General features: G+C 67.9%; 45 protein-coding genes and 12 pseudogenes (2 of these 57 only partly in view). 41 read left to right on the top strand and 16 right to left on the bottom strand.

The window, feature by feature from the left end:
* Positions 1 to 366 carry the 3' portion of a DNA polymerase III subunit epsilon gene (gene dnaQ / locus ACZK2V_RS22630; RefSeq protein WP_005411640.1) on the top strand. The gene continues 144 nt to the left of window position 1, outside the view, so the window shows 366 of its 510 coding nt (coding positions 145-510); the start codon falls outside the window, past its left edge; its stop codon occupies positions 364 to 366.
* Positions 367 to 379: 13 nt separating this feature from the next.
* Here the strand turns inward: dnaQ and ACZK2V_RS22625 are convergent, their stop codons facing one another.
* The gene (locus tag ACZK2V_RS22625; RefSeq protein WP_486322845.1) at positions 380 to 1,594 is read right to left on the bottom strand and encodes a glycosyltransferase; all 1,215 of its coding nucleotides are present in this window, start codon (positions 1,592 to 1,594) and stop codon (positions 380 to 382) included.
* A gap of 278 nt (positions 1,595 to 1,872) precedes the next feature.
* Here ACZK2V_RS22625 and rpmB point away from each other — a divergent pair, with 278 nt between their 5' ends.
* Both rpmB and rpmG read left to right on the top strand, forming a co-directional pair.
* On the top strand, positions 1,873 to 2,109 hold the full coding sequence (gene rpmB, locus ACZK2V_RS22620) for a 50S ribosomal protein L28 (RefSeq protein WP_005411638.1): 237 nt from the start codon (positions 1,873 to 1,875) through the stop codon (positions 2,107 to 2,109).
* A gap of 10 nt (positions 2,110 to 2,119) precedes the next feature.
* Entirely contained in the window at positions 2,120 to 2,287 is a 168-nt protein-coding gene (gene rpmG, locus ACZK2V_RS22615) for a 50S ribosomal protein L33 (RefSeq protein ID WP_170272460.1), read from the top strand.
* Here rpmG and ACZK2V_RS22610 read toward each other — a convergent pair.
* A complete protein-coding gene (locus ACZK2V_RS22610) occupies positions 2,280 to 2,423 on the bottom strand; it encodes a hypothetical protein (protein WP_177179512.1) in 144 nt (47 codons plus the stop codon). The genes rpmG and ACZK2V_RS22610 overlap by 8 nt on opposite strands.
* Before the next feature lie 202 nt (positions 2,424 to 2,625).
* Between ACZK2V_RS22610 and cls the strand changes: the two genes are divergently transcribed.
* The 4 genes and pseudogenes from cls (at position 2,626) to ACZK2V_RS22590 (ending at position 8,210) form a co-directional block, all read left to right on the top strand.
* Positions 2,626 to 4,044 (top strand): cardiolipin synthase, encoded by a 1,419-nt coding sequence (gene cls / locus ACZK2V_RS22605; RefSeq protein WP_486323355.1) that lies wholly within the window; start codon positions 2,626 to 2,628, stop codon positions 4,042 to 4,044.
* 45 nt (positions 4,045 to 4,089) lie between these two features.
* Positions 4,090 to 5,511, top strand: a complete 1,422-nt coding sequence (locus ACZK2V_RS22600) for an FAD/NAD(P)-binding protein (RefSeq protein WP_486322844.1) — start codon at positions 4,090 to 4,092, stop codon at positions 5,509 to 5,511.
* A 9-nt stretch (positions 5,512 to 5,520) separates the two neighbouring features.
* Positions 5,521 to 7,707 (top strand): annotated as a pseudogene (gene uvrD / locus ACZK2V_RS22595) (DNA helicase II).
* A 176-nt stretch (positions 7,708 to 7,883) separates the two neighbouring features.
* A complete protein-coding gene (locus ACZK2V_RS22590) occupies positions 7,884 to 8,210 on the top strand; it encodes a low molecular weight protein tyrosine phosphatase family protein (protein WP_053498324.1) in 327 nt (108 codons plus the stop codon).
* 41 nt (positions 8,211 to 8,251) lie between these two features.
* Here ACZK2V_RS22590 and ACZK2V_RS22585 read toward each other — a convergent pair whose 3' ends face one another.
* A complete protein-coding gene (locus tag ACZK2V_RS22585) occupies positions 8,252 to 9,151 on the bottom strand; it encodes an IS110 family transposase (RefSeq protein ID WP_486322843.1) in 900 nt (299 codons plus the stop codon).
* Between the two features lie 369 nt (positions 9,152 to 9,520).
* On the opposite strand from ACZK2V_RS22585, the gene ACZK2V_RS22580 reads away from it, so the two are divergent.
* Positions 9,521 to 10,075, top strand: a complete 555-nt coding sequence (locus tag ACZK2V_RS22580) for a hypothetical protein (protein WP_279912258.1) — start codon at positions 9,521 to 9,523, stop codon at positions 10,073 to 10,075.
* A gap of 48 nt (positions 10,076 to 10,123) precedes the next feature.
* On the opposite strand, the gene ACZK2V_RS22575 is transcribed toward ACZK2V_RS22580, so the two are convergent.
* Positions 10,124 to 10,270, bottom strand: a complete 147-nt coding sequence (locus ACZK2V_RS22575) for a hypothetical protein (RefSeq protein ID WP_005411630.1) — start codon at positions 10,268 to 10,270, stop codon at positions 10,124 to 10,126.
* 185 nt (positions 10,271 to 10,455) lie between these two features.
* Between ACZK2V_RS22575 and ACZK2V_RS22570 the strand changes: the two genes are divergently transcribed.
* Positions 10,456 to 10,902, top strand: coding sequence for a universal stress protein (locus ACZK2V_RS22570; RefSeq protein WP_005411629.1), 447 nt, complete (start codon positions 10,456 to 10,458; stop codon positions 10,900 to 10,902).
* A gap of 129 nt (positions 10,903 to 11,031) precedes the next feature.
* Here the strand turns inward: ACZK2V_RS22570 and ACZK2V_RS22565 are convergent, their stop codons facing one another.
* Entirely contained in the window at positions 11,032 to 11,316 is a 285-nt protein-coding gene (locus ACZK2V_RS22565) for a DUF2782 domain-containing protein (protein WP_005411628.1), read from the bottom strand.
* A 98-nt stretch (positions 11,317 to 11,414) separates the two neighbouring features.
* Here ACZK2V_RS22565 and polA point away from each other — a divergent pair, with 98 nt between their 5' ends.
* Together polA and ACZK2V_RS22555 are read left to right on the top strand one after the other, a co-directional pair.
* Positions 11,415 to 14,189: a DNA polymerase I gene (gene polA, locus ACZK2V_RS22560; RefSeq protein ID WP_486322842.1), complete on the top strand. Its 2,775-nt coding sequence runs from the start codon at positions 11,415 to 11,417 to the stop codon at positions 14,187 to 14,189.
* A 328-nt stretch (positions 14,190 to 14,517) separates the two neighbouring features.
* Positions 14,518 to 14,997 (top strand): DUF421 domain-containing protein, encoded by a 480-nt coding sequence (locus tag ACZK2V_RS22555; protein WP_486322841.1) that lies wholly within the window; start codon positions 14,518 to 14,520, stop codon positions 14,995 to 14,997.
* A gap of 83 nt (positions 14,998 to 15,080) precedes the next feature.
* On the opposite strand, the gene hemF is transcribed toward ACZK2V_RS22555, so the two are convergent.
* From hemF to ACZK2V_RS22525, 6 genes and pseudogenes are all read right to left on the bottom strand, one after another.
* On the bottom strand, positions 15,081 to 15,977 hold the full coding sequence (hemF, locus tag ACZK2V_RS22550; protein ID WP_486322840.1) for an oxygen-dependent coproporphyrinogen oxidase: 897 nt from the start codon (positions 15,975 to 15,977) through the stop codon (positions 15,081 to 15,083).
* Positions 15,978 to 16,031: 54 nt separating this feature from the next.
* Positions 16,032 to 17,642, bottom strand: coding sequence for a hypothetical protein (locus ACZK2V_RS22545; protein ID WP_071228605.1), 1,611 nt, complete (start codon positions 17,640 to 17,642; stop codon positions 16,032 to 16,034).
* A gap of 37 nt (positions 17,643 to 17,679) precedes the next feature.
* Positions 17,680 to 18,672 (bottom strand): hypothetical protein, encoded by a 993-nt coding sequence (locus tag ACZK2V_RS22540; RefSeq protein WP_071228604.1) that lies wholly within the window; start codon positions 18,670 to 18,672, stop codon positions 17,680 to 17,682.
* A gap of 35 nt (positions 18,673 to 18,707) precedes the next feature.
* Entirely contained in the window at positions 18,708 to 19,268 is a 561-nt protein-coding gene (locus tag ACZK2V_RS22535; RefSeq protein ID WP_071228603.1) for a hypothetical protein, read from the bottom strand.
* A 30-nt stretch (positions 19,269 to 19,298) separates the two neighbouring features.
* A pseudogene (locus ACZK2V_RS22530) lies at positions 19,299 to 19,716 on the bottom strand (NUDIX hydrolase).
* Positions 19,713 to 22,082: a S9 family peptidase gene (locus tag ACZK2V_RS22525; protein ID WP_486322839.1), complete on the bottom strand. Its 2,370-nt coding sequence runs from the start codon at positions 22,080 to 22,082 to the stop codon at positions 19,713 to 19,715. The pseudogene ACZK2V_RS22530 and the gene ACZK2V_RS22525 overlap by 4 nt, the downstream one beginning before the upstream one ends.
* Before the next feature lie 149 nt (positions 22,083 to 22,231).
* On the opposite strand from ACZK2V_RS22525, the gene ACZK2V_RS22520 reads away from it, so the two are divergent.
* The 27 genes and pseudogenes from ACZK2V_RS22520 (at position 22,232) to ACZK2V_RS22390 (ending at position 47,455) form a co-directional block, all read left to right on the top strand.
* On the top strand, positions 22,232 to 22,675 hold the full coding sequence (locus ACZK2V_RS22520) for a hypothetical protein (protein WP_486322838.1): 444 nt from the start codon (positions 22,232 to 22,234) through the stop codon (positions 22,673 to 22,675).
* A 79-nt stretch (positions 22,676 to 22,754) separates the two neighbouring features.
* Entirely contained in the window at positions 22,755 to 23,084 is a 330-nt protein-coding gene (locus ACZK2V_RS22515; protein WP_087924023.1) for a hypothetical protein, read from the top strand.
* Positions 23,085 to 23,121: 37 nt separating this feature from the next.
* Positions 23,122 to 23,773: pseudogene (locus ACZK2V_RS22510) on the top strand (RNA polymerase sigma factor).
* Positions 23,770 to 23,983, top strand: a pseudogene (locus ACZK2V_RS22505) (hypothetical protein). Before ACZK2V_RS22510 ends, ACZK2V_RS22505 begins: the two co-directional pseudogenes overlap by 4 nt.
* Before the next feature lie 212 nt (positions 23,984 to 24,195).
* The gene (locus ACZK2V_RS22500) at positions 24,196 to 25,593 is read left to right on the top strand and encodes a cytochrome ubiquinol oxidase subunit I (RefSeq protein ID WP_049462287.1); all 1,398 of its coding nucleotides are present in this window, start codon (positions 24,196 to 24,198) and stop codon (positions 25,591 to 25,593) included.
* A 1-nt stretch (position 25,594) separates the two neighbouring features.
* Positions 25,595 to 26,608 (top strand): cytochrome d ubiquinol oxidase subunit II, encoded by a 1,014-nt coding sequence (cydB, locus tag ACZK2V_RS22495; protein ID WP_005414876.1) that lies wholly within the window; start codon positions 25,595 to 25,597, stop codon positions 26,606 to 26,608.
* A gap of 217 nt (positions 26,609 to 26,825) precedes the next feature.
* Positions 26,826 to 27,569, top strand: coding sequence for a beta-ketoacyl synthase chain length factor (locus ACZK2V_RS22490; protein ID WP_486322837.1), 744 nt, complete (start codon positions 26,826 to 26,828; stop codon positions 27,567 to 27,569).
* The gene (locus tag ACZK2V_RS22485) at positions 27,562 to 28,359 is read left to right on the top strand and encodes a lysophospholipid acyltransferase family protein (protein WP_486322836.1); all 798 of its coding nucleotides are present in this window, start codon (positions 27,562 to 27,564) and stop codon (positions 28,357 to 28,359) included. Before ACZK2V_RS22490 ends, ACZK2V_RS22485 begins: the two co-directional genes overlap by 8 nt.
* Positions 28,346 to 28,603: a phosphopantetheine-binding protein gene (locus ACZK2V_RS22480; RefSeq protein ID WP_005411610.1), complete on the top strand. Its 258-nt coding sequence runs from the start codon at positions 28,346 to 28,348 to the stop codon at positions 28,601 to 28,603. Before ACZK2V_RS22485 ends, ACZK2V_RS22480 begins: the two co-directional genes overlap by 14 nt.
* A gap of 17 nt (positions 28,604 to 28,620) precedes the next feature.
* Positions 28,621 to 28,878 carry an acyl carrier protein gene (locus ACZK2V_RS22475; RefSeq protein ID WP_006402206.1) on the top strand — a complete coding sequence of 86 codons (258 nt, stop codon included), beginning with the start codon at positions 28,621 to 28,623 and terminating at the stop codon, positions 28,876 to 28,878.
* A gap of 209 nt (positions 28,879 to 29,087) precedes the next feature.
* Positions 29,088 to 29,450, top strand: a complete 363-nt coding sequence (locus ACZK2V_RS22470) for a COG4648 family protein (RefSeq protein WP_486322835.1) — start codon at positions 29,088 to 29,090, stop codon at positions 29,448 to 29,450.
* Positions 29,443 to 31,128 carry an ApeI family dehydratase gene (locus ACZK2V_RS22465; RefSeq protein ID WP_049398630.1) on the top strand — a complete coding sequence of 562 codons (1,686 nt, stop codon included), beginning with the start codon at positions 29,443 to 29,445 and terminating at the stop codon, positions 31,126 to 31,128. The genes ACZK2V_RS22470 and ACZK2V_RS22465 overlap by 8 nt, the downstream gene beginning before the upstream one ends.
* A pseudogene (locus ACZK2V_RS22460) lies at positions 31,118 to 31,886 on the top strand (glycosyltransferase family 2 protein). The gene ACZK2V_RS22465 and the pseudogene ACZK2V_RS22460 overlap by 11 nt, the downstream one beginning before the upstream one ends.
* Before the next feature lies 1 nt (position 31,887).
* A complete protein-coding gene (locus ACZK2V_RS22455; protein ID WP_049424200.1) occupies positions 31,888 to 32,829 on the top strand; it encodes a lysophospholipid acyltransferase family protein in 942 nt (313 codons plus the stop codon).
* Positions 32,819 to 34,369: an HAL/PAL/TAL family ammonia-lyase gene (locus ACZK2V_RS22450; protein WP_486322834.1), complete on the top strand. Its 1,551-nt coding sequence runs from the start codon at positions 32,819 to 32,821 to the stop codon at positions 34,367 to 34,369. The genes ACZK2V_RS22455 and ACZK2V_RS22450 overlap by 11 nt, the downstream gene beginning before the upstream one ends.
* Positions 34,356 to 34,787 carry an acyl-CoA thioesterase gene (locus ACZK2V_RS22445; RefSeq protein ID WP_100435456.1) on the top strand — a complete coding sequence of 144 codons (432 nt, stop codon included), beginning with the start codon at positions 34,356 to 34,358 and terminating at the stop codon, positions 34,785 to 34,787. Before ACZK2V_RS22450 ends, ACZK2V_RS22445 begins: the two co-directional genes overlap by 14 nt.
* Entirely contained in the window at positions 34,784 to 35,413 is a 630-nt protein-coding gene (locus tag ACZK2V_RS22440) for an outer membrane lipoprotein carrier protein LolA (protein ID WP_486322833.1), read from the top strand. The genes ACZK2V_RS22445 and ACZK2V_RS22440 overlap by 4 nt, the downstream gene beginning before the upstream one ends.
* A pseudogene (locus ACZK2V_RS22435) lies at positions 35,406 to 37,758 on the top strand (MMPL family transporter). The gene ACZK2V_RS22440 and the pseudogene ACZK2V_RS22435 overlap by 8 nt, the downstream one beginning before the upstream one ends.
* A gap of 53 nt (positions 37,759 to 37,811) precedes the next feature.
* Entirely contained in the window at positions 37,812 to 39,062 is a 1,251-nt protein-coding gene (locus tag ACZK2V_RS22430; protein ID WP_032129172.1) for an NAD(P)/FAD-dependent oxidoreductase, read from the top strand.
* Positions 39,050 to 39,605 (top strand): annotated as a pseudogene (locus ACZK2V_RS22425) (DUF3261 domain-containing protein). Before ACZK2V_RS22430 ends, ACZK2V_RS22425 begins: the two are co-directional and overlap by 13 nt.
* Complete coding sequence (locus tag ACZK2V_RS22420) at positions 39,602 to 40,786, top strand: beta-ketoacyl-[acyl-carrier-protein] synthase family protein (RefSeq protein WP_486322832.1); 1,185 nt, start codon at positions 39,602 to 39,604, stop codon at positions 40,784 to 40,786. Before ACZK2V_RS22425 ends, ACZK2V_RS22420 begins: the two are co-directional and overlap by 4 nt.
* A pseudogene (locus ACZK2V_RS22415) lies at positions 40,783 to 41,236 on the top strand (hotdog family protein). Before ACZK2V_RS22420 ends, ACZK2V_RS22415 begins: the two are co-directional and overlap by 4 nt.
* Positions 41,233 to 41,964: a 3-ketoacyl-ACP reductase FabG2 gene (locus ACZK2V_RS22410; RefSeq protein ID WP_486322831.1), complete on the top strand. Its 732-nt coding sequence runs from the start codon at positions 41,233 to 41,235 to the stop codon at positions 41,962 to 41,964. Before ACZK2V_RS22415 ends, ACZK2V_RS22410 begins: the two are co-directional and overlap by 4 nt.
* Positions 41,964 to 43,202, top strand: coding sequence for a beta-ketoacyl-ACP synthase (locus ACZK2V_RS22405; protein ID WP_180866481.1), 1,239 nt, complete (start codon positions 41,964 to 41,966; stop codon positions 43,200 to 43,202). The genes ACZK2V_RS22410 and ACZK2V_RS22405 overlap by 1 nt, the downstream gene beginning before the upstream one ends.
* A gap of 62 nt (positions 43,203 to 43,264) precedes the next feature.
* Positions 43,265 to 43,705: a hypothetical protein gene (locus ACZK2V_RS22400; RefSeq protein ID WP_010482305.1), complete on the top strand. Its 441-nt coding sequence runs from the start codon at positions 43,265 to 43,267 to the stop codon at positions 43,703 to 43,705.
* A gap of 160 nt (positions 43,706 to 43,865) precedes the next feature.
* A complete protein-coding gene (locus tag ACZK2V_RS22395) occupies positions 43,866 to 44,126 on the top strand; it encodes a YcgL domain-containing protein (protein ID WP_010482302.1) in 261 nt (86 codons plus the stop codon).
* Positions 44,119 to 47,455: pseudogene (locus tag ACZK2V_RS22390) on the top strand (ankyrin repeat domain-containing protein). Before ACZK2V_RS22395 ends, ACZK2V_RS22390 begins: the two are co-directional and overlap by 8 nt.
* 126 nt (positions 47,456 to 47,581) lie before the next feature.
* Here ACZK2V_RS22390 and ACZK2V_RS22385 read toward each other — a convergent pair.
* Both ACZK2V_RS22385 and ACZK2V_RS22380 read right to left on the bottom strand, forming a co-directional pair.
* Positions 47,582 to 48,163 (bottom strand): annotated as a pseudogene (locus tag ACZK2V_RS22385) (NAD-binding protein); the annotation flags it as partial.
* An 80-nt stretch (positions 48,164 to 48,243) separates the two neighbouring features.
* Positions 48,244 to 49,358 (bottom strand): annotated as a pseudogene (locus tag ACZK2V_RS22380) (monovalent cation:proton antiporter-2 (CPA2) family protein); the annotation flags it as partial.
* A 346-nt stretch (positions 49,359 to 49,704) separates the two neighbouring features.
* On the opposite strand from ACZK2V_RS22380, the pseudogene mgtE reads away from it, so the two are divergent.
* Positions 49,705 to 51,073 (top strand): annotated as a pseudogene (gene mgtE / locus ACZK2V_RS22375) (magnesium transporter).
* Between the two features lie 144 nt (positions 51,074 to 51,217).
* On the top strand, positions 51,218 to 53,938 hold the full coding sequence (locus tag ACZK2V_RS22370; RefSeq protein WP_486322830.1) for a bifunctional acetate--CoA ligase family protein/GNAT family N-acetyltransferase: 2,721 nt from the start codon (positions 51,218 to 51,220) through the stop codon (positions 53,936 to 53,938).
* A gap of 63 nt (positions 53,939 to 54,001) precedes the next feature.
* Here ACZK2V_RS22370 and ACZK2V_RS22365 read toward each other — a convergent pair whose 3' ends face one another.
* Positions 54,002 to 54,382 carry a YbjQ family protein gene (locus tag ACZK2V_RS22365; protein ID WP_486322829.1) on the bottom strand — a complete coding sequence of 127 codons (381 nt, stop codon included), beginning with the start codon at positions 54,380 to 54,382 and terminating at the stop codon, positions 54,002 to 54,004.
* 139 nt (positions 54,383 to 54,521) lie between these two features.
* Here ACZK2V_RS22365 and ACZK2V_RS22360 point away from each other — a divergent pair, with 139 nt between their 5' ends.
* Entirely contained in the window at positions 54,522 to 55,229 is a 708-nt protein-coding gene (locus ACZK2V_RS22360; protein WP_154264786.1) for an alpha/beta fold hydrolase, read from the top strand.
* A gap of 113 nt (positions 55,230 to 55,342) precedes the next feature.
* On the opposite strand, the gene dkgB is transcribed toward ACZK2V_RS22360, so the two are convergent.
* Together dkgB and ACZK2V_RS22350 are read right to left on the bottom strand one after the other, a co-directional pair.
* Positions 55,343 to 56,152 carry a 2,5-didehydrogluconate reductase DkgB gene (gene dkgB, locus ACZK2V_RS22355; protein ID WP_032129158.1) on the bottom strand — a complete coding sequence of 270 codons (810 nt, stop codon included), beginning with the start codon at positions 56,150 to 56,152 and terminating at the stop codon, positions 55,343 to 55,345.
* Between the two features lie 88 nt (positions 56,153 to 56,240).
* A protein-coding gene (locus ACZK2V_RS22350) for an MFS transporter (protein WP_032129157.1) crosses the window boundary here: on the bottom strand, positions 56,241 to 56,410 show its 3' end. Its footprint extends 1,045 nt past the window's final position; only the last 170 of its 1,215 coding nucleotides appear in the window; its start codon lies beyond the right edge, outside the window — the gene reads right to left on this strand; the stop codon is at positions 56,241 to 56,243.

Raw genomic sequence — 56,410 nt, 5'->3', positions numbered from 1 at the left:
AAGGTGGATTGGGGCGCACAGCGCGTGCACGGCATCAGCGATGCGATGCTGGTGGGCAAGCCGCTGTTCTCCAGCAAGGCGGCCGAACTGCTGGAGTTCCTGCGCGGCAGCGAGATGGTCGCGCACAACGCCACCTTCGATGTGGGCTTCCTGGACAACGAGCTGCGCCTGTCCGGCATCCCCGGCACGCTGGCCCAGCACTGCCGCATCACCTGCAGCCTGAAGCTTGCGCGGGGACGCTGGCCGGGTCAGGGCAACAAGCTGGATGATGTGCTGCAGCGCCTGCGCATTCCCAGCCAGCGCGGCCTGCATGGCGCGTTGAAGGATGCGCACCTGCTGGCGCAGGTGATTCCGCACCTGCGCTGAGGCCTGGCCGCTGTCACACCGGCCGCAACCAGCGTTCGATCATTGCTACGCCACATGCCACCCCGTCCTCATGGCGCATCGCCGCGCCCAGGGCAGCAGCGCGTGTACGCGTTGCGTGGGTTTCAACAAAGGTGATGGCCGCTGCCAGCGTCGCTGCATCCAGTCGCTTCGCTGACAGCGGCGCCGGTGCCACCCGCAACCGATACAGGCGATCGGCCCAGAAGAACTGATCTGCGGCGAACGGCATCACCAGCGAGGGAATGCCGGCGCGGCAGGCCGAATGCGTGGTGCCGCTGCCACCGTGATGGATGGCGAATGCGCAACGCGGGAACAGCGCTTCGTGTGGAGTCGGCCCCAGTACGAAGACCGAATCGGGCAAGCGCATCGCAGGCAGTCCCACCCAGCCAGGAAACAGCAGCACCCGGCGTGGCGCCAGCGCCTGCAGCAGGGCCGGCAACACGCGCTCGCGATCAAAGCCGGTCATGCTGCCGAAGCCCAGATACACCGGCGCCGGGCCGGCATCGAGGAAGGCCTGCAGATCGGCCGGGGGTATCCAGGGCGCATCAGGAAGGCGCCATTGGCCACAGACGATGTGGTCGGCCGGCCAATCCGCCGGTGGCGGCAGCAGCTGCGGCGAGATGCCATAGAGCATCGGCAGGCCGGGCCACAGCGAGCGGCGCGGCGATTGCCCCAGCTGCTTGCGGGCTGCGTTGATCGGCCGACGGAACTGGCGCCAGATCAGGCCGTTGACCAGCCCATAGCTGGCGCGGTTCAACCAGCCCGGCGAGCGTCCCGGTGGCAGGAACGGAGAGCGGAAGGCCCGCGTCGGGGTCAGCGGGATCATGCCGGTGCCGATGACCGGCATTCCGCGGCGTTCGCCCACGCTCATGCCGACAAAGGCCGCCAGCCCACCCGTCAGGATCGCGTCGCAACCCTCGGCCGCCGCGTCCGCCTGCCGCATCCAGCCAGTGACATGCTGCAGCGCCATCCGTGCCAGTCCGCTACTGGCGGCGGCAACACCGTTGCCACGCGAGACCAGCGCGACCACTTCGTCATGGATATCACCTTCCAGGGACGCATGGGGCACATTCAGCGCCTGCGCGCTGCCCAGCGTGCCGCCATCGGCCAGCAGTGTCACCTCGTGGCCTGCGCCAATCAGCCCATGGCAGAGCATGGCCAGCGGACGCGTATCGCCTTCGGTTCCGTAGGTCAGGGCCAGCAGCCGCATGGAAAGCTCCGCAGTGAACCGGGCCAGTATGCCGGTTGGTGGGCTCCCGGCCCTCCCGGTTCAGTCCCGGCCTGTGGGTAACTTGCGCAAGTGCTTGAACCCGTGCATAATGCGCGGCTCGCTGTGTCCGGTTTTCTACCGGGCGGCGCCCCCGGGAGCACGTCCCCGGCCGCCCAACGCCAGCGTAACCCTTTGATTCTCTTGACGTGTGGTGGGCAACCATCGAGGCCGCCGTCTCCCGGGCTACGGGCTGACACAACTTACTATCGAGGTGCGCAATGTCCCGCGTATGCCAGGTTTCCGGCAAGCGAGTGCAGACGGGTAACAACGTCTCGCACGCCAACAACAAGACCCGTCGTCGTTTCCTGCCGAATCTGCATGAGCGCCGCTTCTGGGTTGCCAGCGAAAACCGCTGGGTGAAGCTTCGTGTTTCCGCGCATGCACTGCGCACCATCGACAAGAACGGCATCGATTCCGTTCTGGCTGAGCTGCGTGCGCGCGGCGAAAAGGTCTGAGGAGTAGACGATCATGGCAGGCAAGCGCGATAAGGTCCGTATGATTTCGACCGCTGGTACCGGTCACTTCTACACGACCGACAAGAACAAGAAGAACACCCCGGGGAAGATGGAATTCTCCAAGTACGATCCGGTCGTGCGTAAGCACGTCCCGTACAAGGAAGGCAAGATCAAGTAATCCGCAAGGATTGCTGATCCCCGCGAAAAAACCCGCCCTTGTGGCGGGTTTTTTCATGCCTGGCATCCAGATGGTGGGTGCCAACCTTGGTTGGCAACTTGTCCCGCCCCCGGTAGGTGTCGACCTTGGTCGACACGCTGTCCCTTCACCCGGTAGGTGCCAACCTTGGTTGGCACGCCGTCCCCACCCCCGGTAGGTGTCGACCTTGGTCGACACGCTGTCCCCCACCCGGTAGGTACAAACCTTGGTTGGCACACGGCTTCAAAGCAGTCGAGCGTGGCTCGACTCTACACACCCCGCTGGGCAGAATGGCCCATCACCTCCCGACGGGCGACGCGATGCTGTTCGAGTGGTTGCTGGGTTCCTACCTGCTGCTGATCGACTGGCTGATCCGGCTGGTCGCGCTGTGCTGGATCCCCACCCGCACCACGCCGGGGGCGGCGCGCAGCTGGCTGCTGCTGGTCGGCTTCGTGCCGCTGCTGGGCCTGCCGCTGTACCTGCTGTTCGGCCACCCGTGGCTGTCGCGCGAGCGCATCCGCCGCCAGGCCGAGGCCTCGCAGGTCATCCGCGAGGAACAGGCGCTGCAGCATCGCCTGCGCTGGGCCCCGCAGCCGGACACCGCCAGCGCCGAGATCGTGCCGCTGGTGCAGCGCCAGGGCGACTTCATGCCGGTGCACGGCAACGCGGTGGACCTGCTGACCGACTACGACGAATCGCTGCACACGCTGATCGCCGACATCGACCAGGCCGAAGACCGCGTGCACCTGCTGTACTACCTGATGTTCGATGACGCGGTGGGGGAGGCGGTGGTCGAGGCGCTGCAGCGCGCAGCGGCGCGTGGCGTGCAGTGCCGGGTGCTGCTCGACGCGGTAGGTGCCAAGCGCGGCCTGCGCGCCTATCGCAAGCGCCTGGAAGCGCGCGACATCGAAGTGCGCGCGATGCTGCCCGGTGGCCTGCGCTGGCGCCGCAGCGGGCGCATGGACCTGCGCAACCACCGCAAGATCGCGGTGATCGACAACGAAGTGGCCTACGTCGGTTCGCAGAACCTGGCGGGCCCGCAGTTCGTGCCCGGCCACCCGAACCGCGAGCTGGTGGCGCGCGTGCGTGGCCCGGCGGTGGCGCATCTGGAAGCGGTGTTCGCCAGCGACTGGTACATGGAAACCGGCCAGCGCCTGGACGTGATCGCCGATGTACCCGAATGCAGCGACGACATCGCCACCCAGCTGCTGCCCAGCGGCCCGGCCTACCCGTACAGCAACGCACGCGACGCGGTGGCGGCGCTGATCCACCTCGCACGGCGGCGGCTGGTGATGGTCACCCCGTACTTCGTGCCCGACGAAGCCACGCTGAGCGCGCTGCGCATCGCGGCGCTGTCCGGCGTGGACGTGCAGCTGATCCTGTCGGCCAGCAACAACCAGCGGCTGACCTCGTGGGCGCAGGAGGCGTACTACGACGAGCTGCTGCGCTGTGGCGTGCGCATCGCCCTGTACGAACCGCAGTTCCTGCACGCCAAGCACATGAGCGTGGACGAGGACATCGCCGTGCTCGGCTCGATCAACATGGATATCCGCTCGTTCGCGCTGAATGCCGAAATCGGCCTGATCTGCTACGACCGCGCGCTGGTGAAGCAGTTGTGCGAGATCGAGGATGGTTATCTGCGTGAGTCGCGGCAGCTGGATCTGCAGCAGTGGCGCAGCCGCCCCACGTGGCGGCGCAGCCGCGAGGGCATCGCACGGCTGGCCGATGCGTTGATGTAAGGCAATGCCGGCCGCCCGCTTCGGCAATCCGGCCTGTCATCGCCGATGGCCTACAATCGGCACATGACTGATTCACCGCGTAATGGCGAACTGGACCTGGCAATCATCGGTGGTGGTGCGGCCGGGGTGCTGGTGGCAATCCAGGTATTGCGCCAGGCCCACACGCCGCTGGCGCTGGCCATTTTCGAACCCGCCTCGCAGCTGGCGCAGGGCATCGCCTATGCCACGCCGTGGCCGGAGCATCTGCTGAACGTGCCGGCGGCGAAGATGAGTGCGTTTGCCGACCAGCCCGGCGATTTCCTCGACTACCTGATGGCGGCCAATGCCTACCCGGGCGAGGCGCGCGAGGTGCTGGGCGAGCGTTACGTGTGCCGCCACTATTTCGCCGCCTACCTGCAGCAGCGCCTGCAGGACGCCGCCACAGCCAGCCCGGCGCAGCTGCAGGTGATCGCGCAGCCGGTACTGGGCCTGCAGCCGGATGACCACGGCTACCAGCTGACGCTCGGCGATGGCCACACGCTGCACGCCGCGCAGGCGGTGCTCGCCACCGGCAACAGCATGCGCCCGCTGCCGGTGGCCGGTGCCGATGCGCTGCCTGCCGACGATGTGATCGAGGCCTGGGACTACGACGGCGTACGCACCCTGGCCGGCGAACAGGCTGTAGCCATTGTCGGCTCCGGCCTGAGCATGGCCGACACCGTGCTGGCGCTGGTCGCCGCCGGCCACACCGGACCGCTGCACGTGATCTCGCGCCATGGCCTGCTGCCGTTGCCGCACGCGCATGGTGGCCTGCCCACGTTCGACCCGGCCACGCTGCTGCCGATGAACCTGCGCCAGCGCCTGCGCGCATTGCGTGGCTTCGCACGCCAGTCACAGGCCGACGGCCTGCCGTGGCAGGGCGTGATGGACCGCATCCGTCCGCACGGGCAGGCGCTGTGGTGCAGCCTCGAAGAGGCCGACCAGCGTCGCTTCCTGCGCCATGTGGTGCGCTATTGGGACGTGCATCGCCACCGCATCGCCGAAGAAGTGGATGCGCAGTTGCAGGCGCTGCAGGACAGCGGCCAGCTGCGTATCCACCGGTCCCGCCTGCAACGCGTCTGGCGCGACGGCGATTCACTGCAGCTGTCGGGCCGCGATGCCTCGGGCAATGAACAGCAGTGGATGATCGGCGGGGTGATCAACGCCACCGGCGTGGAGACCCGCGCCAGCGCACTGCGCAATCCGGTGCTGCAACAGCTGCAGGCCGATGGCATGGTGCGCCCCGGCCCACATGGGCTGGGCCTGGACAGCACGGTCCCGGGCGACCGCCTGCGTGCCGCCGGTGGCCAGCCGCAGGCACGGCTGGGCGTGCTCGGCAGCCTGCGCATCGGCAGCCTGTGGGAAAGCCTGGCGGTGCCTGAACTGCGTCAGCAGGCGCAGGCACTAGCAACCCAGGTGGTCGCAGGAGCCGCGACGGCGATGCCGTAAAATGGGGGCATGGATGTCTCCCACCTGCTTGATGGCCTGAACCCGGCCCAGCGCGAAGCCGTCTCCGCTCCCCCCGGCCACCACCTGGTGCTGGCCGGTGCCGGTTCCGGCAAGACCCGCGTACTCACCCACCGCATCGCCTGGCTGCATGAAGTCGATGGCGTGCCGACCCACGGCATTTTCGCGGTGACCTTCACCAACAAGGCGGCCGGCGAAATGCGCCACCGCATCGACGCACAGCTGCCCAATGGCAGCCGTGGCATGTGGATCGGCACCTTCCACGGCCTGGCCAACCGCCTGCTGCGCCTGCACTGGCAGGATGCGAAGCTGCCGGAAGGCTTCCAGGTGATGGATTCGGACGACCAGCTGCGGCTGGTCAAGCGCGTGGTGCAGGCGCTGGAACTGGACGACGGCAAGTACCCGGCCAAGCAGATCGCGTGGTGGATCAACGCGCAGAAGGACGAAGGCCGCCGCCCGCAGCACATCCAGCCCGAGCCGCATGATGCGTGGCTGGAAACCATGCGCCAGGCCTATATCGAGTACCAGGCACGCTGCGACCGCGCCGGCCTGGTCGACTTCGCCGAGCTGCTGCTGCGCGCGCACGAACTGCTGCGCGACAACCCGGCCCTGCTGGCGCACTACCGCGCCCGCTTCCGCGAGATCCTGGTGGACGAGTTCCAGGACACCAACGCCATCCAGTACGCCTTCGTGCGCGTGCTGGCCGGCGATTCCGGCCACGTGTTCGTGGTCGGCGACGATGACCAGGCCATCTACGGCTGGCGCGGTGCCAAGGTCGAGAACGTGCAGGGCTTCCTGCGCGACTTCCCGGGTGCGCAGACCATCCGCCTGGAACAGAACTACCGCTCCACCGCCAACATCCTCGGCGCCGCCAATGCGGTGATCGCGCACAACCCCGACCGCATCGGCAAGCAGCTGTGGACCGACAGTGGCGACGGTGAGCCGATCGACCTGTACGCCGCCTACAACGAGATGGACGAGGCACGCTACATCGTCGAGCGCGCGCCAGTGGGTGCGTGACGGTGGAAGCTATACCGAAGTGGCCGTGCTCTACCGCAGCAATGCGCAGTCGCGCGCTGGAAGAAGCGCTGCTGAGCGAACAGGTGCCGTACCGCGTGTACGGCGGCATGCGCTTCTTCGAGCGTGCCGAAATCAAGGACGCGCTGGCCTACCTGCGCCTGCTGTCCAACCGCAACGACGACGCGGCGTTCGAGCGCGCGGTCAATACGCCGACGCGTGGCATCGGCGACCGCACGCTGGACGAAGTGCGCCGCGAGGCGCGCGCGCAGGGTATTTCGCTGTGGGAAGCGACCATGCTGGTCACCCAGGGCAGCGCGCTGGCCGCGCGTGCGCGCAATGCGCTGGCCGGCTTCCTGGTGCTGGTCAACGAGCTGCAGGCGCAGACCGTGCACATGACCCTGGCCGAGCGCGTGGACCACGTGCTGGCCCGCTCGCAGCTGCGCGAGCACTGGAGCAAGGAAAGCCGCAACGCGCTGGACTCGGAATCGCGCACCGACAACCTCGACGAACTGGTCTCGGTGGCCTCGCGCTTCGTGCGCCGCGCCGACGACATCGAGGAAGTGGGCGAGAACATGGACGAGCTGGTCGCGTTCCTGGCCTATGCCGCGCTGGAGGCTGGCGAGGGCCAGGCGCAGGCGGGCGAGGACGGCGTGCAGCTGATGACCCTGCACTCGGCCAAAGGCCTGGAGTTTCCGCTGGTGTTCCTGGCCGGCCTGGAAGAAGGCCTGTTCCCCAGCGCACGTTCGCTGGAGGAAAGCGGGCGGCTGGAAGAAGAGCGCCGCCTGGCCTACGTCGGCATCACCCGCGCGCCAGAAACTGGTGCTGAGCTACGCCGAATCGCGCCGCATCCACGGCCAGGACAACTACAGCCTGCCGTCGCGCTTCCTGCGCGAGATTCCCCGCGAGCTGCTGCACGAAGTGCGGCCGAAGGTGCAGGTCTCGCGGCCGGCCTCGATGGGCGCCAGCCGGGTGATGGGCCATGCCTCGATCGAGGCGCCGCCGCTGAAGCTCGGCGCGCTGGTCACCCATCCCAAGTTCGGCGAAGGCATGGTGACCGACTACGAAGGCAACGGCGCCCACGCCCGCGTGCAGGTCGAGTTCGCCGATGCCGGCAGCAAGTGGCTGGTGATGGCGTATGCCAACCTGACGGTGATCTGATCACTGTCGGGGGGCGGGAATTCCTGTAGAGCCGAAGGTAGCGGCAGGAGCCGCTGCCAACGTCGCTTGCGACGGCCCGAAGGGTGCCGGTCAGGACGACCGGCATAGCCATGCTCGGCTGCTTGCAGCGGGAAAAGTCAGTCGAGCACGGCTCGACTCTACAAAAGCGAGTATCCATGACCCGCAACGTGCTCTTCCTCTGCAGCCAGAACCGCCTGCGCAGCCCCACCGCCGAGCAGGTATTTGCCGATTGGCCGGGCATCGAGACCGCCTCAGCCGGGTTGCTGGCCGACGCCGAGGAAGTACTCAGCCCCGAGTTGCTGCAGTGGGCCGACCTGGTGTTCGTGATGGAGAAGGCGCACCGCAACCGTCTGTCCAGCCGTTACAAGGCATGGCTGAACGGCAAGCGGGTGATCTGTCTGGATATCCCCGACGACTACGACTACATGGACCCGGTGCTGGTGGAGTTGCTGAAGCGCAAGGTGGCGCCGTTTCTGCGCTGATCGCATCGAACCCCCGTAGAGTCGAGATCCTATGTTCGTGGTCAAGCCTGGAAGCAGGCTTGACCCACCTTCAGCATGGCCGGATCGAAGTCCCGGCCGCTTTTGAAGACACCCCAGGCGATCCTGGCCAGCTTTCTGGCCAGGATGTTGAAGACGGCGGTGCTGGGGTGACCGCGTTTTGACAGCTCGTCGTAGAGCGGTTGCCCCTGGCGACACCGCTTGAGTCCCATTGCGGCCATGTAGAGCATCTGGCGCAGCACTGGCGCGCCCTGTTTGGACAGCCGACGCCGTCCCGTTCTGCCGCCAGACTCGTTGGGCCGGGGATCCAGGCCCGTGCAGGCGATCCACGCGTTGGCGTTGGCCAACGGCCAGCGCGTCATGTAGTAAACAGGTGAGCGGCGACGGCAGGGCCGATACCAGGGATGGTCAACAGGCGCTTGTAGAGCGCGCCATGCTCTCCATCGCGACCCAAGCGCTGCAGTTCGCTTTCCAGCTCGGACAGCGTCCCAGCCAGAGCGCAGAACAGATCTGACAGCTCCCCGGGGGCACTTTTGCTTACCCCGAAGGATTGCTCCAGGCGCGCGTGTCTTTACCAGCGTCTGCCGCTTGCGCAGCAAAGCGTGCATCTGCTGCTGCTCATCGGTACGCGGTACGTATTCACGCAGGCGATCGTTCTCCTTCTTCACGTACCGGGCGATCGCTTCGGCGTCCATGGCGTCCGTCTTGCCACGCGAGCCCGTCGCCCGGCCGTAGTGCTTGATCAGACGTGGATTGATCACATAGACAACGTGGCCTGCCTGGCCAGCCATCCGAGCCAACAACTCGTAGTACCGCCCCGTCGCCTCCATGCCAATCCGGCATCGCTGGGGCAAGGTGTTGAGCCACTGGGCTATGCCGGCCCGGGTGTTGGCGATCCTGTCGCCGGCCTTGCGGTCGGCCACTGCCGGTACGAACTCCTTGGAGTCCACGTCCACGCCAATATCGAGAGAATCAGACATTTGTACGGCTCCCAGCTATCTTTAAGGGGCTGGGGTGGTACCGCACCGACGTTAGCTTGCCTACATCGACGATCCCCTTTGGGGGCCGTACGATCCTTTATCGACGTTCGTGTGCGGGATGGGGATCGCTCGACTCGTCTGTCGGCTAGTATCCGCAGATGCATGCTTGACGGTCCCTCCACCCTGGCTCCTACATACCTCGTAGGAGCCGGGAGGAACATACAAGCTTGCTCGACTGCCTTGTGCCGCGCTAGAAGCAGTCGAGCAAGCTCGACTCTACAATGGGGCCTGACATCTTCCAGGAACGCCCCGATGACCGAACCCACGCTGCACGTCACCGTGAAGTTGAACGCCAAGCTGCAGCCCGAGCATCGCCACGAACTGTTCGAGGATCCGCTCGATGCGCTGCTGCAGGCGGCCCAGGTGGGCGAGCTGACTGGTGGTGGCACCGCGATGTCCGACCTGGGTGAGGTCGAGTACGGCGATATCGAAGTAGCGCTGATCGATGCGGCCGGCGTGCCGAAGCTGATCGATCTGCTGGAGCAGCTGGGTGCGCCGAAGGGTTCGCAGCTGCAGGGCGCAGGCCAGGCTGACCGCAGCTTCGGCGTGACCGAAGGCCTGGGCATCTACCTGGATGGCCTGAACCTGCCGGACGAGGTCTACGAACAGTGCGATTCCAACCACGTATTCGAGCAGCTGTCGGAGAACATCGACGGCCTGGGCGAGATCTGCAGCTGGTGGCAGGGCCCGACCGAGACCGCGCTGTACATGTACGGCGAATCGTTCGAAGCGATGCGTGATGCGATTGCCGGATTCGTGGCCAGCTACCCGCTGTGCCAGAACGCACGCGTGGTGCAGATCGCCTGAAGGTGGGGGCGCTGTAGAGTCGAGCAAGCTCGACTCTACGGCAGCAGGTTATCGGCCGGCTGACTGCCGGGCGTTGTCGCGCAGCGCCATGTCCTTGCCGATCTGGTAGCCGCCGAACAGCACCGCCAAGGCGATGATCGCGGCGACCATGATGGACTTCTGGGAACTCCAGACGGGCGGCTTGTTGTCCTGCATGTCGGTCGTCCTTGGGTGCGGCAGTGCGCCGCCCGCCGAGCATGCGCCGCCCGACCGGTGCGTGCAAGCGGGCGGTGCGCACACGCCAATGCGCGGCGCCGGATTGATTCTGCTCAAGGCGCGCCCTGCACATCCGGTGTGCAATGGTGTTGTTCCCATCTGGCAGACCGCCACGGAGCCCCACCATGTACAAGCGCATCCTGATTGCCACCGACGGATCCGAGCTGGCCGACAAGGGCCTGGCCAAGGGTCTGGAGCTGGCCAAGGACCTCAACGCCGAGGTCGATATCGTGACCGTTTCCGAGCCGTGGGCCGTCGGCATGTACGATGCCATGGGCTGGAGCGTGGGCTACATGAACAGCCCTGAATACAAGGCCGACCGCGAGGAAGGCGCGCAGAAGGTGCTGCAGCCGGCGCTGGCCAAGGCGGCCGAGCAGGGCATTACCGCCAACCCGGTGCACGTGCTGGACCGCTACGCCGCCGACGGCATCATCGAGACGGCGGGCGAGCGCAACAGCGACCTGATCGTGATGACCTCGCATGGCCGCCGTGGCGTGACCCGCGTGCTGCTGGGCAGCCAGACTGCCGAGGTGCTGGCACGCAGCACACTGCCGGTGCTGGTCATCCGCTGATACAAGCGTTCCCGGGACCCGACGCCGGCCGCAGGATGCGCGCCGGCGTCATCTTTTGTAGGGGCCGGCAGGGGCCCATCCACGCATGGCGTGGATCTACTGAAGCGCAGGGATCCGACCCCGGTCACATCACCAGCTGTACAGCTTCCAGTACACCGGCGACACGCCGTCCTTGTCGTTGTCGAAACGGCCATCGCCGTTCTTGTCGTACATATAGAACGGGGCACCGCGCGACGGGGTCACCTTGACCATGCGCAGCTGGCCGGACACGCGGTATTCCTCGATGACATCGCCGTTGTCCATGGTGCGCTTGGACACATCCGCGCCCTTGACGTCCACCGGGGGAGCGCCCGCGCCACCCATGCTGGCGCAGCCAGCGAGCAGGAGCAGGGAAGCCAGCATCAGGGTCTTCATCGGCGGGGGCCTTTGCCTGGAAAGAGCCTTGATTATGCCCCATCGCCGCGGCTGTGCCGTGTCGTCGCAGTGCAGGCACGGGCGCGTAGAATCGACCCATGAGCAGATTAGTCCTGATCGACGGGTCCAGTTACCTGTACCGCGCGTTCCACGCGCTGCCGCCCCTGTCCAATGCACAGGGCGAACCCACCGGCGCGCTGTTCGGCGTGGTCAACATGCTGCGCTCGACGCTGAAGGAGCGCCCGGCCTACGTGGCGTTCGTGGTCGATGCGCCCGGCAAGACCTTCCGCGACGACCTGTACGAGCAGTACAAGGCCAACCGCCCGCCGATGCCCGATGAGCTGCGCAGCCAGGTCGAACCGATGTGCCGCATCGTCGAGGCGCTGGGCATCAGCATCCTGCGCATTCCCGGCGTGGAGGCCGACGATGTGATCGGCACGCTGGCGCTGCAGGGCCTGGCGCAGGACCTGAAGGTGACCATTTCCACCGGCGACAAGGACTTCGCCCAGCTGGTGCGCCCGGGCATTGAACTGGTCAACACCATGACCGGCAGCCGCATGGATTCGGATGCGGCGGTGATGGACAAGTTCGGCGTGCGCGCCGACCAGATCATCGACCTGCTGGCGCTGATGGGCGACACCGTCGACAACGTGCCGGGCGTGGAGAAATGCGGGCCGAAGACCGCCGCCAAGTGGCTGGCCGAGTACCAGCACCTGGATGGGGTGATGGCGGCCGCGCCGACCATGAAGGGCAAGATCGGCGAAAACCTGCGCGCCGCGCTGGAGCGCCTGCCGCTGAACCGCGAGCTGGTGACCATCCGCACCGACGTGGAGCTGGACGCCAGCCCGACCACGCTGGCCCTGCGCGAGCAGGACGTGCCGGCGCTGACCGAGCTGTATGCGCGCTATGGCTTCACCCAGGCGCTGAAGGAGCTGGGTGCACCGCTGCCGGCGCCGACGGCCGCCAGCGAAGCAACGCCGAGCCTGCGTGGCACCGCCGCTGGCTTCGCCCGGGGCAGCGCCGAGGCACCGGCAGCGGGCACGCTGGATCCGGCCCTGGCCGCGCCGGGTGAATACGAGACCGTGCTGACCGCCGAGCAGCTGCAGGCCTGGGTCGAGCGCCTGCAGCAGGCGGACCTGATCAGTTTCGATACCGAAACCGATGCACTGGACGCGATGCGTGCACGCCTGGTGGGCATCAGCCTGGCGGTCGAGCCGGGCAAGGCCGCCTATATTCCGGTCGGCCACGATTACCCGGGCGCGCCGGCGCAGCTGCCGATGCAGCAGGTGCTGGACGCACTGCGCCCGGTGCTGCAGGACCCGGCGAAGAAGAAGCTGGGCCAGCATGGCAAGTACGACCTGCATGTGCTGCGCCGCCACGGCGTGGAGGTGCAGGGCTACCACGACGACACCATGCTCGAGAGCTTCGTGCTCAATTCCACCGCCACCCGCCACGACATGGATTCGCTGGCCCTGCGTTACCTGGGCTACAACACCATCAAGTTCGAGGATGTGGCCGGCAAGGGCGCCAAGCAGATTCCGTTCTCGCAGGTGGGCATCGACGAAGCCAGCCGCTATGCGGCCGAGGACGCCGACATCACCCTGCGCCTGCACCGCGCGCTGCAGCCGCAGCTGCTGGCCGAACCGGCGCTGGACAGCGTGTACCGCGACATCGAGATGCCGCTGGTGCCGGTGCTGACGAGCATCGAAGCCAACGGCGTGCGGATCGACACCGACGAACTGCGCCGGCAGAGCCAGGACCTGTCCTCGCGCATGCTGGCCGCGCAGCAGAAGGCCACCGAGCTGGCCGGCCGCAGCTTCAACCTGGATTCGCCCAAGCAGCTGCAGGCGGTGCTGTTCGATGAGCTGAAGCTGCCGGCGGTGGTGAAGACCCCGAAGGGCCAGCCCAGCACCAATGAAGAGGCGCTGGAGGCGATCGCCGACCAGCACGAGCTGCCGCGAGTGATCCTGGACTACCGGGGCCTGGCCAAGCTGCGCAGCACCTACACCGACAAGCTGCCGGAGATGGTCAACCCGGACACCGGCCGAGTGCATACCAGCTACCACCAGTCCGGTGCCGCCACCGGCCGCCTGTCCTCGTCGGACCCGAACCTGCAGAACATCCCGATCCGCACCGAGGATGGCCGCCGCATCCGCCGCGCGTTCATCGCCCCGGAGGGCTTCCAGCTGCTGGCGGCCGACTATTCGCAGATCGAGCTGCGGATCATGGCCCACCTGTCCGAGGACCCGGGCCTGGTGCGTGCCTTCGAGCAGGGCGCCGACGTGCACCGCGCCACCGCCGCCGAGGTGTTCGGGCGCACGCTGGAGGAAGTGACCCCGAACGAGCGCCGCGCGGCCAAGGCGATCAACTTCGGCCTGATGTACGGCATGAGCGCCTTCGGCCTGGCGCGCAACCTGGGCATCGACCGTGGCCAGGCGCAGGACTACGTGGCGCTGTACTTCAGCCGCTACCCGGGCGTGCGTGATTTCATGGAGCGGATGCGCCAGCAGGCCCGCGACCAGGGCTATGTGGAAACCCTGTTCGGCCGCCGCCTGTACCTGAACGACATTCATGCACGTAACCAGGGCCTGCGCGCCGGTGCCGAGCGCGCCGCGATCAACGCGCCGATGCAGGGCACCGCCGCAGACATCATCAAGCGCGCGATGGTGGACGTGGACCAGTGGCTGCGTGACAGCGGTGCACCGGCACGGATGATCCTGCAGGTGCACGATGAACTGGTGTTCGAAACCGAAAGCAGTTTCGTCGAGGAGTTGCGTTTGCAGGTGGTCGAGCGCATGTCGCAAGCGGCCAAACTGCGGGTGCCGCTGGTGGTCGATACCGGCATCGGCAACAACTGGGACGAAGCACACTGAGGGTGTTTCAGGCCGAAAACGACGTGAATTCGTTCATTCGTCAGAGGTTTCTGACTCAATCATGAATGTTGCCCTGATGGAGGTTCATTAAATTGGGCCCCTTCACGAACCGTTAGTGTTCGGAGTGCTTCTATAACTCTCGACAGGCGCAACGCCTGTTGTGGATCTCTCCCATCCCCTGGAGCAGATCTCGGAACGGGGACTCCTCCCCAAGTGCCCGTTCCCCGGCCCCGTTGACCTCCCCCTGGTCAGCGGGGCTTTTTATTTGTGCCGTTGCCAGACGCCATGGCCTGCGCCACGCTGGGCCACCGCTCCGCAGGGGAAGACAATGCCCGACCTGTTCGCTCTGGCCATGCCGTGGTGGGAGTTCATCCTGCGCGCGGTGGTGGTGTATGTCGTGGTGCTGGGCATGGTCCGGCTCGGTGGCAAGCGGGCTCTGGGACAGATCACGGCCTTCGACGTGCTGCTGATCGTGTTGCTGGGCAACGCGGTACAAAACGCGCTGCTTGGCACGGACACCTCGCTGGGCGGAGGCCTGCTGCTGGCGGCCACCCTGATCGTGCTGAATTACGGGGTGGGCTGGCTGACCACCCGGAATCGCCGCATGGAGCGGATGATCGAAGGAGAGCCCACCGTGATCGCGCGTGATGGCCGGCTGCTGGAGGGTGTTCTCCGCCGCGAACTGATCAGCCCGGCCGATTTCGACGCCGCGCTGCGCCAGCAGGGCGGGCTGAGGATCGAAGACGTGCAGGTCGCGCTGCTGGAGACGACCGGGCACATCACGATCATCGCGCGGAAGCACAGCTGATCTTGTAGCGCCGGGCCCAGGCTCGGCCGCCCTTCACCGCCTACGCGTGCCCACCAGGCCCTTGCCCAGCGCGACGACATCCATCAGAGCCAGTCGCGCGGCACCAGGTAATCGGCCAGGCGTGCCTCGGCGCTACCCGCTTCCGGGGTGAAGCCGTACTCCCAGCGCACCCGGGGCGGCAGGCTCATCAGGATGCTCTCGCTGCGGCCACCGCTCTGCAGCCCGAACAGGGTGCCGCGGTCGTAGACCAGGTTGAACTCCACGTAGCGGCCGCGGCGGTACAGCTGGAACTCGCGTTCGCGTTCGCCATGGGGTGTGTCCTTGCGCTGCTGCACGATCGGCAGGTAGGCGTCGAGGAAGCCATCGCCGACCGCGCGCAGATAATCGAAATCGCGCTCGAAGTCGCCGTGCAGGTCGTCGAAGAACAGGCCACCGACGCCGCGCGTTTCGTTGCGGTGGCGCAGGAAGAAGTACTCATCACACCAGCGCTTGTGCGCGGCATAGCGTTCCTCGCCGAACGGCGCGCACAGGTCATGGGCCACCTGGTGCCAGTGCTGCACGTCCTCGTCGAAGGGATAGAACGGGGTCAGGTCGAAGCCACCGCCGAACCAGCTGGCCACCACTTCACCGTCGCGCTGCGCCTGGAAGAAGCGCACGTTGGCATGGGTGGTCGGCACGTACGGGTTGAGCGGGTGGAACACCAGCGACACGCCGGTAGCACGCCAGGAGGCGCCCGCCAGTTCCGGGCGGTTGGCCGAGGCCGACGGCGGCAGGCGGCTGCCAGCCACGTCGGAGAAGCCGATGCCGGCCTGCTCGAACACCGCACCGTCGCGCAGCACGCGGGTACGCCCGCCACCGCCCTCCGCACGCTGCCACAGGTCTTCCTGGAAGCGGGCCTGGCCATCGGCGGCCTCGATCGCCGCACAGATGCGGTCCTGCAGGTCGGTGAGGTAGGCGCGCACGCGCTCGAATTCGTTCATGGCGCGTACTTTACCGCAGGGCCCGCCCGAAGCTGCGGACAGGCCCTGGCCGGCTCAGCGCTTGCGGTTGGAGTTGCGCGGCGGGATGCCCCCTTCCGCCGCATCTTCCATGGCCTTCTGCAGGGCGCGGCCCAGTTCCAGTGCTCTCCAGTTGCCGGTTTCCAGCACGTCGCAGGCGACGTGGTGGCCACTGCCATCGGCGTTGCAGAGCTGTTCCAGCGTGGCACGGGCATCCACCTCGGGGCTTTCTCCGTGGGCGGTGACCAGATTCTCGCAGCCCTCGCGCACGCCCGCGCGGCACACGGTGGTGAAGTGGGCAGCCGCCTGCGGCCACTGCTCGGACAACGCGAGGCGGTTTCCGAGCACATGGCAGCCCTGCAGACTGCCCTGTGCGCAGCACGCATTGGCACCTCCATCGGCCAGTGCCTGCGGGCAGTCCTCCGGTAGCGGCAGCACCGTGTACTGCTTCGGCGCGCTGCAGTTGGAAGGGCCTTCGTCGGTGGCGGTGAACACCTTGTAGCGGGTCCAGTTGTCCAGGCCCAGGAGCTTGCCACCCGGCAACGGGCGCAGCACGAAGTCGCCGCCCTTGTCGTGACGAATGCGGATGTCGCCGTCTTCGATCCGCGCACGCAGCTGGCTGTTCCCGCCGTTGCCGACCAGGCCTGCATCGCCGAACGTCAACGTATTCATGAAGCTGCCATCGGAATGGAAGCTGCCGCACGGCAGCACCGTTGCCGGTTGTGGCCTCAACGCTGGGCCCACTGCCTGCAAGCCGGGCAGGCGGGCGCAGTCGCCGCCTTCACCGCCCGTTGCGCAGGACAGGGCCAGTGCCCGCACTGCTTGCAGGTGGTCGCCCGAGTCCCAGGCCAGTTCAGCCACGCGCTTGCAGAAGCGGTCAGAGGGCATCTGCTGGCAAAATTGCAGCAACTGCATGCGCCGTCCGGATGGAACCACTACGGGTGCGTATGTGGATGCCAGCGAGCTCATCGTCTCAAGCATCGCCGCACCCATCACGGCCCTGATGACCTTTTCCTGCAGCGCTTTATCGGCTTCCAGTGCAGCCATACAGGCGGGCGTCCCGTTGTTGAAGCCATCCTCGCGGCACGGGGCGGGCAGCTCGATGCCGGCCAGCGCCCTATCGACGACTGCTTTCTGTTCGGATGCCCGGGTCTCGGCCGGCGCCCTTGCGTCGTCATGCCAACGATCGGCCAACTCAAGACACAGGCCGGGCACACCCTCGCGACACGCTGCTTCCAGTGCGGCCGGCGTCGCCTCGTGACGATTGTCCAGGCAGGCCGCCGCATCGGCTAGGCAGCTTCCCTCCGTCGGCGCGGCTGCAGCTGCGCACACTGCCGGTACCTGCAATCTAAAGATCGTGTCACTCATCTCGACAGTGCGGCCGCGATCGCGTATCCGCAATTCGCGAACCGCACCGTATTCCAGATTCACCAGCTGCAGCTTCCCATCGATCTGCTGAAAAACGACTGGAGATGGTGCGCTGCCGAAGAACGCTTGCTCGCCGCGGTTGGCTGATTGGACGCGCAGCGTGCCGCTGCCTTCTTCGGCCTTGAACAGGCCGCACTGCGGTGATTGCGCGGCGGCCATCGGCGCAGCCAGCAGCAATGCCCAGGTCAGCCAGTGGCGGCACGGTGCGGGTGAAAGCATGTCGTCTCCTTGACGATCGAACGAAAAACGCAAAGTGCTACGGCGAACCACGGCCCTCGCGCGGGGACGTGCATTGTGCCGTGCCCGGCACGCGCTGGTAACGCTGGTAGCCGGTGCGGGCATCCATGCCGAGCAGATCGCCATTGCCAAGCTGACGCAGCACAAGGGTTTCGCCGTCCTGCTGCAGTTGCACGGCGCCGTCACGCAGGTGGGCACGGGTGCCGTCGCCGATCTCGAGCGTGCTGTTCACGTCAGCGCGGTAGCGACCGCACGGTACGTGCTGGAGTGGAACCAGGCGCAGGTCAGCGCCAAGGCCACGCAGCGGCGCGATGCGCTCACAGGCGCTGACGCGGCCGCCTTCGCAGACCACCTGCAGGGCCTGCACCGCCAACGCCGGGTCCAGCGCAATCAACTGCTGCTCGGCAACCTGGGTGCAGAAGCGGCCGCCGCGCTGCTGCAGGCAGAGCTTCTGGAGCCACGCGCGTGCTGTGGTGGGCAGAGCGGCAGCGTCATCCGCTGCAGCACGCTGCAGGCCTTCGTCCACCTGCCCGGTCGCGTCGCGCGCACCTTCGCGCGTCCGCTGCAGCAGCGCCGAGCAGGCCGCCCCCACGCCTTCATCGCAGGCGCGTTGCAGCTGCGCCAAGGGCGCGCCAGGCAAGCGTGCGAAGCAGTCGCTGCCCGCCGCCTGGCAACTGCCGTGCGCAGGCGTTGGCGATGCCGCGCAGGCCTGCGCAGTGTGCAATGTGTAGCTCACCACCCCGTCGTCTACGGTGCGTCCGTCGTCGCTGACGTGCAGGGGTTGCGCCACGCCGTCATCAAGCAGCAGCAGGCGTGGCTGTGTCGGGCCGCGGTCGATGCGCAGAGGCGCGCGTTCCTGACCATCGAGAGCGCGATAACCGGTAGTCGATGATTCGAACACCAGCGCCATGCCGCCATCGGTGCTGCGATACTCGCCACATCGCAACGCGTCGGCGAACGCAGGCAGCGCGGCGAACAGCAGCAGTGCGGGGAGCAGGGTCAGCAAGCGCATGCGACGGCCCTTGTCGCGCGGGAAAGGGGTATGGCTCAGTGGAAGCGCGCGCGCACGTCGGGGCGCAGCAGTCGCCAGGCCAGCCAGCCCTGCAGGCCGAGAAGCACGAACGACATGCCGACCACGGTCAGCGTGATCAGCCAGCGTTTCAGCTGCAGCTCCTGCAGCAGGGCCGGGTCATCGGCCAGCAGCGGAATGAAGTCGCCCATGAACAGGTCCAGCCACCAGGCGGCTGCGAAGTTGGTCAGGGCACTCAGCAGCAGCAGTACCACGAAGCTCCACAGGCCCCAGCGACGTTCACGCAGCAGGCCCCAGCTGGACACGGTCGAGGCCAGGCACAACAGCGCGACGACCATTGACGCGGCCACCGGGTGCGCCAGCAGCCAGACCAGGCTGTGCAGCTGCTGTTGCTGCACTTCGCTTTCCACCAGGTGCCACAGCGTGAGGTTCTGCAGCGGCCACAGCACCAGTCCCTGCAGCACGAAGTAGATCGTCAGCAGCAGTGACAGCCAGAACGAAGCCTGTGCGACCGGGCGCACCCAGGCGTGATAGGCCGGGGAAAGCGGCGAGGGGATCGACGGGATCGACATTGACATCCGATGTCCTTGCAGTCGGCGCCCGCCTGCTCAGCGGGCCGTCACCCGGGTGGCGACCGCCGGCAGGATATGGTGTTCGCTCAAGGGTGCCAAGGGCAGGCCATGCGGTGGCTGCAGCGGCACCCAGGCCAGTTCGGCAATTTCGGCGCGCCTGCGGCGCACCGTCCACCTGCACCCACCACGCCTGTGCCTGCACGCGGTGGCCGGGCTCGTTCACAGCCCAGTCCTCGAACGTGCCCAGCGCGATGGCGGCATCGGCGCGCAGCTGCACGCCCAGTTCCTCGTCCAGCTCGCGGGCCAGCGCCTGCAGGGGCGCCTCGCCGGGTTCGGGCTTGCCACCGGGCTGGATGAAGCGGCGCGCACCCTGCTTGCGCACCACCAGCGCCCGGCCGCGGTCATCCAGGATGACCGCAGCCACGATCCGGATCGTGGCTGCGGCATTGCTCACTTCAGGTTCTGCTCGAACAGCTTGAGGATGCGCTTGTACTGGTCCAGCCAGGAATCGGCACGCACATAGCCGTGGCGTTCCAGCGGGTACGGGGCGATCGACCAGTTGTCCTTGTGCAGTTCGATCAGGCGCTGGGTGAGGTGCACCGAGTCCTGGAAGAACACGTTGTCATCCATCATGCCGTGGGCGATCAGCAGGTTGTCCTGCAGGTTCTGTGCGTACTCGATCGGCGAGGACACGCGGTACGCCTCCGGGTCGATGTCCGGGGTGTTGAGGATGTTGCTGGTGTAGCCGTGGTTGTAGTTGTGCCAGTCCACCACCGGGCGCAGCGCGGCGCCGGCCTTGAAGGTGCCCGGCGCACGGAACAGCGCCATGAAGGTCATGAAGCCGCCATAGGAACCGCCGTAGATGCCGGCGTGGTCGCGGTCACCCTGCTGGGTGTCGACCAGCCAGTCCAGGCCGTCCCTGTAGTCTTCCAGTTCCGGGTGGCCCATGTTGCGGTAGATCGCCGTGCGCCAGTCGCGGCCGTAGCCCTCGCTGCCGCGGTAGTCCATGTCCAGCACGATGTAGCCCTTCTGCACCAGCAGGTTGTGGAACATCTGCTCGCGGAAATAGGCCGGGTAGCGCTGGTGCACGTTCTGCAGGTAGCCGGCGCCGTGCACGAACATCACGATCGGGTACTTGCGGCCCGGTTCCTTGTTCTCCGGTTCGTAGTACTTGGCCCAGACCACGCCGGCACCATGCTTGGACGGCACTGCCACCAGCTTCGGCTGGATCCACTGGCGTGCCTTGTAGTCGGCGGTGCGGGTGTCGGTCAGCACGCGGGCCTGGCCACCGGTGCTCGGCAGCACGGCCAGCTGCGGCGGCAGGTAGGCGCCGGAGTAGCGCACCAGCAGCTGCTGGCCGTCCGGCGACAGCGAGAAGTCTTCCACGCCGTTGAGGCTGGTCAGCTCGCGCACCTGGCGGTTGCCGGTGTCGACCGCGCAGACTTCGTAGTCATGCGGCGCCTGCTGGTTGCACAGGAAGTAGAAGCCCTTGCCATCGGCCGACGGCACCGGCGCCGAGGTTTCCCACTTGCCGCTGGTCAGCGCCTGCGGCTTGGCAGTGCCGGCCTGGGTGTACAGGTGCGAGAAACCCGACTCCTCGGACAGCAGCCACAGCGTGCGGCCATCGGCCATCCAGCCGAAATCGTTGAAGCCCCAGTTGATCCAGGCGTTGTCGGTCAGGCGGTGGCGGTTCTGCACGCGGCCGTCGGCGGCGTTGACGCTGATGATCCAGCGGTCCTTGTTGTCGTTGGCACGCAGCATCACCGCGGCCTGCTGGCCGTCGGCGCTCCAGCGGATGCCGCCGCCCATGAAGTCGCTCATCACCTGCACGCTGCGCTCGCCCTTCAGCGCATCCTTGCCGGCCTTGCGGCGCAGCTCGGCCAGCGGGTCGGTGCTGATGCCCGGCAAGTCGGACAGCGAGATCTTCTCGGCCTTGCCGGTGCGCACGTCCACATACCACAGGGTGTGCGGTTCGAAGCCGTTGCGGCCGACGCGGGTGCGGGTGTCCTCGGTCTCCTCGTAACCCGATTCGGTCACGTACAGCGGCATCTTGCTGGTGCGGCCGTCGTCGAAGTCCTTCGGCTTGGTCACCACGATCAGGTGGGTCAGGTCGGGCGACAGCACGCTGTCACCGATCTCGACGTCGGCGCCCAGGTACACCGGACCCGGCGCGCGGGTCGGGTCGGCCTGGCGCCAGCGCTGGTCCTGGTCCTTCAGTGCCTCGCGCTGGTCGCGGTCGCGGCGCAGGGTTTCCAGCGTGCGCAGCTGCTGGTCGCGCAGCACGTCGGCCTTCGGCGGCGTGCGCGGGTCCTTGTCGGCCTTCAGGCTGGCCACCTGCTGCACGCCGCTGGCGGCGGTCCAGTGGAACCAGTTCTGGCCGACGCGCCAGATCACGCCGTTGTCGGCGGCGAAGTTCACGTTGCCCGCGCGCTCGTTGCTGCGGGTCAACTGGGTCAGCGCGCCGCTGCGCAGGTCACGCACGAACACGTCGCCATTGCGGACGAAGGCGCTGCGGCTGCGGCTGCGGTCGTAGACCGGCTCGGCCACGTCGAGGGTGCCGCGCTGGTCATCGGCCACCTGTGCGGCCACGCCACCGGCCACCGGCTGGCGGAAAGTATCGCGCACCGGGCTGCCGTTGCGCTTGAGCTGGTATTCCACCTGCTGGCTGTTCCACGACCACCAGGCCTTCTCGACCGGCGGACCGATCCAGTCCGGGTCGGCCATGGCCTGTTCGATGGTGATCGGCGTCGGCGCGGCATGCGCAGCCGGTGCGGCCAGCACGGCCGACAGCAGGAGGGACAGGGGCAGCACTCGGGACATGGGCGGACGGCACCAGAAGAGGAAACCGGGCAAGCGTAGCAGCCGCAAGGACCCGGGGCAGGGGCCACAGGTCATGCGACCCGCATGGGCAAAGGCGCGGCGGGGCCCTGTGTGGCGCATGATGGGCACCCGCCCCGGAAGGAACCGACGTGTACAGCTACGACTACGCCATCTCCCTGGGCGTCAGGCACTCCTCCGCAGTCAGCGCTGACATCGCCGCCCGGCTCGGCATGGAGCGCGGGTTCTTCCGCGATGTGGGGACCGATCTGCGTGGCGCCGATGGCAGGCTGATCCGCGTGCATGCACACACCTGGGTGCTCTTCGAGCTGGCCGAGGGCAAGGACGGCTGGCTGATGGATGCCTGGCCACAGCTGGTCGACATGCTGCAGGCGCGGGTGGCTGTGATCCAGGCATTGAGCCAGGAAGGCGCCGACGTCGGCCTGCGCATCGGCGTATTCGGCAAGCGCGCCTGGGCCGGGTTTGTACTGGACGACGCGCTGGTGCGACTGATGGCCGATCTCCGCCTGGGTTTCCATCTGGAAACCTATTTTCCGGATCCGCCGGTCGACTCCGAGAGCGACGACGAGGCCTGAAATCTCCACTGCAACCGGTAGCCGGCCCTGCGCATCCATTCTCCTGAACCCGCATCATCCACCGAACAGGAGCTCGACCATGCAGGAACTGATCCCGATCACCCTCTTCATCTGCATCGCCTACGCGATCCATGCCATTGCCGATGCGCGGGCTCGCAGCAAGCTGGTGGCCCCGCACGTGCCGGAGGAAGTGATCCGCTCGCTGGCGGTGCTGGAAGAAGAGCGTCGCCGCCAGGGCGCGCTGCGCTGGGGCATCAGCCTGGTCTGCCTGGCCCTGGCCATGGCCCTGCTGGAAGCCATCGGTGCCCGTGACCTGACCTTCGGCGCCGCCGCCGCGCTGGTCGGCAGTGCTGGCCTGGGCCAGCTGCTGGCCTGGCACTTCACCCGTCCTGCCGCACGCAAGAGCTGAGCCGGAACATGCCACGGGCACAGGGGGCGCCGCGCGCATGAGCCTGCTCGGCGAAGCGCTGTCGGCACTGCGGGGCCGTCGCCGCCACGATGCAGCAGCGGCGGCACCGCCCGCCGAGCCGCTGGACGCGGACCAGGCCCTGGTGCGGGCCATCATCGACGGTTCGCAGGCGGCGTTTTCGCAGCTGGTGGAGACCCATCAACGCACCTGCGCGCATGTGATCGGACGCATGGTCGGCGACCGCGACCAGGTCGCCGACCTGCTGCAGGAAACGTTCCTGGCCGTGTTCCGCCAGCTGCACCGGTTCCGCTTCGAATCCTCGCTGCGCACCTGGGTTTCGCGGGTGGCCTACACCACCGCGCTGCAGCACCTGCGCCGGCGGCGGCTGGAGGCGCAATGGATGGTGGCGGTGGAGGTGCCGGAGGAACTGGGGATCGGCGATGAAGGCCCGGGCCCGGCCGAGTTGAGCGAGGCCCTGCAGGCCGGGCGCCAGCTCGGCGCGGCGCTGGAACGACTGAGCGCACCGCAGCGCCTGATCGTCGGCCTGCATTACCTGGAGGATTTCGATCTGGCCGAGATCGAACAGGTGACCGGGCTGGCACGCGGTACCATCAAGAGCCACCTGCACCGCGCGCCAGGTCCTGAAGCAGGAACTGACGCGGCATGCCACCGCCGGAGAGCTGCTGTGAACCCACCGACCGACCCTCGCGATGCGGAAAAGCGCGCTGGCACAGGCGCTGCGTGAACAGGCACGGCGGGAAGACACGCCGGATGTAAGCGAGGCGCTGCAGAAGCGCATTACCACTGAGTCGCGCGACGGTGGCGTGGGCTATGTGGTGGTGCAGGTGCTGTTGTTTGGCGCCCTGCTGGCTGCGGCGGCCTGGTATTTCTGGCACTGAGGCACCCGCCGGGCAAGGGCCGCTCCAATCGCGGTGGGTAGATGCCGACCTGGGTCGGCGCTTGGGCGTGTGTGCCAACCAAGGTTGGCAGCTACCAGAACGGTTGATCCCTGCGACAAAGTGAAGCAGCGCGTCACCCGGTCGCATCCCACCTTAACGAAATCCTCCTAAAGTGGTCCGGTATCCCACCGGTCACAGGCAGGAGGCGTCCCTTGGACGCGTTGTTGTTGTCCCGGATCCAGTTCGGATTCGTCATCAGTTTCCACGTGCTGTTCCCCGCCTTCACCATCGGTACGGCCAGCTGGCTGGCCTTCATCGAATGGCGGTGGCTGCGCACGAAGTTGCCCGTGTGGCGCGAGCTGTATTTCTTCTGGCAGAAGATCTTCGCCGTGTCGTTCGGCATGGGCGTGGTCAGCGGCATCGTCATGGCCTTCCAGTTCGGCACCAACTGGCCGCGGCTGAGCGAGGTGGCCGGCACGGTCATCGGACCGCTGCTGACCTACGAGGTGCTGACCGCGTTCTTCCTGGAAGCCAGCTTCCTCGGCGTGATGATGTTCGGCTGGGGCCGGGTCTCGCCGCGCCTGCATTTCTTCTCCACCTGCATGGTGGCGCTGGGCACGCTGTTCTCCACGTTCTGGATCCTGTCGTCCAACAGCTGGCTGCATACCCCGGCCGGCTACGAGATGGTCAACGGCATCGTGCATCCGGTGGACTGGTGGCAGGTGGTGTTCAACCCCTCGTTCCCGTACCGCCTGGCCCACATGGCGCTGGGCTCGTTCATCACTACCTGTTTCGTGATCGGTGGCGTCGGCGCGTGGTACCTGCGCAAGGGCACACATGTCGAGGCCGGCCGGCGCATGCTGATCGCGGCGGTGGCGTTCGCGGCGCTGACGGTGCCGGTACAGATCTTCGTCGGCGACATGCATGGCCTGAACACGCTCAAGCATCAGCCGATGAAGATCGCGGCGATGGAAGCGCACTGGCATGAAACCCAGGAAGGCGAGGGCGTACCGCTGGTGGTGTTCGCGCTGCCGAACGAGAAGGAAGAGCGCAACGACTTCGAAGTCGCCATCCCGAAGCTGGGCAGCGTGATCCTCACCCACAGCCTGGACGGCACCTTCGATCCGCTCACCTCGGTGCCGGCCAGCGAGCGGCCGCCGGTGACGCCGGTGTTCTTCGCCTTCCGCATCATGGTCGGGCTGGGCACGCTGATGCTGCTGCTGGCCTGGGTGTCGGCTTTCCAGCTGTGGCGCAGGAAGCTGCTGGATTCGCCGTGGCTGCTGCGCGGCTGGAACTGGATGCTACCCAGCGGTTTCATCGCACTGCTGTCGGGTTGGTTCGTCACCGAGATGGGGCGCCAGCCGTGGGTGGTATATGGCGTGCTGCGCACCGCTGATGCGGTCGGCCCGCAGAGTGCGTGGATGACGGCGTTGTCGCTGGGTGTCTATGTGGTTGGCTATGCCTTCGTGTTCGGCTGGGGCATCTGGTACCTGGTGAAGATCCTGCGCCACGGGCCGCAGCCGTATGCCGAGGGGCCGTCGCTGGACCATGGCAGCCATACCCCGGCACGTCCGTTGTCGGCCGCCGATGAACCGCTGGAGGAGCGCTGACATGGACCTGATGACCTGGCTGCCGGTGGCGTGGTTCGCGGTGATCGGCTTCGGCGTGCTGATGTACGTGGTGCTGGACGGCTTCGTGCTCGGCATCGGCATCCTTGCCCCGTTCGCCGAGGACGAGGAACAACTGGACCTGATGATGAACACCGCCGCGCCGATCTGGGACGGCAACGAGACCTGGCTGGTGCTCGGTGGCGCTGGCCTGCTGGCGGCCTTCCCCAAGGCCTATGCGGTGCTGCTGTCGGCGCTGTACCTGCCGGTGCTGCTGCTGGTGGTGGCGCTGGTGTTCCGCGGCGTGGCCTTCGAGTTCCGCTTCAAGGCGCATCGATCGCGCCGGTTGTGGAGCGTGGCGTTCGGCCTCGGTTCGCTGCTGGCCACGTTTGCCCAGGGCGTGATCCTCGGCACCCTGGTGCAGGGCATCCCGCTGGTGGACGGTGTCTATCAGGGCGGGCCGTTTGCCTGGTTCAGCCCGTTCGCGATGCTGACCGGTGCCGCACTGGTGGCCGGCTATGCGCTGCTGGGCAGCACCTGGCTGATCCTGAAGACCGAAGGCCGCGTGCAGGCGCTGGCGCGGCAGATGACCCGGCCACTGGTGGTGGCGGTGATCGCGGCGATGGGCCTGGTCAGCAGTTGGCTGCCGTTCCTCGATTCGCGCCTGATGGCGCGCTGGTTCAGCGACGGCAACTTCTGGTGGCTGTCGCCGGTGCCGCTGCTGACCCTGGCGGTAGCCGCCGCGCTGTGGCGCAGTGCCACCCACCCGCGCCGCGACCTGCCGCCGTTCCTGCTCAGCCTGGCCCTGTTCGTGCTCGGCTTCCTCGGCCTGGTGCTGGGCATGTGGCCTTATCTGCTGCCACCGTCGATGACCTTGTGGCAGGCCGCCGCGCCGGCGTCGTCACTGGGCTTCACGCTGGTCGGGCTGGTCATATTGCTGCCGGTCATCCTCGGCTATACGGCGTGGTCCTACCGGGTATTCCGCGGCAAGGTGCACGCCGACACCGGTTACCACTGATCGATTGAAGACGGGGCCTGCCGGTGCCGGGCCCCGTGTTGGGGAATGTGAAACCTGCACACCCTGCGCGGGACGTGCTAGCGTGCGCTCCTTTCCGGCGGCCAGGGGGGCAGCCGGCGACGTCCTGGACGGACGCACGGCTGCAGGAACGGGGGGCCGCCGCGCGTCGCCGTAATGGCTCGTGCCTATCGTTCTCCCGTTGAAGCACCATCGCTAAATGATCGAATTCTCCATCGTCGACTGGGCTGCCTGGGCGCCCGGCCTGAGTGAGCGTAGCCAGTGGCTGGGCTGGGCCGATGCGCCGTACCTGCCGCACGGCGCGGACACGCCGGCGCTGGCCGAGGTGCCGGCGATGCAGCGCCGCCGCATCGAGCGGCTGGGCCGGATGGCGATCCAGGCCGCGTGCTGGTGCGAGGACGGGCAGGGCGCCGACAGTGACGTGCCGCTGGTGTTCGCCAGCCGCCACGGCGACGTGGCCCGTTCGATGGACCTTCTGGGCGCTCTGGCCGGCGACCAGCCGTTGTCGCCGACCGGATTCGGCCTGTCCGTGCACAACGCGATTGCCGCGCTGTATTCCATCGCCCGCGGCCACCGCGGCAACTACTTGGCGCTGGCGGGGGGCCAGGCCACGGTGGAGACGGCCTGCCTGGAGGCCGTCGGCCTGCTGGCCGACGGTGCCCGCGAGGTGCGGGTGGTGGTCTATGAGTCGCCACTTCCGGAAATTTACGCGACGTTCGCCGACGAACCCGACCCGTTCTTTGCCTGGTGCTGGCGCCTGACCGCCCCGACAGAGGGCCGACCGACGCTGTCGCTGCAGTGGCAGCCGGCCGACGCCCAGGCCAGCACTGCGCCCGGCCTGCTGCCGCATGCGCTGGACCTGCACCGGTTCCTGTTGTCCGGCGCGCCGGCGCTGGAACACGTGGCCCACGGCCAGCGCTGGCGCTGGAGCCGCCGTGGCTGAGCTGCTGCGCCGCCTCGACCATGCCTGGCGGGTGTTTGGCACCGGCCTGAGCTTTGTCGCATTTGGCCTGGGCGGCCTGTTGCTCGGCGTTATGGTGATGCCGGTACTGCTGCTGATGCGTGACCCGGTGGCACGCCGCCGCCGCGCCCGGCGCGTGGTCCAGGTCGCGTTCGCCAGCCACCTGCGGCTGATGCGCGGGCTGGGGGTGATGACGTACGAGATCGAGGGCGGTGAACGCCTGCAGCGCGACGGCCTGCTGGTACTGGCCAATCACCCGACCCTGATCGACGTGGTCTGCCTGATCTCGCTGCTGCCCAACGCCGACTGCGTGGTCAAGCGGGCCGTGGCCTGCAACCCGTTCATGCGCGGTCCGGTACGGGCCGCCGGCTACATCTCCAATGACGATGGCGCCGGCCTGGTCGATGACTGCGTGGCCGCGGTGCATGCCGGCGGCACCCTGGTGATCTTCCCGGAGGGCACCCGCAGCGTGCCCGGGCAGCCGCCGCGGCTGCAGCGTGGGGCCGCCAACATCGCCGTACGGGGCCGCCTGGACGTCACCCCGGTGCGGATCACCTGCAGCCCGCCAACGCTGACCAAGGGGCAGAAGTGGTATCGTGTCCCCTCACGTCGCTTTCACGTTCGGCTGCAGATCGGCGAAGATATCCCGATCGCGCCATTTCTGGCCGAAGACGACTCGCCAAGGGGGGATGCCTTGGCAGCCCGTCGCGTCACCGAGCACCTTTCTCGTTATTTCGACCTGTCTGGAGATCCGAACCGTGCAAGCACTTGAGCACGAGATCAAGGAATTGATCATTTCCTCCCTTTCGCTGGAGGACATCACGCCGGAGGACATCGATCCGACCGCCCCACTGTTCGTCGAGGGCCTCGGCCTGGATTCGATCGACGCGCTGGAGCTGGGCCTGGCGCTGCAGAAGAAGTACGGTGTGAGCCTCTCGGCCGATTCGGAAGAAACCCGTCGCCATTTCTCCAGCGTGCGCGCGCTCGGCGAGTTCGTCGCCGCCCGCCAGTCGTAACGGTGCCAGGACCTGCCATGACCAAGAATGAACTGTTCGAACGCATCGTCAGCATCCTGACCGACAGCTTCGAGATCGAAACCGCCCGGATCACCCCCGAGGCCCGCCTGTACGACGACCTGGACATCGACAGCATCGACGCGGTCGACCTGATCGTTCAGCTGAAGCCGCTGCTCGGCCGCAACCTGCAGCCGGAAGCGTTCAAGGCCGTGCGTACCGTGCAGGACATCGTCGATGTGGTGCACAGGCTGCTGCCGGACCAGGCAGCCGCCTGACCGCAGCGCCGGCGGCTCCACCATGGCACGCGCACGCACGGTCGTGGTGGCTGCGATCTCGCTGGCCTACCCGGTGCTGGTGTACCTGGCGATGGGCCGCTTCGAGCCACGCTGGTTGTCGCTGCTGCTGTTCACCCTGGCCCTGCTGCGCGCTGAGTACGCGCCAGCCGCTGTGGTGGGCCGCGGCCGCCGGCACCGGCCTGCTGGCGGTGCTGGCCACTGTGCTCAACCAGGCCCTGCCGCTGAAGCTGTACCCGGCGCTGGTCAACGCAGTGATGCTGGCGGTATTCGGCACCAGCCTGCGTTTCGGCCCGCCGCTGGTGGAACGCCTGGCACGGCTGCAGGAACCGGACCTGCCCCCGTTCGCGGTGGCCTATACCCGCCGCGTCACCCAGGTGTGGTGCGGCTTCTTCGTTCTCAACGGCAGCCTGGCCCTGCTGACCGCGCTGTACGCGTCGGACCGGGTCTGGATGCTCTACAACGGATTGTTGGCGTACGTGATGATGGGCGTGTTGTTCGCAGGTGAGTGGCTGGTGCGGCGGCGGGTGAAGGCGGCGCACGCGCATGGCTGAGTGGATTGCCCTGGACCGACTGCTGCTGGAGGCGCGGCCGCATCGAAGTGTTGGCGTCTGCGATGGCGAGGTGATCGACCACGCCCGCTTCCGCCAGCGCGTACTGGCCTGGCGCGCCGCGTTTGCGGCGGCCGCAGGCCGTGACTGGGCCCTGTATTTCGATGATGCGGTGGCCTTTGCCGCTGCGTTGTTCGGTGCCTGGCATGCCGGCAAGCGGGTGTTCCTGGCTGCCGACAATCTGCCGGCCACGCTGCAGGCGCTGCAGCCGCAGGTGAGTGGTTTCGCAGGCGACGTGTCCGCCGATTATCGTCCGTTGGCGGCGCTGGACGCCGCACCGGACGAGGGTCTTCAGGCGCTGGACGAGCGCGCCTGCGAGCTGTGCGTGTTCACCTCCGGCAGCACCGGACAGCCCAGTGCGATCAACAAGCGCATGGACCAGCTGACGCGCGAGGTGGACGCACTGCAGGCTGCGTTCGGCACGCAGCTGGAAGGCGTGCAGGTGCATGGCACGGTGTCGCACCAGCACATCTATGGCCTGCTGTTCCGCGTGCTGTGGCCGCTGGCTGCCGGCCGCCTGATCCATCCACGCCGGTTCTTCCACGAAGATCTGGTGGGTGCGCTGGCCGGTACCGATACGGTGCTGGTGGCGACCCCGGCCCACCTCAAGCGCCTGCCCGAGCAGCTCGACTGGGCCAGCCTGCATGGCCGCCTGCGCGCGGTATTCTCCTCCGGTGGCCCGCTGCCGGAAGACGCCGCACGCCAGGTGCGGCAGTGGCTGGGCGTGGCCCCGACCGAGGTCTATGGCAGCAGCGAGACCGGCGGCATCGCCTGGCGCCGCTGGGACACCGATCTGCCGCCGTGGCAGCCGCTGCCCGGCGTGCAGTGGCGCATCGAGGAGGGCTGCCTGGCGGTGGCCTCCGCACATCTGGAAACCCCGGATTGGTGGCGTACCCAGGACCGCGTTGAAGCGTTGGCCGATGGCCGCTTCCGCCTGCTGGGCCGCGCCGACCGCATCGTCAAGATTGAAGAGCGCCGCGTTTCGCTGGATGCACTGGAACGTGCGTTGCGCGAAGACGCCGAAGTGGATGACGTGCGCGTGCTGGTGCTGCCCGGGCAGCGCGAGCAGCTGGCCGCGGTGGTGGTACCGGCCGACCCGACGCTGCTGGAGGGCGGTGAGGCCGCGCGCCGCGCGCTGGGCCAGCGCCTTGGCACACGCCTGGCACAGGCTCATGACGCGGTCACCCGGCCGCGCCGCTGGCGGCTGGTGCCGGCGCTGCCGATCAACGCACAGGGCAAAGTCACCCAGGCGGCACTGGCAGCGCTGTTCCAGCCGCTGATGCCGGTGCCGGTCTGGGATCACCGCGATGCGGCCAGCGCCACGCTGCGGATGACCCTGGACCCGGCGCTGCGGCCGTTCCAGGGCCACTTCCCGCAGGCGGCGATCCTGCCCGGCGTGGCGCAGCTGGACTGGGCGGTGCGTTTTGGCCGCCAGGTGTTCGCCATGCCGGCAGTGTTCCTGCGCATGGATGCGGTGAAGTTCCAGCACGTGGCCCGCCCGGGCGATGAGCTGACCCTGCAGCTGGACTGGGATGCCGCACGCAACGTGATGGCCTTCCGTTACACCTCCAGCCACGGTGTGCATGCCAGCGGCAAAGTGGTCTTCGCCGATGCGGACTGATCCGGCCGTTGCCGGTGCCGCGTTCGCGCCACTGGTGGTGATTCCCGTCTACGACCACGAGCACGCCATCGCGGCGGTGGTCGACGGCGTGCAGGCCGCCGGCCTGCCATGCCTGCTGATCGACGATGGCTCGCATGAGGCGTGCGCGGCAGCATTGCGTTCGCTGGCACAGCGCCAGGGCGTGGACCTGCTGCGCCTGGACATCAACCAGGGCAAGGGCGGGGCCATGCTGGCCGGTTTCGCCGAAGCCGGCGCGCGAGGCTACAGCCACGTGCTGCAGATCGATGCCGACGGCCAGCACGATACCCGCGATCTGCCACGCTTCATCGAAGCGGCGCGCCCATCCCGAGGCGGTGATCTGTGGCATTCCGGCCTACGACGCCAGCGTTCCCAAGGCGCGCCTGTATGGCCGCTACGCGACCCACATCTGGGTCTGGATCAACACGCTGTCGCTGCATCTGCGCGACACCATGTGCGGCTTCCGCGTGTATCCGCTGCCGCCGGTGCTGCGCCTGGTCGGTGAAGAAACCATCGGCCGGCGCATGGATTTCGATACCGAAGTGATGGTGCGCCTGTACTGGCGGCAGGTGCCGGTCGAGCACCTGTCCACGCGCGTGACCTATCCATCCGATGGCGTGTCGCACTTCGATGTGTGGCGCGACAACGTGCGCATCAGCCGCATGCACACCCGCTTGTTCTTCGGCATGCTCTGGCGCGCACCGCGCCTGCTGTGGCGCCGCCTGCGGGGGCGGCGCTGAGATGGCGGCCGCGCAGGGGGCCCCGCACTGGGCCGACATCGGCGAATCCACCTCGGTGGCCGGCGTGCTGTTCCTGTGCTGGGTGCACCGCTGGTTCGGGCGCTGGCCGTTCCGCCTGTGCGTGTGGCCGGTGGTGGCCTGCCACTGGCTGGGCAACCGCGTCGGCCGCCAGGCCTCGATGCAGTACCTGCAGCGGCTGCAGGCATACAGCGGCGTGCTCGGCCGCACGCCGACCCGGGGTGACAGCCTGCGCCACTTCTTCGCGTTTGCCGACACGATGCTGGACAAGATCCTCGGCCTGGGCGGACGCTATCCGGCCGAACGCATCCACCTGCATCGCGACCTGGTGCTGGAAAAGATCGCGCGCCGCGAAGGCGGGCTGATCCTGACCGCGCACATCGGCTGCCTGGAACTGTGCCAGGTGCTGGCCGAACAGGTGCCTGGGTTCCGCATCACTGTGCTGGTGCACACCGCGCATGCGCAGCGCTTCAACCGCCTGCTGCAGCGGTTGGACCCGCTGGCGGCGGTGGAGCTGGTGCAGGTAACCGAAATGGGCCCGGCCACGGCGGTGATGCTGGCCGAGCGCGTGGCGGCGGGTGGCTTCGTCGCCATCGTCGGCGACCGCACGCCGGTGCAGGGCGGCCGCAGCGTCACCGCCGATTTCCTTGGCCACCGCGCGCCGTTCCCGATCGGCGCCTATGTGCTCGCCGCCGCGCTGGGCTGCCCGGTCTACACCATGGCCTGCCTGCACCAGGGCGAGGGCTATCGCGTGGCGTTTGAACAGTTCGCCGAACGCATCGTGCTGCCGCGTGGTTCGCGCGACGCCGCACTGGCCGAACAGGCACAGCGCTTCGCGCGCTGGCTGGAACTCCAGGTCATCCAGTCCCCGTTGGACTGGTTCAATTTCTTCCCCTTCTGGGATCAGGCTCCGCATGACGACTGACGCCGTACCCGTGTGCCGCTTTGGCGATGCACCGTTGACCATTGAAGACGTGGTTGCTCTGGCCCAGCGCCAGTGCGAGGCCGCACTGAGCGACGCGCCGGCGTTCCGCGCGCATATCCAGCGCGGTGCCGACTTCCTCGACCGCCTGCTGCGCGAGGACGGCGTGATCTACGGCGTGACCACCGGCTACGGCGACTCGTGCACGGTGAACATCCCGCCGGCGCTGGTGGCTGAGCTGCCGCACCACCTGTACACGTACCACGGCTGTGGCCTGGGCCGTTACCTGGACCCGGTCGAGACCCGCGCGGTGCTGGCTGCGCGCCTGGCGTCGCTGGTGCGTGGCATGTCCGGTGTCAGTGTGCCGCTGTTGGAAGGCCTGGCCACACTGCTGCAGCACGACGTGCTGCCGATGATTCCGGCCGAGGGCTCGGTGGGTGCCAGCGGTGACCTGACCCCGCTGTCGTACGTGGCCGCGGTGCTGTGCGGCGAGCGCGAGGTGCTGCACGACGGCCGCGTGCAGCTGGCGGCGGAGGTGCTGGCGAAGATCGGCATGACCCCGCTGAAGCTGCGGCCGAAGGAAGGCCTGGCGATCATGAACGGTACCGCCGTGATGACCGGCCTGGCCTGCCTGGCCTGGCAGCGCGCCGATTACCTGGCGCGCATGGCCACGCGGCTGACCGCGTTCAACGTGCTGGCCAGCGACGGCAACGCGCATCACTTCGACGAAACCCTGTTCGCCGCCAAGCCGCACCCGGGCCAGGGCCGCATCGCCGCGCGCCTGCGCAGCGACCTGCACAGCGAGCGTCCGCCGCGCAATGAACAGCGCCTGCAGGACCGCTACTCGCTGCGCTGCGCGCCGCATGTGATCGGCGTGCTGGAGGACAGCCTGCCGTTCCTGCGCCAGCTGATCGAAACCGAACTGAACAGCGCCAACGACAACCCGCTGATCGATGCTGACGGCGAGCGCATCCTGCACGGCGGTCATTTCTACGGCGGCCACATCGCGCTGGCGATGGACACCCTGAAGAACACCGTGGCCAACCTTGCCGATCTGCTCGACCGGCAGCTGGCACTGGTGGTCGATGCCCGCTACAACCACGGCCTGCCGGCCAACCTGTCGGCGGCCACCGGCCCGCGCGCGGCCATCAACCATGGCCTGAAGGCGCTGCAGATCAGCGTTTCGGCATGGACCGCCGAAGCGCTGAAGCAGACCATGCCGGCCAGCGTGTTCTCGCGCTCCACCGAATGCCACAACCAGGACAAGGTCAGCATGGGCACCATTGCCGCGCGCGATTGCCTGCGCGTGATCGAGCTGACTGAACAGGTAGTGGCCGCGATGCTGATCGCTGCCCGCCAGGGCCTGGCGCTGCGCGAACGGGTTGGCCTGAACGCGCAGCTGCATGGCAGTCTGGCCGACATGTACGCCGACCTGGGGCAGCGCATCGCCCTGGTTGAAGAAGACCGCGCGCTGGATCGCGAACTGCGGGAACTGCTGGTGGAGATCCGCGCGCAACGTTGGGAGCTGTATGCCGGTGAATGAAGCAATCGAACGGGCCGGCGAGATTGCGCTGACCCCCGCCTTCCATGACTGCGATCCGATGAACGTGGTCTGGCATGGCAACTACTTCAAGTACTTCGAGATCGCGCGCTGCGCGCTGCTCGGGCGATACGACTACGACTACCCGCAGATGCTCGAATCGGGCTACCTGTGGCCGGTGGTCGATGCGCGGGTGAAATATGTGCGCCCGCTGCTGTTCAACCAGGCCTTGCGCGTGATCGCGCGCATCGTGGAATGGGAGAACCGGCTGAAGATCGAGTACGAGATTCTCGATGCGCAGAGCGGCCAGGTGCTGACCCGCGCGATGACCATCCAGGTTGCGGTGGACGCTGCCAGCAAGGAAATGCTGTACCAGTGCCCGCCGGTGCTGTGGGAACGCCTGGGAGTGCCTGCGCCATGAACCGAGCGAACCGTTTCGCCCGTGCGCTGCTGTGCGCGCTGCTGCTGGTGTCCGCACCGCTGGTGCAGGCGGCCGACCCCGCCATCGATGCGATCACCCAGGCGGTGGCGCGGCCGGATGTGCTGCGTGGCCAGTTCAGCCAGGAAAAGCAGGTCAGCGGCTTCAAGAACCCGCTGCGTTCTCAGGGCCGGTTCGTGGTCGCGCGCCAGCACGGCGTGATCTGGTCCACGCTCAAGCCGTTCCCCTCCGAGGTGGTGGTCACCGCCGACCGCATCCTCAGCCGCCAGCGCGATGGCAGCACCCGCGTCGAACTCGATGCACGGCAGCAACCGGCGATGCGTTCGGTGAACGCGATCATGTTCGCGCTGATGAGTGGCGACGTGCAGGCGCTGTCCAGCCAGTTCAACGTGGCGGCCAGCCGTGAAGGACAAGGCTGGCGGCTGCGCCTGACGCCGAAGTCGGCGATGCTGGCCAAGGCGTTCCAGTCGCTGACCCTGCAGGGTGACCGCTACGTGCGCCAGGTCGAGATCGTCGAGGCCAACAAGGACCGCACCCAGATCCAGTTCAGCGCATTGAGCGAGGCACCGGCCACGCTCAACGCCGACGAGGCCCGCCGCTTTGAGTGAGGCCGCGGCATCGAACGCACCGGACCGGTTGCGGCGCTGGTGGCACTGGCTGGGCATCGCCTGGCTGCTGGTGCTGCTGGTACTGGGCGCGCAGCAGTGGCACCTGTGGAGCCAGCAATCGCGGATCGACACCGATATCCTCGCCCTGCTGCCGCAGGATGCACACGACCGCCTGTTGAGCGATGTCACCCGGCGCATTGCCGATGGCAGTTCGCGGCAGGTGGTGGTGCTGCTGGGCAGCAAGGACGGCGCCGCAGCCAAGCGTGCGCAGGCCGCGTTTGCCGCGGCCATGGCCAAGGACGCCGATCACGCCCTGCTGGTACCCAGCGGCTCGATCGAAGGCTGGTTCGATGAGGCGCGCGTTCTACGCGCCGTACCGTGACCGCCTGCTGACCCCGGCCCAGCGCGAGCAGCTGCAGGGCAGCGAGCCGGGCGCGCTGGCCGAACAGGCGTTGGCCGCGCTGTACGGCCCGATGGGCGCGCCGCGCCTGACCGACTGGCGGCAGGACCCGTTGTCGCTGTGGCCGCAATGGTGGCAGCAGCAGGCGCAGGGGTCGGGACTGCGGCTGGGCGATGACGGCCTGCTCGAAGCCGAGGACAAGCATTGGGCCGCGCTGCAGTTCGACACGCCGGGTTCGGCGTTCCAGCTCGACGGCGAACGCCATCTCGATGGCCTGCTGGAACGTGCCGGGCAGGCAGCAAAAGCGGCCGCTCCGGATCTGGAGATCCTGCATGCCGGCGTGCCACTGCACGCCGAAGCGGCCGCGGTGCAGGCCAACCAGGAGATCAACACCATCGGTTGGGGGTCGCTGGCGGCGGTGCTGCTGCTGGTGTGGCTGGCATTCCGCTCGCTGCGGCCGATCCTGCTGGTGGCCGCCTCGCTGCTGATCGGCTGTGGTGTGGCGCTGGCGGTGACCGTGCTGGTGTTCGGCAAGGTGCATGTGCTGACCCTGGTGTTCGGTGCATCGCTGGTGGGCGTGGCCGAGGATTACGGCATTCATTGGTTCGCCTCGCGCCAGGCCGAGCCGGCCGATCGTCGCTGGAAACTGCTGCGGCACCTGCTGCCCGGCCTGTGGCTGGCCCTGCTGACCAGCGCGCTGGCCTACCTGGCCCTGGGCCTGGCCCCGTTCCCGGGCCTGCGCCAGATGGCGCTGTTCTCGGTGGTCGGCCTGGCTGCCGCCTTCCTCACGGTGATCTTCTGGTTCCCGTGGCTGGATGGTGGCGAGATCCGCCAGACCCGCTTCTCGCAGTGGCTGGGCAACACGCTGGAGCGTTTCCCGCGCCTGCATGGCCGCCGCGCGGTGACGATGTTCGTGGTGATCACGCTGGCACTGTCTGCCATCGGCATCGCGCGCCTGCAGAGCAACGACGACCTGCGCAGCCTGCAGTCGTCGCCGCCGGCATTGATGGCGCAGCAGATCCGCCTGAGCCAGTTGCTGGGCATGCCCAGCCCGGCGCAGTTCTACCTGGTGCAGGGTGCCGATGCCGCGCAGCTGCTGCAGCGCGAAGAAGCACTGACCGGGCGCCTGCGTGTATTGGCCAACGACAAGCGCATTGGTGGCTATCGCGCGATCAGCGATTGGCTGCCGTCGCCGTCGCGCCAGCAGGCCGATGCCGCGCTGACCGCGAGGGTGGAACCCGGCGTGCTGTCGGCCGTGTCCGAGGCCGTGGGCGAGCCGCTGCAGCGACCGCAGTTCGCGGCCGCACCACTCAGCGCCGAAGCCTTCCTGGCCTCGCCGGCCTCGCAGCCGTTCCGTCACCTGTGGGTGGGCGAGGTCGGTGGGCAGATGATCAGCGTGGTGATGGTCGATGACCTGTCGCGCGCCGATGCGCTGGCCACCCTGCGGGGCGCGGCCGAAAGCCTGCCGGGTGTGCGCTGGGTGGACCGCACCGCCGACTTCTCCACGCTGCTGGGCCACTACCGCAAGCTGATGGGTGGGCTGCTGCTGGTCGGCATCGCGCTGGTGTTCGGCGCGCTGTGGCTGCGCTACCGCCGCCAGGCCTGGCGCGTGTTCGCGCCGACCCTGATTGCCGGTGCCTTGACCCTGGGCCTGCTGGGTCTGTTCGGCCAGCCGCTGCAGCTGTTCAACGTGCTGGCACTGATGCTGCTGCTGGGCATGGGCATCGACTACGGCATCTTCCTGATCGAGCACCGTGGCGATGCCAGCGCCTGGCTGGCAGTGTGCGTGGGCGCGGCCAGCACCTGGCTGTCGTTCGGCCTGCTGGGCCTGTCGCAGACCCCGGCGCTGCGCGCGTTCGGCCTGACCCTGCTGTTCGGCATCGGCCTGGTCTGGCTGATCTCGCCGCTGTTCCGGCCGCCGCCACATGACCTGCCGCCAGCTTGAACCTGTCTTCCGACTTCCTTCTTTCCACCTGATCGAGCAACAAGGACGCACCGATGAATACTGCTGTGGATGCTGTCGAACGTACTGAAATCCTGATCATCGGCGCGGGCCCGGCTGGCTCGGTGGCCGCGGCGATGCTGCGCCAGCAGGGCCGCCAGGTGCTGATGCTGGAGCGCCAGCAGTTCCCGCGCTTCTCGATCGGTGAAAGCCTGCTGCCGCAGAGCATGGAGTACATCGAAGCGGCTGGCCTGCTGCAGGACGTGGTCGAAGCGGGCTTCCAGCACAAGAACGGCGCCGCGTTCGTGCATGGCGAGGCGCGCACCGCGTTCGACTTCAGGAAGAAGTTCTCGCCAGGCTGGGGCACCACCTACCAGGTGCAGCGCGCCGACTTCGACAACGTGCTGGCACGCGGCGCCGAGCGCATGGGCACCACGCTGCGCTTCGGCGATGAAGTGCTTGCGGTCGAGCCGGGCGAGCAGCCGGCGGTGACCGTGCGCCGCCCGGACGGCAGCGAGTACCGCATCGAGGCCGATTTCATCCTTGACGCATCAGGCTTCGCGCGCCTGCTGCCACGCCTGCTGCAGCTGGAATCGCCGTCCAACTTCCCGGTGCGAGGCGCGATCTTCTGCCACGTGCGCGACAACATTCCGGCCGAAGCGGACTTCGATCGCAACAAGATCCTGATCACCACCCACCCCGAGCACATCGACGTCTGGTACTGGACGATCCCGTTCTCCAACGGCTGCTGCTCGCTGGGCGTGGTCGCCGAGCCATCGTTCTTCGAACGCTACGAAGGCGACGACCTGCAGAAGCTGCAGGCCATCGTCGGCGAGGACCCCAACCTGACCCGGCTGCTGGCCAACGCCGAATGGGCGGTGCTGCCGGTGCGCCGCATCACCGGTTACTCGGCCAATGTCAGCTCATTGTGGGGCCCGGGCTACGCCCTGCTGGGCAATGCCGGCGAGTTCCTCGACCCGGTGTTCTCCTCCGGCGTTACCATCGCCTTCAAGTCCGCGCAGCTGGCCAGCGAATGCCTGGCGCGCCGCTATGCCGGCGAAACCGTCGACTGGGAAGCTGAATTCTCGATCCCGCTGCGTGCCGGCGTGAAGACCTTCCGCCGCTTCGTTGAAAGCTGGTACGAGGGCGGCTTCCAGAAGATCATCTACCATCCGCAGCAGCAGCCCGAAGTACGCGACATGATCAGTTCCATCCTGGCCGGCTACGCCTGGGACACCAACAACCCGTATGTGGCCGACGAAAGCGGCCGCCGCATGCGCGTGCTGGAGCAGCTGTGCAGCGCCTGATCGCCCGTACCGCGGCCGTGCTGCTGTGCCTGCTGCTGGCCGCCTGTGCCGGCCGCATGCCCAAGCCATTGGTGGAACTGCCGCCGCTGCGCCTGTCGCCGGCCAGCCTGCCGGCGCCGCTGGCATTGCAGCAGCAGCTGCATTTCCGTTTCGGTACGCATGAGCGCGAGCTGGATGCTCTGCTGGAAGCCGATGCGCAGCAGGTGCAGCTGGCGGTGCAGGCGATGGGCCAGACCGGCGTGCGCCTGCAGTGGGACGGCCAGCAGCTGACCCAGCAGCGCGCCGTGGCTGCCGCCGCAGGTGCGTGCCGAGCGCGTGCTGGATGACCTGCAGTTCGCGCTGTGGCCGACCGCGGCCATTGCCGCCGCGTTGCCGGCCGGTTGGCAGGTCAGCGATGACGGCCGACAGCGCAGCCTGTCGCGCGACGGCACGGTGTGGCTGCAGCTGCAGCGCCTGGACGATGGCAGCGTGCAGCTGGACAACCGCGCCGAAGGCTATGCGCTGCGCATCGAATCGATCGACATGGCCGGGCAGGACCGATGAGTGCACCGATCTACCTGAACGACCTGGGCGTAGTCTGCGCGCTCGGCGATGGCCGCGCCGCGGTCGCGTCGGCGATGTTCGCCGATGTGCCGGGCGGGCTCAGCGACAACGACAGCCTGCTGCCGGGGCGCACCCTGGCGCTGGGAGAGGTGCGCACGCCGCTGCCGGCGCTGGAGGACCTGCCGGTGGCCCTGCGCGGGCGCAACAACGCCCTGCTGGACGTGGCACTGGCGCAGATCGCACCAGCGGTGGCCGCCGCGATCGCCCGCCATGGTGCCGAGCGTGTGGCGGTGGTGCTGGGCACCAGCACCTCGGGCATTGGTGAATCCGAGCAGGCCCTGCGCACCCACGCCGAACAGGGCCAGTGGCCGCAGGGCTTCGATTACGCCCAGCAGGAAATGGGCACCGCCGCGCAGTTCGTGCGCCAGCGCAGTGGTGCACAGGGGCCGGCATGGACCCTGTCCACCGCCTGCTCGTCCAGCGCCAAGGCGCTGATGTCGGCCGCGCGCATGCTGCGCGCCGGCATCGTCGATGCGGTGATTGCCGGCGGTGCCGATTCGCTGTGCCGCTTCACCGTGGCCGGCTTCAGCGCGTTGGAATCGGTGTCGGCACTGCGCTGCAATCCGTTCTCGCAGCACCGCTCCGGCATCAACATCGGCGAGGGCGCTGCGTTGTTCCTGCTCACCCGCGAACCCGGTCCGGTGTGCCTGGCCGGGTGGGGCGAATCGGCCGATGCCCATCACATGTCCGCCCCCGATCCGCAGGGGATGGGGGCCATCGACGCCCTCCAGCAGGCGCTGCTGCGCGCCGGCTGGGGCGCCGACGAAGTGGATTACGTGAACCTGCATGGCACCGCCACCGGGCACAACGATGCGATGGAAAGCCTGGCGGTCTCGCAGGTGCTGGGCAATGGCGTGCCGGCCAGTTCGACCAAGCCGCTGACCGGCCATACGCTGGGTGCCTCGGGCGCGATCGAGGCGGCGCTGTGCTGGATCCTGCTGGCCGAGAACCCACAGCAGCAGCTGCCGCCGCACTGGTGGGACGGCGTGCCCGACCCCGCACTGCCGGTGCTGCCGCTGGTCGCGCCGGGCTCCTGCCTGGCGCAGCCGCGGCGGCGGGTGCTGAGCAATTCGTTCGCCTTCGGCGGCAGCAATGCCGTGCTGGCACTGGAGCGTCGATGAACACGCTGTACGCGATCGAGGACGTGGTGCCGCACCGCCAGGACATGTGCCTGCTGGAGCGCATCACGCAGTGGGACCAGGACACCCTCGAGGCTGAACTGGTGGTGCCCGAATCCGGCCTGTTCGTGGAGAACGGCGAAGTGCCGGCGTGGGTCGGCATCGAATACATGGCGCAGGCCATCGCGGCCTGGGCCGGCTGCCGCGCGCGTGCGGCCGGCAAGCCGCCGCAGCTGGGCTTCCTGCTCGGCAGCCGCCGCTACAGCAGCGCGCAGCAGCTTCCCCAGCGGTTCGCGGCTGCGCGTACAGGCGCGCTGCGAGCTGTTGGGTGACAATGGATTGGGGATGTTCGCCTGCCGCATCCTGGCGGGCGAGGACGAATGGGCGACAGCCAACGTGTCGGTGTTCGAACCGGCCGACGCGATGGCCTATCTGGAGAGTGGACAGGCATGACAGGGAATCGAAGCGTGCTGGTGACCGGCGCCAGCCGGGGTATCGGCCGGGCCATCGCGCTGCGCATCGCGCGCGACGGCTTCGACGTGGTGGTGCATTGCCGCAGCCGCGTGGAAGAGGCACAGGCCGTGATGGCCGAGATCCAGGCCTTGGGCCAGCAGGCCCGCGTGCTGGCGTTCGACGTAGCCGACCGCGAGGCCGCACGCGCCGCGCTGGAGGCCGATGTCGAAGCGCACGGCGCGTACTACGGCGTGGTCTGCAATGCCGGCATCGCCCGTGATGGCGCCTTCCCGGCACTGTCGGCGGAGGATTGGGACCAGGTCATCCACACCAACCTGGATGGCTTCTACAACGTGCTGCATCCGCTGATCATGCCGATGGTGCGGCGGCGCAAGCCGGGCCGCATCGTCACCCTGTCGTCGGTGTCCGGGCTGGCCGGCAACCGCGGCCAGGTCAACTACAGTGCCGCCAAGGCCGGCATCATCGGTGCCACCAAGGCGCTGGCACTGGAACTGGCCAGCCGCCAGATCACCGTCAACTGCGTGGCCCCGGGCCTGATCGAGACCGAAATGCTCAACGATGAAGTGATCGAACACGCGCTCAAGCTGATTCCCGCCGGCCGCGTCGGTCGTCCCGACGAAGTGGCGGCCACGGTGGCGTTCCTGCTGTCCGAACCGGCTGGCTACATCACCCGCCAGGTGATCTCGGTGAACGGAGGCATGCTCTGATGGCTGCCGATCGTCGCGTGGTGGTCACCGGTGCGGCCGCCATCAGTCCGCTCGGCCACGACTGGCCCACCATCGAAACGCACCTGCGCAGCTGCCGCAATGCCGTGCGCACGATGCCCGAATGGGATGTCTATGCCGGCCTGAACACCAAGCTAGCCGCGCCGGCGCAGGACTTCGAGCTGCCGCCGAACTACAACCGCAAGACCACCCGCTCGATGGGCAAGGTCGCGATCATGTCGGTGCGCGCCACCGAGGTGGCACTGCGCGAGGCTGGCCTGCACGAGCACCCGGTGCTGCGCAGTGGCCGTACCGGCGTGGCCTACGGTTCGTCCTCGGGCAGCCACGAGGCCACCGGTGAATTCGGCCGCATGCTCAACGAGTTCACCACCGACGGCATCAGTGCCACCACCTACCTGAAGATGATGAGCCACACCGCGCCGGTCAACATCGGTGTGTTCTTTGGTTTGTCCGGGCGCGTCTACACCACCTCCAGTGCCTGCACCTCGGGCAGCCAGGGCGTGGGCGCGGCCTACGAAGCGATCCGCAGCGGCAAGCAGACGGTGATGGTGGCTGGCGGTGCCGAGCAGCTCGATGCCACTGCCGCGGCAGTGTTCGACACCCTGTTCGCCACCAGCGTGCGCAATGATGCGCCGCAGACCACGCCGCGCCCGTTCGATGCCGGCCGCGATGGCCTGGTGCTGGGCGAGGGTGCCTGTACGCTGATCCTGGAAGACCTGGAGCACGCGCAGGCACGTGGCGCCACCATCCTTGCCGAGGTGGTCGGCTACGGCACCAACAGCGATGGCCAACACGTCACCCAGCCCAGTGCCGACACCATGGCCCAGGCCATGCGCCTGGCGCTGGAGGATGCCGGGCTGGACGCGGCGCAGATCGACTACGTCAACGCCCACGGCACCGCCACCGACCACGGTGACATCGCCGAGACCCAGGCCACCGCGCAGGTGTTCGGCAGCCGCATGCCGATCAGCTCGCTGAAGAGCTACGTCGGCCACATGCTGGGCGCCTGTGGTGCGTTCGAGGCCTGGATGAGCATCGAGATGATGCGCGCCGGCTGGTTCGCGCCCACCCTGAACCTGGCCGAGGTCGATCCACGCTGCGGCCAGCTCGACTTCATCACCGGGCAGGGCCGTGAACTGCAGGCCGAGTACGTGATGAGCAACAACTTCGCCTTCGGTGGCATCAACACCTCGCTGGTGTTCCGCCGCTGGCGCGAGTGATCCACCGCCCCACCGCCGCTGTTCCCGCAACCTACCCGCACCCTCGACAAGGAGATGTTCCGATGCGCCGCACCCTGATGATCGCCACGGCCACCGCACTGCTGGCCCTGGCCTCCACCGCTTCTGCCCGCGATACCCGCGTGGAGCAGTCCCTGCAGGAACTGGTCAGTTCGCAGGCCGCCAAGGACGCCGGCATCGACGGCAGCGTCCGCTTCTACCTGGCCGGCCAGCCGGTCAGCGTGCAGCAGCGCCTGGGCGAAGACGTGACCAACAAGAAGACCAACGCCGCCAACAAGAGCGATGCCGAGGCCTGCCGCTGGGTCGCGCTGTCGGCGCTGCGCGCGCTGCAGGACGGTGCCAAGTCGCGCGGCGCCAACGCCGTGGTCGACATCGTCAGCTACTACAAGAAGAACGAGTTCAAGAGCAGCACCAACTACGAATGCTATGCCGGTGCGATCCTCGCCGGTGTCGCGCTGAAGGGCACCTACGCCAAGGTCAAGTAAGCGCCCGTGTGGCGGCGGCGTTGGCTGAACGCCGCCGCCACATTGCTGAATCCCGCCGGGGAAACGCCGCCGATCACGCCGCCATCGTCGGCTGACGGCTTTCCCCGGTGTCGGCTTTCCGACACAATCATGGCTCTTCCCGGGTTATCGTCCCGCGGACATGCACGCCTACGTCTATAAAAGCCAACTCAAGCCGGACACCTACGTCTACGTTCCCCGTCGCGATGATTTCAGCGCGCTGCCTGCGCCGCTGCTCACCTCGCTGGGGACGCTCGCCTTCGTCCTGGACGTGGCCCTGGATGCCCAGCGCCGCCTGGCCCAGGCCGATCCGGAAAAGGTCCGCAGCGAAATGAGCGAGCGCGGGTTCTACCTGCAGGTGCCGCCATCGGTGGCCAGCCTGATGCCGCGCCACTATGACTGACACGTCCCGTCCGCGCGCCCTGTCGATCGCCTTCGCCGTAGGCGCCGTGCTGGCGCTTGGCGCCGCTGTGGGCGGCGTTCCAGGCGCCATCCTTGCCGCCCTGGCGCAGCCGGCGTTCGCGCTGGGTGTGTCGTGGTGGCGTCGCAGCCGCGCGCTGCTGCCGCTGAAGATCGTCGCGCGCCAGGACCTGCCGGCGCTGCTGGCGTTGTGGACGGCAGCGCCGCTGTTGCTGGCGCTGCTGCTGGCCTGGCCGCTGGCGGCGCTGCGTGACAGCGGCAGCCTGGCCGCGGTGCTGGGCCTGAGCGTGCTGGTCAGTGCCGGCCTGCTGGCGGCCTGGCGCACCTGGCCGCTGTGGAACGATGTCGAACGCCTGGATGGCAATCTCGCCCAGCATTGGCAGGCGCTGGCCGGACGCGACCTGACCGCCTGGCGCGGTCTCGGTGTCGCCGCGCTGGTGATCGCGCTGGCCGCGCTGGTGGTGCTGCCGGCCTGGCCGGGCCTGTTGCCGGAAGGCGCGCTGGCCCGCCGCGCTGGCGGTGGTGCTGCTGTCTCCCGTGCTGCACCTGCTGCTGCAGCGGGTGGCGCCGGCACCCTTGGTGTCGCTGCGCGCGAGCCCGTTGGCCAGCGCCGGCAACGAGCACGAACCGATGTTCGCCGCTGCGGCCGAAACCGCGCCGCTGGAGGCGATGGCGCCGCAGGAGCTGACCCCGGCCCTGTATGAAGCCGCCCGCCATGGCCGCATCGACCGGGGCCTGCAGCTGCTGCAGGCCGGTGCCGATCCGTATGCGCTGCCGGACCCGAACTGGCGCGACCAGCGCAGCCTGGCGGTGCTGGCGGCGGTGCTGCCCGACCTGCGCCTGCTGCGCGAACTGATCGCCCGCGGCGTCGATGTGAATGCGCCGCACCGGGGCATGACCCCGCTGCTGGCCGCCACCCGCGACAGCTGGCACGGCCGTCCCGAAGCGGTGATGACCCTGCTCGCCAACGGTGCCGATTCGCGTGCCATCGACAGCGATGGCAACACCCCGCTGCACCATGCCGCGCGCAGTTCCGACCCGGGCGTGGCCGCGCTGCTGCGCGATGCCGCCGCCGAAGTCGACGCGCTGAACAACGAGGGCTGGTCGCCGCTGGCCGTGGCCTGCCAGGTCGGCAACTGGCGCCTGGCCCGCTTCCTGCTGGAGCGTGGTGCGCGCAGCGAACCGGCCGAAGGCACCCCGGTGTTGCTGGCCGCGGCCGCCACCGAAGACGACGATCCGGCCGGCGTGCAGCTGCTGCTCAAGCACAAGGCGCGGGCTGACGCGCGTGATCGCCAGCGCCGCAGCGCGCTGCATGAGGCCGCACTGGCTGGCCACGTCGAGATCATCGGCGTGCTGCTGGGTGCCGGTGCCAATTTGGAAGCGCGCGATGCGCTGGGCCGTACGCCGTGGCTGGAAGCGGCCCGTGCCGGTCGCGCTGCCGTGGTCGAGCATCTGCTGCCGCACAAGCCGGATCTGGTTGCGGTGGACGGCGAAGGCCGCAATGCGGTGCAGCTGGCGGCGATGGCCGAGGATGTCTCGCCATTGCTGATCAAGCGCCTGGTCGAGCTGGGCATCGCCGCCGATGCCACCGATCCGGTTGGCCGCCGTGCGGTGGACTACGCCGCCGAAGCCGGTCGCTGGGCGATTGTGGCGCTGCTGGACCCGTCCTATCCGTTGCCGGCCGCCGTCAGTGATGGCCTGGCCGAGCGCGGCGAAGCCGCCAGCGCCAGTGGCCTGCTGCCGGACCGTCCGCCGCTGACCCTGCTGCGCGAAGCGCTGGGCTTCGGCAATACCGAGGGCATGGCGGCGCTGGCCAAGCTGTGCCAGCCGGAAGAACTGGGCGGCCTGCTGTTCGATCCGGAGCTGGCACTGGAGCCGCGCGCGGTCGATTGGCTGCTGGGCCACGGCGCCGATCCCTACGTGCGTGACGCCTGCTCCGACACGCCGATGTTCGCGCTGCTGTCGCGCGGCATCGATGCGGTGCCGGCGCTGCAGGTCATGCTGCAGCGCGGCCTGTCGCCGGCCGGACGCGGTGGCCTGGCGCGCTTCCTTGCCGCCTGCGCACAGCACGATCAGGCCGCCCGCGGCCTGGAGCAGCTGGCGCTGGAACTGCTGGAACGTGGTGCCGATCCGTTCGCGGCCTCGCCAGCGGGTGACCCGCCGTTGTCGCTGGCAGTGCGCCTGGGCTGGCTGCGCCTGCAGCAGGCCCTGCTCAAGGCCGGTGTCGATCGTGAAGCGCGTGACAGCCATGGCATGACCGCATTGCATCTGGCCACCGCATTGGCCCGCGAAGGCGCGCTGAAGCTGCTGGTGCAGCACGGTGCCTCGCCGGAAGCACGAGCCGCCGACGGCCAGACGCCGCTGGGCGTGGCGCTGTCGATCGGTCGCCGTGACCTGGCCGACTGGCTCGACTGGCGGGTGTGGCCGTTGCCGCGCCGCACCCTGCGCGAGGCCGATCTGCCGGCCGCTGCGATGGCCGGTGACGTCGATGCGGTGCGCCGCCTGATCGATCTGGGATTTGCCGTCGACGCAGTCGACGCACAGGGCTGCACCGCGCTGCTGCGTGCGGCCGGTGGTGGCCATCTGGCAGTAACCGACCTGCTGCTGGCACGCGGCGCCGATCCGCAGCACGCCGCTGCCAGTGGTGCGACGCCGCTGTCGGCGGCGGTCAGCATGCGCCAGGTGGACATCGTTTCGGCCCTGCTCGACGCCGGCGCCAAGCTGGAACACCGCCTGCCGGGCGGCGTGACCGTGCTGATGCTGGCCTCGGCGCTGGGCCTGCCGGACATCGTCGCGCGCCTGCTCACCGCCGGTGCCGACGTGCATGCCGGTGACGCGCAGCAGCTGGGGCCGCTGCATTGCGCTGCCCTGTACGGTTTCAGTGCGCGCGATCGCTCGCGCCTGCTGGCCCTGCTCGACACCCTGCTGCTGGCCGGTGCCGAACCGGACCAGGCCGCCGCCGGTTCGGTCACGCCGCTGCTGCTGCTGCTGGGCGCACGCGCCGAGCCCGGCACCGCCTGCGACGAACAGGTGGTGATGGCCGCAGTGGAACGCCTGCTGGACGAAGACGTGAGCCTTGAGGTGCGTGATCCGCGCGGCTTCGGACCGCTGCACCTCGCGGCCCTGCACGGTCTGCCGCTGCTGGTGCAGCGCCTGCTGCGCGCCGGTGCCGATCCGGAAGTGCGCGACAGCCTCAACCGCAGCCCGCGCGAGATCGCGGTGATGCGCGGCTTCATCGACGTGGCCGGCGAGTTCGAACCGCGCGTGCCGGGCGTTTCGTCGATGGCGCGGTTTCTGCGCGACAACGGCTGATCCCTGGAAATGGGTAGTGCCGGCCGCTGGCCGGCAACCTCATGAAACCACCGGAATCTCGAGGCTGCCGGCCAGCGGCCGGCACTACCGCAATCTGTGGTGGGTGCCGACCGTTGGTCGGCACGCCTACTTGCCGTCGCTTTCCGCGTCGGCCTCGAACAGGTGCATCAGGTCGTTGCGTGCATCGCGCGAGGTCTGGATCACGGCGGCCTCGTCGTCGTACACTAGGTACTGGTCGCGCAGCAGCTGCTCGTCGTGCTCACGGAAGCGCTGCACGTGGCGTTCGGCCACTTCAGGTGCAACACCCAATGCAGTCAGCACGCGCCCGCTCATTTCCAGGCTGGTGCCGAACACTTCGCGGAACGGCTCGGCCGACATGTCCATCAGGCGCCACGCATGCTGGCGGTTGCGTGCACGTGCCAGCACCTTCGCGTCCGGGTACAGCCGGCGCACCATGCGCACTGCACGCAGGTTGGTCTCCGGGTCGTCCACGGTGATCACGAACACATCGATGTGCTCGCCGCCGGCCGCGCGCAGCATCTCTGGCCGGGTCGGGTCGCCGTAGTACAGCTGGTTGCCGAAGCGGCGCAGGTCGGCCACGGTATCGGGGTTCGCTTCCAGTGCCACGAAGGGCACCTTCTGCGCGGTCAGCAGGCGCGCGATGACCTGGCCGAAGCGGCCCATGCCGGCAATCAGCACCTTCGGCCGGTTGTCCGGCGCCACCTTGTCGGCCTCGGCTGCCTCGCGCGGCGTTGCCTTCTCCTGGCCGAGCAGCTTGAGCAGCGCGATCATCAGCAGTGGCGTGATCGCCATCGACAGGCCGACGATCGCCACCAGGCGGTCATGGTTGGCGTTGCCCAGCAGGTGCGCGCTGCGCTTCGTTGAACACCACGAAGGCGAACTCGCCGCCCAGCCACAGCACGCTGCCCAGTAGCAGCGAGTGCCGTGAACTGAGCTTTGCGATGCGCCCGATCACGTACAGCAGGCTGAATTTGACCACCAGCAGGATCGCCACGCCGGCGGCGATCAGCCACGGCTCGGCAGCGATGCGGTCGAGGTCGATGCCCATGCCCACCGCAATGAAGAACAGGCCCAGCAGCAGCCCCTTGAACGGCTCGATCTGCGCTTCCAGTTCGTGCCGGAACTCCGAATCGGACAGCAGCACGCCGGCCAGGAACGCGCCCAGGCTGGGGCTGAGGCCGGCCTCCTGCATGAACCAGGCGGTGCCCAGCACCACCAGCAGTGCGGTCGCGGTGAATACTTCCGGGCTGCGGGTACGCGCGATGATGCCGAACACCTTGCGCAGCACCGGTCGCCCGCACAGGATCACCACCGCCAGCGCGCCGAGGGCCACGGCGGCGTCTTCCCAGCGCAGGGTCTCGTTCTTTACCCCGCCCAGCAGCGGGATGGCCGCCAGCAGCGGAATCGCGATCAGGTCCTGGAACAGCAGGATGGCGAACCCGAGCCGGCCATGGTCGCTGTTGATCGCCTTGTGTTCTGACAGCAGCTGCAGGCCGACCGCGGTGGACGACAGCGCCAGTGCCACGCCCACCACCAGTGCGCTCTTCCATTGGAAATGGTCGAGCAGCAACAGGCCGCCCAGCACCAGCCCGGACAGCGCCACCTGTGCCGCACCGGCACCAAACACCGAGCGCCGCATCACCTTCAGGCGGGCCGGTGACAGTTCCAGACCGATCACGAACAGCAGCATCACCACGCCGATCTCGGCGGCGCCGAGGATGCGGTCGGCGTCCTGCACGAAGCCCAGCCCGTCCGGGCCCAGCACCACGCCGGCCGCCAGGTAGCCCAGCACCGCGCCGAAGCCGAACTTCTTGAACACCGGCACGGCGATGACCGCCGCCAGCAGCAGCACCAGGGCCAGTTCCAGACCACCGCTATGCATGGGAATACCTGGTCATCGGAGAAGCCCGCGGTGCGTCCGTTCGGGTGGGGGAAGGGGAGGCGAGTGCCACCGCGCCATTATGCGCGCCGGCCTGTGTACGCACGAGAACAACCTGCCGGGCAGGCGCCCTGCGCAAGGCTGCCGGGTTGACCTGCATGGCCCACGGGTCCAGACTGCCCGCCGCTGGCGGCGCGTCCGTCGGCATACGCATCCCGGAGTCCCCAACCCATGTCCAGCGACAGTAGAAGTCGACCTCGTTCGACGCCAGCGATGGCCACCGCCTGACATCGGGACGGTTTGCCTGCGTTGGCGTTGCGCGAGGTCGCACCCCCACAAGGCAAAACCGATGAACCAGAAGCAATTGCTGCGCCCGGTGGCCGATGCCGCCGCACTGGCCGCACCGCTGGCGAACTACAACACCGCCGACGCGGTGGAATTCCTCAATACGCTGGAACTGACCCGCGCCGCGGAAACGCTGGCGGCGCTGCCGTTGCCGCGCGCGGTGAAGATGCTCGAAGCACCGGAGCTGCATCGCAGCGGTGAGCTGGTGGCAGCGCTGCCACCGGCGCGGGCTGCGGCTCTGCTGGGCCTGATGGCCGACGACCGCGCCACCGACATCGTCCACGAGCTGGACGAAGAAGAGCGCGCGCGGCTGATCCCACTGCTGGGCACCGACGCCCGCCAGGCCATCCAGAAGCTGCTCAGCTACCCACCGAACACTGCCGGTGCGCTGATGACCACCGAGTACGTGGCGGTGCCTGCCAGCTGGACGGTGGCGCAGACCCTGCAGCACATCCGCCAGGTCGAGCGCACCCGCGAGACGGTGTACGCGATCTACGTGCTGGACCCAGCCAGCCAGCAGCTGCAGCAGGTAGTGACCATGCGTCGGCTGATCACCGGCCTGCCCGAGGAATCGATCCTGGATGTGGCCCAGGTCAATCCGCCGGTGACCGTGGATGCGCTGATGGACCAGGAGGAAGTGGCGCGGCTGATCCGCCGCCACGACCTGCTGGCGATCCCGGTGGTCGACGACCAGCAGCAGATGCTTGGCATCGTCACCGTGGACGACGTGCTCGATGCGCTGATCGAGGAGTCCACCGAAGACGCGCACAAGTTCGGCGGCATGGAAGCGCTGGACAAGCCGTACATGCAGATCGGCTTCTTCGAGATGCTGCGCAAACGCGCCGGCTGGCTGAGCGTGCTGTTCCTGGGTGAGATGCTGACCGCGAGCGCGATGCAGCACTACGAGGATGAACTGGCGCGCCGTGGTGCTGACCCTGTTCATTCCGCTGATCATGAGTTCGGGCGGCAACTCCGGCTCGCAGGCCACCTCGCTGCTGATCCGCAGCCTGGCACTGCGCGAACTGCGCCTGCGTGACTGGTGGAAGGTGGCCCTGCGCGAAGTGCCCACCGGCATGGTGCTGGGCGCGATCCTTGGCTGCCTGGCCATCGTGCGTATCGTTATCTGGCAGCTGGGCGGCCTGCACGACTACGGCGAGCACTGGATCCTGCTGGCGATCACCATCGGCGCCGCGCTGGTCGGCATCGTCACCTTCGGCTCGCTGTCCGGCTCGATGCTGCCGTTCATCCTGAAGCGGTTCGGCTTCGACCCGGCCAGCGCTTCGGCGCCGTTCGTAGCCACCCTGGTGGACGTGACCGGCCTGGTGATCTACTTCAGCATCGCCGCGATGATCCTGCACGGCACACTGCTGTAAGCCGGAGCCATCGTGCTCTGGTAGCTGCCGACCTTGGTCGGCATGCAGAACAAAAAGGGGACGGAGGGGATTAAGTCGTTTAAGGCACATGAGGCACAAACGACTTAATCCCCTCCGTCCCCTTTTTTTGGGTACCGTAGGCGCATGAGTACCTACCACCTGCAGTCCGTGTTCCGTCCGCAGTCGGTCGCGGTGATCGGCGGCAGCCCGCGCGAGCGCTCGGCCGGGCGCGCGGTGATGCGCAACCTGCGCGGCACTGGCTTCCCCGGCAAGGTGGCCTGGATCAACCCGCGGCATGCCGAGATCGATGGCATCCGCACGATCAAGCGGTTGAAGGATCTGGACTGGGTACCGGACCTGGTCGTCATCACCGCACCGGCGGCGATCGTGCCGCAGGTAGTGCGTACCGCCGCCGAACGCGGCGTGCAGGCCGCGATCATCCTCACCGCGCACCTGGGCGAAGGCCCGGGCTCGTTGTCGGAACAGGTGGAAACGGTGGCGCGCAAGCATGGCCTGCGCATCCTGGGCCCGCACTGCCTGGGTGTGATCGCACCGCATGCGCGGCTCAATGCCAGCATCGCCGCGCACTTCCCGCAGGCCGGCGACCTCGCCCTGATCTCCGAATCCTCGGCGATTGCGGCGGCGCTGGTGGAATGGGGTGTGGCGCGCTCGGTCGGCTTCTCCGCCGTGGTCTCGCTGGGCGACACGATGGACGTCGACTTCGGCGACCTGCTCGACTACTTCGCCACCGACTACCGCACCCGCGCCATCCTGCTCTACGTCGAGCAGATCAAGGATGCGCGCAAGTTCATGTCGGCCGCGCGTGCCGCCGCGCGTGCCAAGCCGGTGGTGGTGGTGAAGTCCGGCCGTGTCGAGCGCGTGCAGCCGGGCAGCCGCGATACCCATGTGCAGGCCCTGGCCCGCGCCGATGATGTGTACGGTGCTGCCTTCAACCGCGCCGGACTGCTGCGCGTAAGTGCGCTGGACGAACTGTTCACCGCTGCCGAGTCGCTGGGTCGGTTGGGGACGTTCCCCGGTCGTCGCCTGGCCATTCTCAGCAATGGCGGTGGTGTCGGGCGTCTCGCCGTGGATCAGTTGATCGCATTGCGTGGCACGCTGGCCAACCTGTCCGACAGCACGGTGGAGAAGCTTGACGCGGTGCTGCCGCAGGGCTGGTCGCGCAGCAATCCGGTCGACATCGTGGTCGATGCCGATGGTGACCGCTATGCCGCGGCCATCGAAGCGCTGCTGGCCGACAACGAGAATGATGCGGTAATGGTCGTCAACGTACCGACCGCGTTCACCTCATCGGCGGACGCCGCGCAGGCGCTCACCCGCACACTGGGCCTGCGCCCACGCCATCACCGCGACAAGCCGGTCTTCGCGGTGTGGCTGGGCAACGACGATCAGGCCACCGCCACGCTCAACGCGGCACGCGTCCCGACCTACCCGACCGAGGCCGAAGCCGTACGTGGCTTCCAGCACCTGGTGCGCTACCGCGAAGCGCAGAACGCGTTGATGGAAACGCCGCCCAGCCTGCCGCAGGATTTCAGTGTCGACACGGCCGCCGCGCGCACACTGGTCGATGCCGCACTGGCCAACGGCCAGCAGTGGCTGGACCCGCTGGCTACGCATGAACTGCTGAAGGCCTATGGCATTCCCTCCGCGCCGGTGATGCATGCACGCGATGCGCACGAGGCGATGGATCTGGCGCAGCCGCTGCTGGAGCGCGGTGCCACGGTCGCACTGAAGATTCTCTCGCCGGACATTCCGCACAAGTCGGAAGTGGATGGCGTGCGCCTGAACCTGTCCACGCTGCCGGCGGTGCAGAGCGCGGCCAACGCGATCCTGTCGCGCGCACGCCAGCTGCGGCCGGATGCACGCATCGATGGCCTGCTGGTACAGCCGACCATCGTCCGCCCGAAGGCGCGCGAACTGATCGTCGGCATCGCCGATGACGCGACGTTCGGTCCGGTGATCGTGGTCGGTCGCGGCGGCACTGCCGTCGAAGTGATCAACGACAAGGCACTGGCGCTGCCGCCGCTGGACCTGCGCCTGGCCCATGAGCTGATCGGCCAGACCCGCGCCTCGCGCATCCTCAAGGCTTACGGTGACGTGCCGGCGGCTGACGAGCGCGCACTGGCGCTGGCGCTGGTGAAGCTTGCACAACTGGCTGCCGATATCCCCGAGGTGCGCACGCTGGACATCAACCCGCTGCTGGTCGACGGCAAGGGCATCCTCGCCCTCGATGCCCGCGTAGCGGTGGCGCCGTCGCGCATCCTGCACAAGGGCCGCGGCCATCCGCGTTTCTCGGTGTTCCCGTACCCGAAGGAGTGGGAGCGCACCATCGAGCTGTCCGATGGCGGCCGTGCCTTCGTGCGCCCGGTGCGGCCGGAGGACGACGCACTGTTCCGTGCGTTCTTCGCCCGCGTCAGTGACGAGGATCTGCGCCTGCGTTTCTTCCAGTCGGTGAAGCACTTCAGCCACGAGTTCATCGCGCGCCTGACCCAGCTCGATTACGCACGCTCGATCGCGCTGGTGGCGATCGAACCGCGCAGCGGCGAAATGCTGGGTGCGGTGCGCCTGCACGCCGATGCCGATTACCATCGTGGCGAGTACGGCATCCTGATCCGTTCGGACCTGAAGGGCCACGGCATCGGCTGGCGGTTGATGGCGATCATGATCGAGTACGCCAAGTGGCTGGGCCTGGACGTGGTCGAAGGCCAGGTGCTGCGCGAGAACAGCACCATGCTGGCGATGTGCCAGAGCCTGGGCTTCAAGACCAGGCTGGATCCAGACGATCCGACGGTGATGATGGTGACCCTGCCGGTGCAGCAGGTCGAGGTGCCGGCACCGGACTTGTAGAGTCGAGCTTGCTCGACTGTCGCCATCGGGAAGCAGTCGAGCAATCTCGACTCTACGGCCAGGTTAGCGGAGGGGCTCCACCACCACCGCCGTGCCATAGCACAGCACCTCGGTCAGCCCGGTCATCACGTCGGTGGCGTCGTAGCGCATGCCGATGATCGCGTTGGTGCCCAGCTGCCGCGCGTGCTTGACCATGTCGCGGTAGGTTTCCTCGCGGGCCTGCTCGCACAGTTCGGTGTAGATGGTGATGTTGCCGCCGAAGATCGTCTGGATGCCGCCCAGAAAGTTGCCGACGATCGAGCGCGAGCGCACAGTGATGCCACGCACCACGCCGAGGTTGCGCACGACGCGATGGCCGGGCAGCTCGAAGGCGGTGGTGACCAGCGCATCGTCGAAGCGCAACGCGGGCGGGGAAGGGGAGCCGCTGTTGTAGGGGTCTGCCATGATCGCGTCCGTGTCGTTGCTTTCTGTAGAGTCGAGCCATGCTCGACTGGCTGTGGAGCAGTCGAGCATGGCTCGACTCTACAACGCAACCGCCCGTTGCGGCATGGCTCCGTCACCGTGATGGCGCGACAATACCCCCATGACCGACCGTATCCCCCTGTTGCTGCTGCCCGGCCTGCTCAACGACGCCGAGCTGTGGCGCTCACAGTTGGCTGACCTGGCCGACATCGCCGATTGCACGGTGGGCGACCAGACCCGCGGCGAAACCCTGCAGGGCGTGGCCGAGGACGTGCTGGCGCAGGCGCCGGAGCGCTTTGCGCTGGCAGGTTTCTCGCTGGGCGGCTTCGTCGCCCAGCAGATCCTGCGCATCGCGCCCGAGCGCGTGCTGCAGCTGGCGCTGATCGATACCTCGATCCATGCCGATTCGCCGGAACGTGCCGAGCAGCGCCGCAGCCAACGTGCCAGCGTGCGCTTGCCGGGAAAATTCCACGGCTTCGGTGACGCGTTGATGCGCAGCTACATCGATGCCTCGCGGCTGGACGACTACGTGCTGGTGCAGCGTGTGCGCGACATGACCGCGCGGTTGGGCGCCGAAGTGTTCCTGCGCCAGAGCGCGCTGGAGCGCCGCGATGGCCACGATGTGCTGGCCGGGTACCGCGATCCGCTGCTGATCGTCTGCGGCGCAAACGACCGCATCACGCCGCTGGCGGTGAGCGAGGAGATGCACGCCCTGGTGCCGCACTCGCAGCTGGTGGTGGTGCCCGATTGCGGGCACCTGGCACCGATGGAAAAGCCGGACGAGGTCAGTGCGGCCATGCGTGGGTGGTTGCTGCAAGGCGAGGGATAGCTCTGCCTTGGGTAGGTGCCGACCTTGGTCGGCACGATGTGTCATCGACTGACCAGAGGCCAGTGCCGACCAAGGTCGGCACCTACGATTCCGATCCGTAATCGCGGTTGGGTTCAATCCCAGGCCGGGGCAATACCTTCCGGATTCGCCAGGCGATGGCCGCGATCCAGCTTGGCGATCTGCGCCATGTCTTCGTCGGTCAGGCGTACGGCCGCTGCTTCCAGGTTGGCTGCCAGGTTTTCGCGCTTGGTCGACGACGGAATGACCGAGAAGCCCTGCTGCAGCGCCCAGGCCAGCGCAACCTGCGCCGGCGTAGCCTGGTGACGGCCGGCAATGGCCTGGATCACCGGGTCCTTCAGCACTTCGCCATAAGCCAGGCTCATGTAGGCGGTGATGTGGATGCCGTTGTCCTGCAGGAACTTCACCAGCAGGCGGTTCTGCAGGTACGGGTGGATCTCGATCTGGTTGGTGGCGATGGCTTCGGCACCGAGGATCTCGATCGCCTTGCGGGTCTGCGCGATGGTGAAGTTGGAGATGCCGATCTCGCGGGTCAGCCCTTGCGCCTTGGCCTCGGCCAGTGCCGGCAGGTATTCCTCCATCGGCACATCGACCTTGTCATTCGGTGACGGCCAGTGGATCAGCGCCAAGTCGACGCGGTCGGTGCGCAGCTTCTCGAGGCTGGTACGCAGGCTGGCCAGCAGCGCATCGCGCTTGAACTCGGTGATCCACACCTTGGTGGTCAGGTACAGATCATCACGCGGCACGCCCGACTCGGCGATGGCCTGGCCGACTTCGGCTTCATTGCCGTAGATCTGCGCGGTATCGATGGCGCGGTAGCCGACCTCCAGTGCGTTGCGCACCGAGTCGATCACGGTCTGGTCTTTGAGGCGGAAGGTGCCGAGACCAAAAGCGGGGACAGTCATGGGAAGCTCCAACGGGGGGAAGGGAGTAGCAGAAGGAAGAGGGTAGGACAGGCACCGTATGCATGCCGGCAACGGTGCATTGCATGGATCAATGCGCGGTGGCGGCAATGCCGTCGGCGCGGTGGTCGACGCCATCACGGCGGTCGAGGCGGCCGCTGAGCACGGTCAGCGCGTAGGCCAGTACGACCACCAGCGCGCCCAGCCAGGGCGTATGCATCAGGCCGATGTGCTCCACCACCAGACCGCCCAGCGAGGCGC

Source organism: Stenotrophomonas sp. 93052_Sma, from assembly GCF_056481145.1.
The sequence above is the reverse complement of the archived record's forward strand: the minus strand, read 5'-3'. Positions and strand labels throughout refer to the sequence as shown.

What these genes read in the sequence shown, in the direction of transcription:
- ACZK2V_RS22625 (WP_486322845.1), bottom strand. Translation starts at nt 1,594, where the DNA reads ATGCGGCTGCTGGCCCTGACCTACGGAACCGAAGGCGATACGCGTCCG.
- rpmB (WP_005411638.1), top strand. Translation starts at nt 1,873, where the DNA reads ATGTCCCGCGTATGCCAGGTTTCCGGCAAGCGAGTGCAGACGGGTAAC.
- cls (WP_486323355.1), top strand. Translation starts at nt 2,626, where the DNA reads ATGCTGTTCGAGTGGTTGCTGGGTTCCTACCTGCTGCTGATCGACTGG.
- ACZK2V_RS22600 (WP_486322844.1), top strand. Translation starts at nt 4,090, where the DNA reads ATGGCCTACAATCGGCACATGACTGATTCACCGCGTAATGGCGAACTG.
- ACZK2V_RS22590 (WP_053498324.1), top strand. Translation starts at nt 7,884, where the DNA reads ATGACCCGCAACGTGCTCTTCCTCTGCAGCCAGAACCGCCTGCGCAGC.
- ACZK2V_RS22580 (WP_279912258.1), top strand. Translation starts at nt 9,521, where the DNA reads ATGACCGAACCCACGCTGCACGTCACCGTGAAGTTGAACGCCAAGCTG.
- ACZK2V_RS22575 (WP_005411630.1), bottom strand. Translation starts at nt 10,270, where the DNA reads ATGCAGGACAACAAGCCGCCCGTCTGGAGTTCCCAGAAGTCCATCATG.
- ACZK2V_RS22570 (WP_005411629.1), top strand. Translation starts at nt 10,456, where the DNA reads ATGTACAAGCGCATCCTGATTGCCACCGACGGATCCGAGCTGGCCGAC.
- ACZK2V_RS22565 (WP_005411628.1), bottom strand. Translation starts at nt 11,316, where the DNA reads ATGAAGACCCTGATGCTGGCTTCCCTGCTCCTGCTCGCTGGCTGCGCC.
- polA (WP_486322842.1), top strand. Translation starts at nt 11,415, where the DNA reads ATGAGCAGATTAGTCCTGATCGACGGGTCCAGTTACCTGTACCGCGCG.
- ACZK2V_RS22555 (WP_486322841.1), top strand. Translation starts at nt 14,518, where the DNA reads ATGCCCGACCTGTTCGCTCTGGCCATGCCGTGGTGGGAGTTCATCCTG.
- hemF (WP_486322840.1), bottom strand. Translation starts at nt 15,977, where the DNA reads ATGAACGAATTCGAGCGCGTGCGCGCCTACCTCACCGACCTGCAGGAC.
- ACZK2V_RS22545 (WP_071228605.1), bottom strand. Translation starts at nt 17,642, where the DNA reads ATGCTTTCACCCGCACCGTGCCGCCACTGGCTGACCTGGGCATTGCTG.
- ACZK2V_RS22540 (WP_071228604.1), bottom strand. Translation starts at nt 18,672, where the DNA reads ATGCGCTTGCTGACCCTGCTCCCCGCACTGCTGCTGTTCGCCGCGCTG.
- ACZK2V_RS22535 (WP_071228603.1), bottom strand. Translation starts at nt 19,268, where the DNA reads ATGTCAATGTCGATCCCGTCGATCCCCTCGCCGCTTTCCCCGGCCTAT.
- ACZK2V_RS22525 (WP_486322839.1), bottom strand. Translation starts at nt 22,082, where the DNA reads ATGTCCCGAGTGCTGCCCCTGTCCCTCCTGCTGTCGGCCGTGCTGGCC.
- ACZK2V_RS22515 (WP_087924023.1), top strand. Translation starts at nt 22,755, where the DNA reads ATGCAGGAACTGATCCCGATCACCCTCTTCATCTGCATCGCCTACGCG.
- cydB (WP_005414876.1), top strand. Translation starts at nt 25,595, where the DNA reads ATGGACCTGATGACCTGGCTGCCGGTGGCGTGGTTCGCGGTGATCGGC.
- ACZK2V_RS22490 (WP_486322837.1), top strand. Translation starts at nt 26,826, where the DNA reads ATGATCGAATTCTCCATCGTCGACTGGGCTGCCTGGGCGCCCGGCCTG.
- ACZK2V_RS22475 (WP_006402206.1), top strand. Translation starts at nt 28,621, where the DNA reads ATGACCAAGAATGAACTGTTCGAACGCATCGTCAGCATCCTGACCGAC.
- ACZK2V_RS22465 (WP_049398630.1), top strand. Translation starts at nt 29,443, where the DNA reads ATGGCTGAGTGGATTGCCCTGGACCGACTGCTGCTGGAGGCGCGGCCG.
- ACZK2V_RS22455 (WP_049424200.1), top strand. Translation starts at nt 31,888, where the DNA reads ATGGCGGCCGCGCAGGGGGCCCCGCACTGGGCCGACATCGGCGAATCC.
- ACZK2V_RS22450 (WP_486322834.1), top strand. Translation starts at nt 32,819, where the DNA reads ATGACGACTGACGCCGTACCCGTGTGCCGCTTTGGCGATGCACCGTTG.
- ACZK2V_RS22445 (WP_100435456.1), top strand. Translation starts at nt 34,356, where the DNA reads ATGCCGGTGAATGAAGCAATCGAACGGGCCGGCGAGATTGCGCTGACC.
- ACZK2V_RS22440 (WP_486322833.1), top strand. Translation starts at nt 34,784, where the DNA reads ATGAACCGAGCGAACCGTTTCGCCCGTGCGCTGCTGTGCGCGCTGCTG.
- ACZK2V_RS22430 (WP_032129172.1), top strand. Translation starts at nt 37,812, where the DNA reads ATGAATACTGCTGTGGATGCTGTCGAACGTACTGAAATCCTGATCATC.
- ACZK2V_RS22420 (WP_486322832.1), top strand. Translation starts at nt 39,602, where the DNA reads ATGAGTGCACCGATCTACCTGAACGACCTGGGCGTAGTCTGCGCGCTC.
- ACZK2V_RS22410 (WP_486322831.1), top strand. Translation starts at nt 41,233, where the DNA reads ATGACAGGGAATCGAAGCGTGCTGGTGACCGGCGCCAGCCGGGGTATC.
- ACZK2V_RS22405 (WP_180866481.1), top strand. Translation starts at nt 41,964, where the DNA reads ATGGCTGCCGATCGTCGCGTGGTGGTCACCGGTGCGGCCGCCATCAGT.
- ACZK2V_RS22400 (WP_010482305.1), top strand. Translation starts at nt 43,265, where the DNA reads ATGCGCCGCACCCTGATGATCGCCACGGCCACCGCACTGCTGGCCCTG.
- ACZK2V_RS22395 (WP_010482302.1), top strand. Translation starts at nt 43,866, where the DNA reads ATGCACGCCTACGTCTATAAAAGCCAACTCAAGCCGGACACCTACGTC.
- ACZK2V_RS22370 (WP_486322830.1), top strand. Translation starts at nt 51,218, where the DNA reads ATGAGTACCTACCACCTGCAGTCCGTGTTCCGTCCGCAGTCGGTCGCG.
- ACZK2V_RS22365 (WP_486322829.1), bottom strand. Translation starts at nt 54,382, where the DNA reads ATGGCAGACCCCTACAACAGCGGCTCCCCTTCCCCGCCCGCGTTGCGC.
- ACZK2V_RS22360 (WP_154264786.1), top strand. Translation starts at nt 54,522, where the DNA reads ATGACCGACCGTATCCCCCTGTTGCTGCTGCCCGGCCTGCTCAACGAC.
- dkgB (WP_032129158.1), bottom strand. Translation starts at nt 56,152, where the DNA reads ATGACTGTCCCCGCTTTTGGTCTCGGCACCTTCCGCCTCAAAGACCAG.